Source organism: Clostridium sp. AF27-5AA (assembly GCF_003478415.1).
GTDB classification, from domain to species: domain Bacteria; phylum Bacillota; class Clostridia; order Lachnospirales; family Lachnospiraceae; genus Otoolea; species Otoolea fessa.
Genome location: NZ_QUFH01000003.1, coordinates 57,672 through 115,342 on the forward strand (window position 1 = coordinate 57,672; position 57,671 = coordinate 115,342).

The following is a 57,671-nucleotide window of genomic DNA, read 5'->3' on the forward strand; positions in this document are numbered from 1 at the left end:
TTGAAACATTGTTTACCTGATAGATGCGGTTCAAATTCGTTGCCCGGTTTTCCACCCTTTTTACCAAGGTAAGCGGCGGAAGTGATGCATCCGCAATCGTCGCCACGATCCCCGTCGTCACGACAAACACATCTGCCCGTGCAATCCCTGAATGCTTTAAAATACGGTGAATCGTGTCCTCCACACGGTAGACCTCCGCTCCACTCGCCAGCATGATCTCCCCCGCCCGGACCGCCATCTCCATCAGCGCGCCATATTCCATACCAACCACCCTCTGATTTACGAATTTTCCAAATCCAGCAACATTTTCTTGACCTCTACCATACGGTCACGCAACACGACCGCTTCCTCGAAATTCAGCTCGGCTGCCGCCTGATTCATCTTCTTCGTCAGTTCCTTTACAAGTTTTTCTAATTCCTGGCGATCCATCGATTCCAGATCCTTCGTTACCTTATTCGTAACCGGTTCGGCTGCCTGCGAGATCGTGATCAGATCCCGGACAGCTTTCTTGATCGTCGTCGGCGTAATGTGATGTTCCTCATTGTACGCCTGCTGAATCGCGCGTCTTCGCTCCGTCTCCTCGATCGCCGCCCGCATCGAATCCGTGATCGAATCTGCATACATGATAACATGCCCCTCAGAATTTCGCGCTGCTCGGCCGATCGTCTGAATCAGGGACGTTTCCGAACGCAGGAATCCCTCTTTATCCGCATCCAGAATCGCCACCAGCGCAATCTCCGGGATATCCAGACCCTCACGAAGCAGGTTGATGCCGACCAGCACATCGAAGACATTCAGACGCATATCCCGGATAATCTGGGCGCGTTCCAACGTGTCAATATCCGAATGCAGATATTTGACGCGGATTCCCGCATCGCGCATATAGTCGGTCAGGTCTTCTGCCATCCGCTTTGTCAGCGTCGTAACAAGCACCTTAAACCCTCGATCCACCTCCCGGTTGACCTCCGAAATCAGATCGTCGATCTGTCCCTCGACCGGTCTCACCTCAATCGGCGGATCAAGAAGTCCCGTTGGACGGATCACCTGCTCTGCCCGCAGAAGCTCATGATCTGCCTCATACTCGCCCGGTGTTGCTGAAACGCAGAGAATCTGATCCAGTTTGCTCTCAAATTCTTCAAAATTTAACGGTCGGTTATCCAGCGCCGACGGCAGGCGGAATCCATATTCCACCAGCGTTTTCTTGCGCGACTGGTCGCCCGCGTACATACCGCGCACCTGCGGCAGCGTGATGTGCGACTCGTCCACAATCACCAGAAATTCATCCGGGAAATAATCCATCAGCGTACACGGCGGTTCTCCCGGTTTCGAACCAATCAGATGACGCGAATAATTCTCGATACCGGAACAGAAGCCTGTTTCCCGCATCATTTCCACATCAAAATTCGTCCGCTCCGCGATTCTCTGTGCCTCCAGAAGCTTATCCTCACTCTTAAAGTAAGCGACCTGCTCCTTCATTTCCTCTAAAATATTGTTTGCCGCAATCTCCATCCGCTCTTTCGGGATGACATAATGCGATGCCGGGAAAATCGCGATATGTCCTAACTGCGCCTTGATCTCGCCCGTCAGCGTGTCAATCTCTGTGATCCGGTCTACCTCATCCCCGAAAAACTCAATCCGGTACGCATCGCCGCCCGAATACGCCGGGTATACCTCCAGTACATCGCCGCGCACCCGGAACGAACCTCGCTTGAAATCCATGTCATTCCGGCTGTACTGAATGTCGATCAGCTTGTGAATGACCTCGTCGCGGTCCTTCTCCATGCCCGGGCGTAGGGAAATAACCATGTTTTTATAATCGATCGGGCTTCCCAGACCATAGATACAGGAAACCGATGCCACAATAATCACATCCTGCCGCTCCGACAGCGCCGCCGTTGCTGAATGCCGCAGCTTATCGATCTCGTCATTGATAGAGGAATCCTTCTCGATGTATGTGTCCGTGGACGGGACGTAAGCCTCCGGCTGGTAGTAGTCATAGTAGCTGACAAAGTATTCCACCGCATTATTGGGAAAAAATTCCTTCATTTCCGAATAAAGCTGGGCTGCCAGCGTCTTATTATGTGCAATAATTAACGTCGGCTTATTCAGCTTCTGAATCACATTTGCCATCGTAAACGTCTTGCCAGAGCCCGTTACCCCCAGTAATGTCTGGAACTGATTTCCTTCCTTGAAGCCCTCCACCAGCTTTTCAATCGCCTGCGGCTGGTCGCCGGTCGGGCTGTATTCTGATACCAACTCAAAATGATCCATTGCTTTCTCCTGATTTGATATAATTCACAAATAAAGAATGTGCCTTTTTGTGTAATAGGGGATTCCAAGGAATTTCCTAGTACACAAAAAATCCCATTAAGTATTTCTATTATACCAAATCCACCCATGAATGTATACATAAAAGCAAAACAAATCAGTACAAACGTTCGATTTCAGATAACTGTTCACAGGTAGGAATTTTCTGAATTTTCTAAACTGAAGATTCCGTACGATACAGTTCTGGTTGCAGATTTTGCCGTCATTCCTATTATTGGTTTACTGTATTATTTCTTTCTTCCCGTGACTACTATCAGAACGATTCCTAATACTCCCATCATCCCCGCATACCCCACAAACGGCACGCTCACGCCCTCACTGAATCTTCCCATCCATTTCAGCACAAACGGCGAACACGCCGCTCCCAGATTGCAGCCGACCAGCACGATTGATGTGGCTGTATTGATAGAAGACTGCGGAATCTGCTCGGAAATCTGGTGGAAGGAATAGGTAACCAGAACGGTATAGAAAAATCCAACGATACTAATGCCAATTCCAATCAGCGGCAGATTGCCCGCATATGCGGTCAGAAGCATCCCCGCTCCAAGCATCAGGCATCCAACCCCCGGCAATTTTTCCTTCCACCACATCGTCAGTTTTCCAAAATAAACACCGGCAGCTATTCCCATCAGCATCATGAGCGTGAGAATGATGCTGGCTTCCGACTCCGTTCCAAGTTTCTTCTCCAAAATCAGCATCGGGACACGCAGGGAATTGGAACAGTAGATGCAGATGACAAATCCCGCAAACAGTGCATAAGCAATGGGCAGGACTTCTTTTTTCCAGCATTCTCTTTTTCCATCTGCCTCCGCTTCCAGACTTTCTTTCTCTGCCCCTGCACTCTGTGAGCCCGCACTCTGTCCCATCTCCATATTCCCCGGAACCCATACAAGATACAGAAGTACAATCACAAATCCGAGCGCGTACACCCAAAATGCCAGATTCCACCGGATCAACACCAATTTTCCAGCAACCAGCGTCATAACCGCGCTTCCCAGCACCTCCGCCGATCCGCGGTATCCGAGCAGCGCCGCTTTTTCCCTGCCTTCATAATATTCACTGAAAATGCTGATTGCTTTCGCATTAATGAGCCCAATCCCGATCCCCAGGAAAATCCTGGACGCGAACATCACCGGATATTCCTGTACAAACACCGGTACCATGCCGCTGACCGATAAAAGAAGCAGACCGCCCACAATCATTGGACGGTCTTTCATATAACGCGACAGCCATGCATTCAGCACGATCATGACAGTGATCGCAAACGACGGTGCTGAGATCAACATCTCCACCTGTGCGGTTGTATATTCACTGAAATGCTGCAGCAGCGATGGCAGCACGATCGAAACAGAATACGCCGATGTCAGTATCAATGACAGCGATAGCAGCGCTATTTTCTTCATTTGTTCTTTCATATTAATTTCTCCCCGAATGTAAGTTTTATACTAGAATTCTGATTGCTTCTGTCCTATCCATTCACAATCGCAGGCAACACAATCCATGTATCGTTTCTTAAAACAATACTCCATATCTTCTATCATAAATGAAATTCATTCAGAAAGAAATACCTAAATTATTTTTCTAAGATAGATGTTCCTTCGTTACCTCTATCCCCGCGCAAACCAGTCCTTCATGCACTGAAGCACCTGAACCAGCTCTTCTTCCTTGATAATATACGGAACCATCGCGTACAGATAATTTAAGAACGGACGGCTGAACACGCCGCGTTTGTACGCATATTCCTGATACCCTTTCAGGACTGCCGGATCATATACCTCGACGCAGACACATCCGCCCATCATGCGGACCTCCTTGATTCTCGGATCGGTAAATCCTTTCATCTCCCGGCGGGTGATGGCTTCGATCTTCTGAATCTTTTCCACGTAATTCTGCGTTTCAAACAGCTCGATCGAGGCAAGCGCTGCACTGCACGCGAGGGCATTTCCCATGAAGGTCGGTCCGTGCATCAGCGCATGTTCCGGGTTATCATCGAAAAATCCATCAAATACCTTTTTATTTGCCACAGTCGCCGCATGACCAATGTAACCGCCGGTCAATGCCTTTCCGAGAACCAGAATATCCGGAAGCACCCGATCTGCCACAAAGCGGTTTCCGGTTCTGCCAAATCCGGTTGCCACCTCATCAAAAACCAGCAGCACGCCGTATTTATCACAGAGTTCCCTTGCCTTCTCCAAAAATGAAATATCGTACATCCGCATTCCGCCAGCGCCCTGTAAAAGCGGTTCCACCAGCACGCAGTTCAACTTATCATGATACTGTTCAAATGCTTTCTCCAGCGCCGGGATCTCAGTCGGAATGTGAACCACATACGGGCTTGCACCATAGGCTTTCAGCACAAAATGGTAGTCCTCATCATCGCCTGCCTCCATCGTCTTAAAAGTATCGCCGTGGTACGCGTGTTCCAGCGCCAGAATCATCGTCCGCTTCTCATCGCCGCGGTTCATATAATACTGCAGCGCCATTTTCAGCGCTACCTCAACCGCCACGCTGCCGGAATCTGAAAAAAAGCAGTAGTCCAGATCGCCCGGCAGCCAGGACGCCAGTTTTTCTGAAAGCCTGCGCGCCGGCTCATGCGTCAGCCCGCCCAGCATCACATGAGAAAATTTTTCTACCTGTGAAATAATTGCCTGATTGATCACCGGATGTTTATATCCATGAATCACACTCCACCAGGACGAAACCGAATCAATCAGCTTCTGATCCTTCGTGTAAAGATATACCCCGTTCGCATCCACGATCTCATAAGGCGCTTTCATTGTTTTTAACTGTTCATATGGATACCAGATCATTTTTCTTCTCCTTTTTATCTTCTTTCTTACGCATACAGCCCTTTCAGCGTCTCCACATCCATGGAAAGCTCCATATCTCCATCCGCCACACAGGCAACCACCGGAACGCCCGTGTAATATTCACACATTTTCCGGTTATCCTCATGAAGCAGATTTCCCGCCTCATAATGGTTGAAAATAATTCCCTTCAGGGCAATTCCCTGTTGTTTCAGATAATAGGCAGTAAGCCCCACGCCATTGATCGTCCCAAGCCCCGCATCTGCAATCAGCAGGCATCCAAGCCCGCACGCTTTTACTACTTCTGGAAGACGGATATCCGCCTCGTCTATGCAGAGTGGACAGAGAATTCCGCCGCTTCCTTCCATCGTCACATACTCATATTTTTCACAGACTTTGTGAAAATCTTCCAGCACCCGTTCCATCTGGACCGGGTTGCCCTCCAGACGGGATGCCAGATGCGGCGATACCGCCGTCTCGTACACATACGGACACATTTCCTCAAGCGGCTGCCCGATTCCCGACATTGTTTTTACCTGCAGGGCATCTCCTGGAATCAGGCTTCCATCCGCACGCCGCTCATTGCCGCTCATTGCCGCTTTATAATACGCCGCATTCACGCCGCTCTCCCGCAGTTTTTTCACAATCAATCCTGTCACATACGTTTTTCCAATATCCGTTCCCGTACCTGTTATAAAAATCCCCTTGCTCATCTTTTATCCAAGTCTCCCTCCCTGAATCAGCGGAATCATCCGTTTTCCTATGATGGCAGCCACAATACAGAGCACGATATCGCCCGGAACTGCCAGAACAAAGCAATATAAAAACAGCGCTCCTACGCCGATCGGCGAATTCAGATAGAAATTGCTGATCACGTAGTAATAAATCATTCCAAATGCATAGACAATAAAAAGTCCCAGAAAATTAGCTCCCAGCAGGCGCCGGTAACTCGGATGCGTCTTGGCATTGGCAATCTTACCATTCACATACGCCGCAACCGCAAATCCGATGATATATCCAAAACTCGGCTGGAAAATATATCCCGGTCCGCCGCCCTGTGTGAAAATCGGAAGTCCAATTAAACCTAATACGATATAAACCACAACCGCCAGCGCCCCGTTGACCGGACCTAAAAGCAGACCCGCCAGCATCGTAAATAAAAACTGCAATGTAAATGGAACCACCGGAACCGGTATCTTGATAAATGCTCCCACTGCAATCAGTGCGACAAACATCGCGCACAAAACTAAATCCTTTGTCTTCATGTGTTTCAAACCTTTTTCCTCCTTGGTTATCTGAATGATTTCAGGCATCCGAAGCCATTCTATTCTCGCACATGTACATAAATTTCTCTCCGCAACCCCTGTTCCAACCATCTAAAACAGCAGCGGCCGTTCCAGATCCCGGGTAGTCGAAACAGATGCAGAACTGATTGCAAGCATAACATAGCCTTTTTCCATTGTCAACCTATTATTTTTATATAGTTAACAATTAGTTTTTTATCTGTTTTTATCTCTTTCCTTCCCATAATCTTGTTTCTTATATCCCTTGATATACATACGTTTCCCGTCCGTCCACACATTCACCGCCCCCGAATCCGCCGTTCTCCAGATCTCCGTCCCCGTCTGTTCCAGACGTTCCACCGCCTCCGGCGCCGGATGCCCGTAAGTATTTCCCTCTCCATAAGAGAGCACCGTGAAAGCTGGGGAAAAGCACTCCAAAAACTCCTCTGAGGAAGAACCGTTCGAACCATGGTGTGCAGCTTTTAACAGTGTCACCTTTTCCCCCTTTTTGTCCTCTTCCATCGCCAGAATTTCTCTTTCGTCCTCCACTCCAATATCTCCAGTCAGAAGCATACTAAACTTTCCATACGTGACATCAAACACCAGTGAATGACTATTTCGCTCCTCGGCCGGCTTTTCCCCCGCCTCCGGGTACAGGCACCGAAGCGCCAGGCTTTTCGCCCGCACCGTTTCTCCCCGATGCAGATAATAGACTTCCGCCCCCCGTTTTCTGGCAAGAGTTTCCATTTTTTTATATGCCTCCTGTCCTTTTCCCGCCGCCGGAAGTGCCAGATTCCGCACCCGGATATCTGCCTCCTCCTTCAAAAGCCATTCGATCCCGTTCGTGTGATCCGCATCCGCATGGCTGACCAGAATCCAGTCCAGCGTGCGGATTCCCTGACTTTTCAAAAATGGTTCCAGCACATTTTTCCCGATTTTTTTATCCTGGCTGCTGCCACAGTCCGAAAGAATTGCCTCATCCTGCGTCCGCAGAAAGACGCCGTCGCCCTGTCCTACATCGAGAAACCAGATCTGAAAGCCATGAACAGGCTGAACTACTAAAAAGACTACTGCCACAGCAATAAACACACTATTTTTTCCCTGTGCATTCCAGTCTTTTGGAAACCGAAAAATCCCTTTTCTCCCTAAATTATCTCTTGCTTCTCCCACACTCCATACATATCGAATCCCCAGCGCCACATAAAACACCCCTATTTTCCACATTTCCGGGCGTCCTGCCACGATGGAATGAAACGGCACGCGTTCCACCTGGATGCAAAGCCATTCATACAACTGAAAAATATAATGCCCCGGACCCGTACATGCACTTGCCGCTATTCTGAATATTTCTGGTATTTCTGATATTCCCGATGCCGCACCTCCAAAAGCCGAAAGTACTCCCGCAATGCTGCTGCCTCCGCCCATCCCCCCAATTTTTCCTCCTACAAACGCTATACTGTAAATTCCAAGCGCCAGCAGACCGCTTCCGGCTGCATACGTGAGAAGCGGTATCACGATCAGATTCAGAAAAATTCCCAACATCGGAAATGTAAAATAGTGATACAGCTGAATCGGCATCGTATAAAGCTGAATTGCCGAGCTGAGCATGAATGTTTCATATCCTTTCTTTTTTTCTTTCTCTTGTTCCTCCTCTTCCCGCTCTTTTCTCTTTTTTCCCACTTTCCGCAGCCGCTCCGTCTCCAGCCCAATCGCGGCAACCGCGCCATAGGAAAGCTGCAATCCCGCCGAAAAGAGCAGATACGGCGACTGCCACGCCTGCAAAATCAAAGACAGCGACAGCGCACTCAGCAGATCGTAACTCCGCCCCAGATATGCCGCCAGACAGGACACCTCTACCATAAATACCGCCCGGAATACCGATGCTCCAAATCCGGTTACAAAACCATAAAAGGTAAGAAGCGCTGAAGCACCCAGTCCCGCCCATCCATACGATATGCCCCAAAAACGCAGTGCGCTGTAAACGCTCATGCCAATCAAAGAGACATGAAGCCCCGTCTGGGGTTTTACCCTGTATAAAATATAGCGAGTTCTTTCTTATATATATGTATTACTACTTTGGGGACCATATTGGGGGATAGATGTAGAGGACGAGGGGATAGTTATAGGGTTCGGGGGATACATATTTTCTCTCGAACCCCACATGTTTAATTGTAAAATCTATATGCTACATAACATTCTCTTCCACAAAATTTTCTATTTTTGTTTCCGTAAGAAATATATGTCTTTCCACATTGCTCACATACTAGCTCGTATTGCGCTTTAGGCTTTTTATTTATAAGATCTTGGTTCAACTTCCACCACTCTCGCCTGTGCTGTTCACAGCAATACCGCCTCGGTCTTCCAGTGGCATTTTGAAATATTGGTTTCCCGCACAGTCTGCACTCATCAGGTTTTTCTTCCATTTTCCTTGCGAGTTTAATTCGTTTGCCGTAGCCATCCATTCCATTTTTCTTGCAGAAATTCCTTACAACATCTCTGCTCAATCCAAGCTGCAATCCGATAGCTTTATACCCAATACCTTCATATCTTAGCTTTTTGATTAGTAACTTCTGTTCTTCTGTCATAATGCAACACTCCTTTTCTTTTTTTGTATGACTATATATCACTCTAAGTGCTGCATTTATCCAGTTATTCTGCTCTATAATAGTACCAATATTATGCAGATATTTTCTATAGAATTGTGGTTACCAAAATCTTCTGTTATACATATCGTATAACACTACTATATTTGTAACAAAAAATAGCGTGGCTGTCAAATCGTAGCCACACTATTTTTTGCGTTTCATCTTACTGCTGATTCTGTTTTTCAGTAAAAAATGCTCCATAACTAAACATCTTCATGCTCTGGTATCTGCCCATATCCAGCAGATTGTTTATTATGATTTCCACGTCCCTGTCCTCACAGGACTGCTCATGCAGTCTCTGGCATATCCTTCCATAGGCTGCAAGCATTTCACTGTAGAGTTTTTCACAGTATCCGCCTTCTGCAAATTCGTTCTCTACCACACTGCTTTCCTCACAATCAAATTTATCCAGATCATAATGTCCGTTCATCAGATCGTAGATCATTGTTTTGAATTCCTCATCCTGTACTCTCATATACATCCTCATCACTTTCCGTGGTCACCGGAATGCATAGAAAAAGGGAAGCCAGTCTTGTCAGATACAATCAAACTGCTTCCCCTTACTTCTTCAGCGTCCTTACGAAGTTCATCAGTATTCTGCGTTCATCCGCATTTAAGTCATCCCATATCTCCAATAATTCACCTTGCTCATCCGTCAGGTCAGGCCGCATACCATCTCCGGCAAAGAACTGTGCGATTGAAATTCCGAATGCATCACAGATCCTTTCCAGGGTCGGTACTGTAGGTATGCTCTTCTTATTCATTATATTTGCCAACGCTGTCTGCGACATATCCGTGAGCTGTGCAAGTCTGTATTTGGAGACTTTATGCTTGCTGCATAATTCTTTTACCCTCTTTGGTATGTACTCCTCTGTACGCAAGTAAATTACACCTCTCTTCTATCTGTACGATATACATATTGTAACCGTTACGCAGAAGAATTATTAGAACCATATCTCTTTCGTAATTTACTCTAGTGTAATGGAGTATCTGGGTAAAAAAATATGAACGGCAGATTTATGCAGTTCAGTTTTGTATTATGACAGAACCTTGATTTTCCTTGTTTCCATCATTCTTATATCGTCTTGTTTCAGTTATAAGCATACCATCTGCATCCGTATCCTTCAATAAGAATCGTTCGACATATTTCGCACTTTCCTATCCCCCTGTTTTCCTTCTACTCCATTACGCTTTATTAAATTACACAACTTTTATCACTCATTGATAGATAATTTACCTTGCGTAAGAAAAAGAAAACAGGAGGTACAATCTATGAATCAGACGCAGATATCTGTCAACCACAGGCAGATAGGATACCGTATCAAGGAAGTAAGGGAGCAGAATCATATTTCACAGGCGCAGCTTGCGGAAATGACCGACCTTTCCGTCTCCTACATAAGCCACATTGAAAATGCAAAAAGGAAAGCAAGCCTGGAATCTGTCATCCGTATCGTGAATGCCCTCGGCATTACCGTGGATGAACTGCTTGCCGGAGTACAGATGAACAATCCGGCAGCATACCAGACAGACATCGATATGCTCATGGAGGACTGCTCGGAAAATGAGAAAAGATTCATCTATGAACTTATAAAAGCAAGCCTTGAAACCATGCACAAAAACGGCTGGGAGCTTGCTTCCAGTGACAGGCACAGATAAAGGCACACTATTTTCACACAAATAAATTTTCTTTGAAATAGACTATAGGGATATGGCTGTCCGTATAGTCTATTTTATTTCAGCATGAAAATTTTATAATAAAATCCAGCACAGAAATAAAGGTGGTAAGTCATGAACGAAAACGAGCAGAAAGCCGGCTCAGTTGCCGACCAGAAAAGTAAGATAAGGGAACGTTATAAAGGTATCGACCCGGATGAACTTGACGTGATTCCTGCCCTTCCGCAGGAAGATATATTTGCAGTGGAAAATGAACAGCGTGTTGCCGTATATGCAAGGGTGTCAACGGATGATCCAAGACAGACATCCTCATATGAACTGCAGAAAAACCATTACCATGATGTCATCAGTAAGAGTCCGAACTGGAAACTGGTACAGATCTATGCGGATGAAGGCATCTCCGGCACTTCACTCCAGCACCGTGACCAGTTCAAGCTGATGATCGAAGACTGCAAAAAAGGTCAGATAGATCTTATCGTGACCAAGAGCGTATCACGTTTTGCCAGGAATGTGGTGGACTGCATCGGCTATGTCAGGGAGCTTCTCGCACTCCCCCATCCTGTCGGTGTTTTCTTTGAAACGGAAAGGCTCAACACCTTTGATCCTAAAAGTGAGATGGTGCTTTCCTTCATGGCCACACTTGCACAGGAAGAAAGCCATACCAAGAGCGAGATCATGAATGCGTCCATTGAGATGCGTTTCCGCAGGGGGATCTTCCTTACACCGATACTCCTCGGATATGACCATGATGAAGACGGAAACCTCATCATTAATGAAGGGGAAGCAAAGATCGTAAAACTCATATTTATGATGTACTTAAACGGATGCACCTGTCAGGAGATTGCCGATACCCTGACGGAACTCGGCTGCGAGACCAAAAAGGGAAACACTGTATGGTCTCCCGGTTCCATCCTTCAGATACTGCAGAACGAAAGGCACTGCGGTGATGTCCTTGCACATAAGACCTACACTCCGAATTACCTCAACCACAAATCAAAGAAGAATATGCAGAACCGTCCCCAGTACCGGAAGCGCGACCATCACGAAGCCATCATATCAAGGGATGACTTTATTGCGGTTCAGAGGCTGATCAGCAATGCCAAGTATGGGAACAAAGGGATCCTTCCGCAGCTGAAGGTCATTCCGGGAGGTGTCCTGAAAGGGTTTGTATCCATCAACCCCAGATGGGCGGGATTTAAGGAAACGGATTACATGAATGCTTCTTCCAGTGTTTATGACGGCACGGAACAGTCCGGTCCGTCTTCCGGCCATGTGGAAGTAAAATCCGGTGAATTTGACCTGCGCGGATATGAGATCGCACGCTCACAGTTTTTTGACAGCACGGACCGTATAACCGTTACCTTCAGCCAGGGAGATATCCGCTTTTCCGCTCCTGCCGTCCGTAAACTTGACAGCACGCTTGTGGAACTGCTCATACATCCAAAGAAACTGGTCTTTGCCGTAAGGAATGCGGGGAAAGACTGCCGGAATGCCATGCAGTGGTCTAAAAGGAAAGACGGCAAAAACTCTCCACGTGAGATCAGCGGGACTGCATTTCTTCCCACGCTCTATTCCCTCCTCGGCTGGAACGATGACTGCCGTTACCGTATTACGGGGGTAAAGCGTGGCAGCGGGAATGATGCCGTACTGCTCTTCAACCTTTCCGAACCGGAGATATTCATCCCCAATGACATGGTCGGTGCACCGGATGCGGATCCGTCCGTAAAACCCTTTACGGACAACCAGCAGAGAAATGTCCGAGCCTATCCGCCTGACTGGGCTGACACATTCGGGAGCAATTATTACAGCCACGCACAGGCAGAGGAACTTGCCGGATTCACCGGACGTAAAGACCCGGATACCTCCCATGCCCCGGTAACATACAACGACACTGATATACAGGTCACCAGTAAAAATGACATCGAAAAGAATATTAAACAGATCATATCAGATATGAAGGAGAACACAGATGAACATACAGACAAACGATGAAAAGAATACCATTCCCGTGACCGAGGATGATGCTTTCAGCTATGACGGGTATCAGGTCGTCCGAGGCGAGTTCTTTGCCCATACCTATGAACCGTCCTTTACTTTTAATTCCAGCAAGGTATCCGTAAACACCGCCTGTATAAAAAAGCTCCCGGATACGGATTTCGTGCAGATACTTGTAAACCCGGATGAAAAGAAACTGGCGGTTCGTCCATGCCAGGAGGATGAGAAGGATTCCTTCCGATGGTGTTCCGCAACGGCAAAACGCTCTCCAAGGCAGATCACCTGCCGTATCTTTTTTGCCAAGGTCGTGTCGCTTATGGGATGGAATTCATCCTACCGCTATAAACTGCTTGGGAAGCTGATACGGTCAGACAATGAACTGCTCTTTGTCTTTGACCTCACCACGCCTGAGATCTTCGTGCGTGAGGAGAAGGAAGACGGAAAGATAAAAGCGTCCCGCACGCCAAGCTATCCGGAAGAATGGCAGAACCAGTTCGGTGTGCCTGTCGAGGAACACCAGAGCAGTTTACAGGTCAACATGTTTGACGGTTATGCGGTGTTCGGCATCTCCGAAAACAACACCGCTGAACCGGAAGAAGAAACAACAGAACATCCAGAAAAGGAGGAACAGCATTATGAACAGAGAAACCTCTTTGAAGCCGGTCCTATGCATTGACTTAAAGAAAAACAGGATACGCATACACAAGCTCACGCTCCATATGCTCGGTGACCCGGAGTATATCCAGCTGCTTGTAAACCCACAGGACAGCATGATCGCCATAAGGAAAAGTGTGCGCAAGGATTACCTTGCCCACCGTGTACGCTACAGTAAAGCCGACAGCCGTTACTGTTACGAATTATACAGTACGGAACTTTTACAGGCATTACGGCATACGGGCATATATCTGGAGGACAACCGCAGCTACCGTATCTACGGTGCACTGAATCCAAAAGAATGTCTTGCCAGCTTTTCCATGAATGAATGCGTGCTTGTAGATGATATGACCCGAACGGAGGAATCAGTATGAACAACAGACCAGTCCCGGAACTTCAGACAGATCCGGAATTTGATGAGCTGATACAGCCAAGGGAAGAAAAGTACCTGGAAGAACTTGAAGAAAACATCTTTGACCACGGATGCCTGGAGCCTGTATGCGTGTGGAACGGTATCATACTTGACGGCCGTCTGCGGTATAAGATCTGTACGAAATGGGATATCCATTTCAACATCCGGCGCATCATATTTGAAAGCCGTGATATGGCAGTCTCTTTTATCTGCCATGAACAGCTCAAACGTACAGACCTTACCGGGGAATACAAAAAATACCTGATAGGCAGACTGTTCCGTGCGGACATGAATACCGCCAGTGATGAATTCATGAAAAAACATCCTGACACGGAACTGAATGCAGACGGACAGGTGTCACAGAAATATGTCCGTAAGACGGATATTGCCACCATCATAGGCAATGAATTTAATTTTGGTTTTTCCACCGTGACAAAATATGATATTTATGCCCGTGCGGTCGATGACCTGAAACGGAAAAGCCCGGAGATCGCAGAAAAGATATTAAACGGGAAGCTCCGTGTATCCCATGAAAATATCATAGAACTCTCCCGTCTTCCCATTGAGGATATCAACGGACTGAAAAGGCTCTTGGACAGCGGATCTATAGACCGCATCGGATACTCCCAGCTCCGGCACGAACTCAGGTGGCAGAGGCTTCCCACCGGAAAGCCGGACTCAAGAAGGATAAAACGGGAAAAGGAAAGTGCCGAAGCCGGAATTAAGCAGATGCCCGCCACTGACCCGGATGCGGAACTCGAAAGCCTTAAATTTACGATACCTTCATGGTCAAAGACCATATCAAGGACCATGGAACTTACAGATTTTCCTTCCACCTCAGTTAATGCAAGGCGTGAAGTGAAGATGCAGCTGTTAAACCTAACAAGAAAAATAACCAGACTGCTTTCGCAGCTTGAGGAGGATGATCCAGATGACAGAAGAACAGACAGCCGGACAAACGCCACAGGCCATTGACCTGATGCAGTTCGTCCCAAAAGTACACTTTGAACAGATCCCTATCAGGAATCTCGTATCCAATCAGGAATATCAGCGCAACCTCTCACAGCACCATGTCCAGCGTGCTGCCGCCAACTTTGACCTGTACCAGATAAATCCCGTAAAGGTCAGCCGGAGGAACGGCATCAACTATGTATTCAACGGACAGCACACCATTGAGATCGTTGCCCTCGTTTCAGGATCCAGGGAGACACCCGTATGGTGCATGGTATACGATGACCTCGGATATGAACATGAAGCGGATATCTTTGCAAACCAGATGAAATATGTAAAGCCCCTGCTGCCTTATGAGATATTCATGGCAAACATAGAGGCCGGCAATGACAAACAGCTCATCATCCGTGACCTGGTGGAATCCTATGACCTTACCATCGCATCTACCACGACACCGGGCGGTATCTGCGCTGTCGCAACCCTGGAAAACATCCACGACAAATACGGCTATCATATGCTCGACCATGTCATCCGACTCATTGCAGCCACATGGGAAGGGGCATCCCAGTCCTTCAGTGCAAACATGATGAACGGACTGGCGCGTTTTCTGAATGCTTACGGTGATGCCATAAAAGATGATGTATTTAAGGAAAAGCTCGGAAGGATATCCATCAAGGAACTCTCCCGCACTGCAAAAGACAGACGTTCCGGCTCCCTCGGATTTGCGGAAGCCATACTGATATACTACAACAAAAAAAGCCGGAATCCGCTTACCTGGGATAAACTTTATACCCATAAACTTCCGCATAAAAAGGACATGGAAGAAGAACCGTCCGACATTCCTGAACCCGGGGATGCGGACGGTGAAAGCAGCCAGATGGAGCTGTTCGGACTTCATGACAGCGGGGTTTCCGGGTGATCTACACGGAAACCTTTACCCTGCTGCCTTCCAGAAAGAAGAACTCATATTTTTTCGCACCAAGCACCGTCACTTCACAGAGGACAAGCTGTGCGATCTCCGGGACGAATCTGGTAAGCGGTTCATTTCCCACGGCTTCCATCATCTGCCCCGCCCTGATCTTTTCAAGCGGTGTCCCGTCCGTCTTCATCTGCTGCCATCTTTCCATATGCTTATCCCTGTCCGTGACCAGTCTGTTGAATGCTTTTACAAATCCCTTTTCCAGGTCCGCATTATCAACGTAGGCATTCGTGCATGCCACTTTACCGTCTTTCCTGTGGTTCTTGCACTGCCACTGTACGATTCCCCTTGATCTCCATGAATGTCTCGTGAACAGGCTTCTGCAGTCCCCGCAGAACACCTTCTCACAGAACGGCATGCAGTCCGCACCGTAACTGTACCTGTCCGTGCCGTGCGATTCCATGAATTTTTCCCTGCGGTCGAATTCTTCCTGTACCGCATTCCATGTCTGCTTATCTATGATCCCCTTATGGCTGTCCTTTACATAGACCTGTGCGATCTCACCGTTGTTTCTGACCTGTCTCTTGGTAAGGAAGTCTGCAGTATAGGTCTTCTGCAGAAGTGCATCACCCATGTGCTTTTCCTGTTTTAAAATCCCTGTGACCGTGCTTGGATACCACTTTGTCTGCCCCAGACATCCCGGAACTTTCTCTTCCGTCAGTTCCTTTGCGATCTGTGCCGGATTGATTCCGATAAGAAAGTCCCTGTATATCCTTCTCACCGTCTTAGCCTGTTCCTTATTGATGACAAGCTTCCCGTTCTCATCCTTATCGTATCCGAGGAATTTGAATGTATTGAGATGCATCTCACCGTTCTTAAATTTCGTGCGGATGCCCCATTTACAGTTCTCTGAAATGTTTCTTGATTCATCCTGTGCAAGGGAGCTTAAGATGGTGAACAGAAGCTCACCTGTGGAATCCAGTGTGTTGATGTTTTCCTTCTCAAATATGATGCCGATCCCCAAGTTCTTTAATTTTCTGGAATATGCCAGGCAGTCCTGCGTGTTCCTTGCAAAACGGCTGATGGATTTTGTTATGACAAGGTCTATCTTACCGTCCTCGCAGCCTGCGATCATCTTTTTGAACTGTTCCCTTTTCTTTGTATTCGTACCAGAGATTCCCTCATCTGCATAAATGCCGGCCATTTCATAATTCTCATGCTCGTTGATATATTTTGTATAATACTCGACCTGTGCCTCAAAACTGTGGAGCTGGTCTTCCTGATCCGTTGACACACGGCAGTAGGCTGCCACCCTTATCTTCTTTTCCTGTACTGTCTTATGCCCTGTCCGCGCCTTTTGGCTTCTTGCTGGTATAACTGTAACGCTTCTTGCCATTCTTATCATCCTTTCTCTGAATATAAATATCTTTTTTGATCTCTCCCCATCCCTTTATGATGGTATCCGGAACCCTTGTCCCATCACAGAAGTCTTTCCCCTTCCGTTTTCTCCCATTGCATACCCATATGACCTTATGGTTTTTGGTGTTTACATGCCTCACGAGTCTGCTTCCGCATAATCCGCAGAAGATCTTCTCCCTGTACGGATACTCTGTTTCCGTATTTTCAGGGATCGGCTCCGGCTCTTTCTTCTTATGCCTTCTTTTCCATGAGGCTTCTTTCAGATAGGTGAATTCCTTTTTCCCCTTATCTGTCTGTTTTTCCCCTATATACATATTTTCATCAAAATGCCATGCCCCTCGCAAGGCCCCGTCCGGAATGTTTATCCCCTCGCAGAAGGACCTCCCATACCGCTTTGTACCGCTGCATCCCCAGTTCAGCCTGTTGCCGTTACTGTAGATTCTCCTGTAAAGCGGGTGTCCGCATCTGGCACAATAAATCCTGTTCATGTATGGATAATTTTCTTCCGTGAATTCTTCGATCACTGAGCCTTCCGCAAGATAATCCCGCTTTGCTTCCAGTGCGTCCTGTGCTCTCTGCCAGAGTTTTGGGGAAACAATGGCTTCATGGTCATCCTCGATGTACCAGGCATCTACTTCTCCCCTGTTTCTGACCAGTTTTCTTTCTTCATTTACAAAATACTTATGCATGATATAATCGCCTTTATAGATTTCATTTTCCAAAATACGAAGCACCGTGCTATCAAGCCATTTTGCACCACCCACCGTTTTTACATTATTTTCATTCAGGTAGCGCTTAATAGCTGCAAGAGTATATCCCTGTGCTGCCATATCATAGATTTTTCTTACCCATACCGCTTCCTCTTCATCTGCAATATAGACTCCCCGCTCATCCTTCTTAAATCCGAAAGACCGCTCAAGGTACTGCACGGGGATCCCTGCCTCGTACTTTCTCTGGTACACCATCTTTGCACCAACGCTTCCGCTCTCGCTTTCTGCCTGTGCAAATGCAGCAAGGATCGTAAGCATAAGCTCGCCTTCCCCTGACAGGGTATTGATATTCTGGAGTTCAAAAAAAACACCAACATTCAGTTCTTTCAGCTTTCGTGTAGCTTCCAGAACGATTGAGGTGTTTCTTGCGAACCGTGATACGGATTTTGTTAATATAAGATCTATTTTTCCCTTACGGGCATCAGCTAACATCTTCTGCAGACCGGGGCGTTTTTCCTTGAATCCTGATATGGCAAAGTCACTGTAAACTCCGGCATACTCGTAATCAGGATTACTGGTAATGACTTCTTCATAATGCCTGATCTGGTTTTCCAGTGAATTTTCCTGTTCATCCGCATCCGTTGAGACACGGCAGTAGGCGCATACCTTAAGTTTTTGCTTCTGTCCGCTGTTTCCTTCCCTTATCTGAATCTCCAAGCTCTGCCACTCCTTTCTCTTTGGGTAGTCTATATATCACTCTGAAAGCCAATAATAGCAAGTACAATCTGCGATACCTTTCACCTTTCTTTCCTTGGCATAAAAGGAAAAAAATACGACTGACAGCCATTACTGACCATCAGCCTTATCCTTATTTCAGGAGTTCATTTACCCTTTTCTGTACTGCGGAATAATCATATCCGGCAGAAGTGATCCTCTTCTTTCTGTCAGCACCATTTCCCCACTTGCCCTGGATGACTTCACGGGCAACCGCATCAATTGATTTCTGATTGGATGTACCTTTTGCAAGCTGGTTGACTTTTGCCTGTACGGCAGCATAGTCATATCCGGCAGCTTTCAGACGATTCTTGCGTTCTTCTCCATTGCCCCATTTTCCTGCCATAACTTCTTTTGCCACCTCTTCCACGCTCTTCTCAGCTGTGGACGGTACGGGTGTTACTGTTGCTGCATCGTACTTTGGAGCGGCATATCCCCGGATATATCCCCATCCGACAGGGATCACACGCCTTGCCACTGCTTCTCCCTTATTTCCTTCAATGACTGTGATATTACTGCCGGACACGGATTCAACGTATCCGATATGGTCTGCATTTCCGTCATTCGGCTGTGTGGATTTATCCCAGTTATATGCGATCACATACCCAGGCTTTGGTGTGATCGTGCCGTCCTCGATCCAGATTCCTTTCTGCTTAAAGATCTCAATGTGCTTCTCCACACCGCACTCTCTGCCGATAAGTTCTTCACACCCTGCCTTAACTGCTGCGGCAGATACACAGGTATCACACCACTCATCACTGTACTTCACGGCATATCCTCTCGGCAGTGGTTTTACACTGTTGTACAGGTCGATGATCTCTTTGAATCTTCCGTTGAATTCATTAAATCCGAGCCATCCCCTCATCACGTTTAATACGCTTTCTGCTGTCTTTCCCATCGTTTTCTTCTCTCCTTCATCATATTTTGTCAGATCGTACTGGCGGATAAGTTTCATGCAGTTTTCCACGTAGGAAGACGATGTTGCATAGCCGTCAGCACGGATAGTCTCAAGGTACTTCTCAGGATCCGTGATCCCTTTCAGGTTCCGGTAACGGGGCAGCTGGATAAACTCGAAATAACCTTTGATTCCCTCTTCCATCGAATCGTATACACGGAAATTGTCACTGATCGTTGTAAGCGTTCCCGGTGTATATTCTTCCTGTGTTTTCATATTCACGGACTTTCCAGTCCATCTGCTGCCACACTTCAATCCAAAATAATTATGGTACTGGGATGAGAGCCTGCTCCCACCCCAGCCGGATTCCAGGACTGCCTGTGCGATCACGGGGGAATGTACCAGAATGCCGTATGCTGCCGCATACTTCTGCACATACCCTGCAACCCTGGAAATAAATTCATTCTTCGTCATCTTCTCCCTCACTTTCCGAACGGTCATGTAACTGTTCCAAAACCTCTTTGATCTTCTCCGGCACCGGAAGTCCCAGATGTGATGCATTCTCCAACAGGCTCACACCCTCGTTTGAAATGTAAAAGAAGATCACTGCGGTTCTCAGCACGCTGCCTGTCCCAACCACGTGGATATCCAGGATGTTTGCAATACCCACCAGTAAAAAGATCAGTACCTTACGGCAGATTCCCCTAAAACCGACTGCACTTGACAGCTTCCGGTCATTTACTGCACACATGACACCCGTAATGTAGTCAATGACCGCAAATGCAATCAGGGCATAGAGCAGACCGTCACAGCCCCCTAAAAAATAGCCGAGCCATCCGCCTACTGCTGCAAACATGAACTGTACTGCATTCCAAAATTCCTTCATTGTCTTGTCCTCCTTCTAAATTTTTGTATGAAAAAAGCAGCCGCCCGTAATGGGAAGCTGCCTGATTCCGAAATTGTTATTCTTTTGTTTCCGTCAGAGTGTAGGTGATCTTCATCGTCTTATCTGCGGTCTTGATAACGGGTGATGCCAGGTTATTGATGGTTGCAAGATATGGTGTGTATAAAAACAATTCTTTATAATTATAATATCTGCTTGAACTGTATACCCACTCCCTGAGCATGTAGGTCTTATACCTTGCCATCTGGTGTATTCCCCACGCACAGCTGCTCTGGTAACCGATACTGCCAATTTTTTGTGCCGGATGTCCGTCTTCAAAATACCATCCGTTGATCACGATATCATCATCCACGATATAGCTAGATTCATTACTGCTGTTGTAGGTATAATCCGTGACCCTTTCAAGATTGGCAACATTTGTAGTATCCAAACGGTACAGCTTGCGGTTATCACTTGATACACACATCAGCCACTTCCCGCTCATGCCGATACTGTAAAAATCACTCACCCCACTTGGCACTGAAATTTTCTGCGATGTACACCTACCATTCTCAACCTTATCCATATAGAATTCGTAGCTGACATGGTCGAACCGCTCAGAATTACTAGAGGTATATGAGTACTTTTGATTTGTCTTTCTTGCAATTCCATACCAACAACCATCTGCACCGTGGAAAATATGACTTCTGATATTTGCATTATCCTCGTATGGACAGTCATACTCTCCTTTTGACGGAGAGCCTGTTCTATGGATCCAGTACGGATAGTGGCCTAAATCGATCTCAGTAGTCTCTGAAGCATCAAAAGCTTTCTGTGAAATGAGATTCTCTACAAGTCCGGCATGAAGATATTCCTCCGGCACCTTCTTAAGCAGAGCAGTCTTTGAATTATTTCTTGTGATCATCTCAAGCCTGTATCCGTCTTTGATATAAGTCCTTTTATTCTGCCTGTAACTTTCTTCACTATATGAATCGTTCTGTGAGGAAAATGTCCCCAGCCGTACCAGATAATTATTTCCATTCTCCTGTCCTATCCCGGCTATCCTATTCGTGAGTGCTATTGCTGATATCGTTCCATTTGCCTGTGAAGTAGCAAAATCCCAGACGAACTTATACCCTCCATCGATCCTCTTGCTCTCCGTTAAGTTTCTGCTGCCCCTTCTGACATCCGTTGTATTATTTGCATCACTAGATGCATAACCGATAAGCGGATTTGAAAATGGGGCATACAGATTATCGATCCTTTCTTCCAAAGGCTCCTGATAAAGCAGGATACCGCCCGTAAGTTTATTCACGATCGGCAGCATCCATTTTTCACCGCTCTGCCCGTCAAATGATGTGTTATCATAAAGCATGCCTAAAATATTGGAATTAAGGATGGCACTGACCACATCCGTGACAAGGTTGGTATCCTCATGCACTTCTTTTTTACCTGTATGCACATCCGTAAGTTCTATTACACTTTTTCCTTTTAACATTGCTATTCCTCCGTATTCAAAAAGTCTGTTATCACATTTGTGATAAAACCGTCAGCCCCGCTCAGGACAAACCGGTATTTTATCGTTCCCGTGGTTGCTTTCTCTGCCCAGGCATCAGAGCTGACTGCTTCAATGGCTGCCTTTGACATCCCGGAAGATTCCTCCGTAAATTTCACCCATTTATTATTTACATAGCCAAGCCACGTTTTCCCCCTGTCGAATGATACGGCAAACAGGCATTTCTCATCACAGTCACAGGTCACTTTTTCTATTCCGAGAATGCTTGCATCCGACATATCAACATCTTCGGAATAAATGACCTGTGGTTTCGGTACACCCTTATAACTGATCTTCATATTTGGGAATCGGTTATGGGAATCATGCCAGTAAAGGACGGACGGATTTTTCAGCCCAAGAAGTACATTTCCATCCGGCAGATCCGGAATGCCATACCCCTCAAACAATTCTGCCGTCAGTTCCGTTTTCTCAAGAGGTGTAAGTGCATCATCTGCGATGGTATAAAGCATTCCCTCTCCGTCCTTAAACAGATACCTTCGGTTATACGGATCTAAAAAGACCGGGGGATCATCCGACAGTTCATACTCATTCCCTGCATCGTCCTGATGAAGGAAAGTTACCGTTTTTCCTTTTGCAATCTGGAACGGTATATTTTTTGATTTTGTGTAAAGACTGCACTCTCCAATGCTTGAGGAAGAAACCGGGACTTCAACAAAATAAAGGACAATATCCCCGGTATCAAAAAACAGCGCATCCCATATAAGTCTGGTCGATGCGTTATTATTTCCGTGGGCACTATAGCCTTCCCATCTGATACGCAGGAATTTATAGTGTTCAAACAGAGTGCCCTCTTCCCTTTTCAGCGTATACAGATCGGCATCCCTCCGGCTTATTTTAAGCTGCTCGGAATTCTGGCCGATGCCTATCCACGAATTACCGCTGACATAAAAACTGGCAGCTGTTGTTTCCCGGAACCTGAACCAGTCCACACCTGTTACCGTATCTGTACCATCATCATTTAAACGGTTATCTCTAAGAACCGTCATATTTTCTGTTGTTTCAAATATATCTTCCAACATAACATAATCAGCCATTATGCACCTCCAGTATCTCTATTTCATCGAACTTATCAAAGCCCGGGTCAAAGACCGCCACCGTTCCCTTATCCAGTTCTTCCACAGTACCTGTCAGTTTTTCTTTATAATCCGTCACAAGAACCAGATGCCCTGCTTCGAGCTTTGTGTAACGATTTGTTCCAAGCCCATCTGCTTTGACCTTATGCTTATTTACAAACGGTGCTGTTTCAAACGGCAGTATTTTTATCTCCGTCAGTTCCTGAAAAGGTTCTGTATTGACCGTAAGACTTACTGCCCTTCCCCTGTCCATAACGATAGGATCTCCACCGGACAGGAAGTATTCCTTCCGGAGCAGGAACTGCTTATCGTCCTCCACATAGGCTCTCCGGTATTCCATCTTATCTTTATCTGCTGTTTCGACCACATCCCTGACGATCGGTACGAAGAAGGAAATGTTATCATAAAACTCCGGCACCATGAGACCCGTCAGTCTGATAGAATCAACAGGCTGTGTAATACCCGTCTTCTTCGGTGTGATAAATGCAGCCACAGCCTTGTCATGGATCCTATTTGTAGGAAGTCCGGAAAGTTCAACCAGTCTGATTTCCTCATCGACCGTGATCCTTCCATCCCATCTTTCCTGTGCGCCAAGCCCCTGACCGGATATGGTTGCCATTGCATTCTGCGGTTCAATCGTTGCTGTTCCGTCTGTAAGTTCTATCATTACTTCAAAGGTGTGAAGTTCGTTTGCCTTCATTTCTATGATTGGATAATACAGGTTCAGCAGATGCTTTCCGCTGAACCATGTCTCTGATGGATGGAACTGCTCCACTTCCTTCCCATCAAGGACATAATATGCCTTTAGAATGGTCTTTCCATCATCCGTCCAGTTAACAGGGATTGAAATGACTTTGCTTTCTTCCCCAATCTCTATTGTTGTTTCTGCATCCGCCCTTCTGCTTACTGCATTGGATCTTACATCCAGTATGACTTCTGCATGAAATTCTGCATTCGTCTCATCCCCGGATGCAAACTCTATATTAATGATGGAAGTTTTCTCAGTTCCTGCGTTTATCTTCAGGGCATTCACATAAGTGTATATGCTGAGTTTATTCTCATTCATGGAACTCTGAAGACCAGCAATATTCTTATCATTCTTGCTCTTTGCTCCCGCAAGTCTCGGATTTTTTCCAACACACTTTATTTTCTGCTTACCGTTTATCTTTGTTTCAATGGATGTGATGGCAGACCTTTTTGTTTCGTCAGCATGACCGCCCGTAAACTTAATGACATCCCCCAGGTCAAGAGCCGGGTCACCGATGGTATCCGAATCAAACGGCACATAATTTACCACTGTGACCACTGACAAAATATTATTTATGATCCGCTTGCGCTTCTCTTCCAGACCAAACTGCAGTAACGGATTTACCCCCAGATTCATTGTCAGACCGTCATCCGGCTTTACCGAATAATACTCTGCTATATCCGTCTTTTTGTTTGTGGAACTGACAGCCGTATACCTTGTCACAAAATCTGAAAAAGTGCTCGAAAACCTGTGCCTGCTGTCCACCGTCTTGTTATCGGCAATTCCGTATGGGATGAGCCTTAACTTTCCTTCACGGTCTATCGTGGAAAAGCATCCGAGTGCCTGTGCCAGATAATATAGGAAATCCCTCCATGTCTCGATATCATTTTCCTGATAGATACCAAGCAGTTCTGTTCCATTTGTAAGTGCTTCTATCTCTTCTTTTGTCTGTGCCAGTTCTACATGGCATGCTTTGGAAAGTAAGGATAAAAAATCATAAGGGAATGCACTGGACAGACCCTTATCGAAATTCTTATCCAGATTCAGCATTGCATCATATGCCTTTAGCTCCAGGGTTTTTATCTTTCTGTTCGCTTCAGCAATATAGAAGATCCCCATCGGGACTTCCTCATATGTTTCATTCCCTGCCTTCAGATGGAATGAGAGCGTTATAGACGCATCCTCCAGACTGTATCTGTCAATATCTGAAAAGAGGGATATTCCAAGTTCTGCTGCATACACGGATCCAAGTTCGATTTCTGACGAACCGGAACACTGTCTGCTGATATAACCGGAACCTTTCACAATGTCTTTATTTCCAAATGTATATTTTTTGCCCGCCCTAGTCGTGATTGCCCCCGTCCAAAAGAATGAACGTGATGACTCACTAATGGCTTTCTGATATTCTTTTGAAACCGGGTACATATAACCACTCCTCTAATACTCATTTAATGTAAAGGACACCGTCCACAATCCTTTATAACTTGTGTCCTTTTCAAGTTTTGCCTTAAATCCTGTAATATACATTTCCGTGTTTTTCAGTTCCAGTTCTTCCGTATCAAAATACTTTACAGCAATTTTAGGTTTCTTACTGTATGCCGTCAGTATCTTTAACCACCTGGGTGAAACGGAAAAAGAAACTGCAATGGAGATAACTCCTGTCCTTACCACATCCCTCTGTGTTGTTCCTGCTTCCGTCTCCCCGGATGAATCCGCCTCTACATCAGAAATGTCAAGGTCGTAGGAATCCGGCAGGGGAAGATCCTGTTCATCAAATTTTAAATACTGTATAAATGCCATGTTTATCTTCCCCCGCTTCTAAGATTTGCCCTCTGCTGTGCCGTTACGATCACCTCATCGAGCATTGTCCCTCCAAGGTATACAGGGATCACGATATCCCCGGGATCGCCCTTCATATCTTTAACTGCAGACGTGATGGCTGACAGCATACTGGAAATTCCGCTGTCCGGCTGTCCGGAAGTCTGCACTCCCGCAGCTGACTCCATTCCGCTTACATTCGGACTGATTATCATATCCTGCGATACCCCTTCGATTGCCTTTGCCACCATGCCTTTACTCTTTTCGATTCCCTTTGCAAGTCCTCCCATAAAGTCAGGCATCCATGATTCATAATCCGTAAGTGGTCCTTCATCCGGTACGGAGAAATGAAGGAACGACCTGATCTTATTTGCCACGGAACTTACGGCATCACCGACTGCACCGATGCAGCTCCTGATTCCGTTTACGATTCCCATAATAAGATCCTTACCCCAGGTAAATGCCTGTGAAGCAAGCCCCGTGATGTGGCCCTTGACATTGGAAAAACCCGTCTTCACTGCATTCAGGACATTTCCCATCGCGCCTTTCACAGCATTCACGATTCCGTTGAATACGGATGTGACCGCACCCTTGATTGCACCAAGCACCGTTGAAATGGTCGACTTGATGGTATTCCATATGGTGGTGATCGTACTCTTGATCGTATTCATGATGGTGGTAATGGAGTTCTTGACCGCAGTAAAATCCCCTGTGATCAATCCCTTGATTCCGCTTACCACGGCACTGATGATGGTCTTGATGGCATTCCACACCGTGCTAAAGATCGTTTTTATCGCATTCAGTACAGTGGTAATGACTGTTTTTATCGTATTCCATACTGTTGTTATCACAGTCTGAATGACCGTCAGTACCGTCTGGATGATGGTCTTATAGATATTGAAGTACGTTGTCACCAGTGTTTTTATTACATTGAAAACTGTAGTAAATACACCCTTGATGGCTTCCCAGATTGTCGTGATGACCGTCTTTATCACATTGAAAACCGTCTGGATGATGGTCTTATACAGATTGAAATAAGTCGTTACCAGGGTCTTTATCACTTCAAACACAGTCGAGAAGATAGTCTTGATGGCTTCCCACACCTGTGAGAAGAATTCCTTGATTGCATTCCATACCGTAATTGCAACCTGTTTTACGTTCTCCCAGAGGTCGATCCAGAACTGGCGGAATCCGTCACAGTTATTCCAGAGATAAATAAAAGCAGCCACAAGAGCTGCAATGGCTGCGATAATAAGCACGATTGGATTTGCAAGCATCGTTGCATTCAGTGCTGCAAAAGCCCCCTTCACCGTATTGATGACTCCAGCGATCTTCGGTACAACCGTCATGATCGTACCGACTGCAGATATGACCTTTCCAATCACGATAAGCACGGGACCGAGTGCTGCTGCCAGAAGGGCTATCGTAACGACCGTCTTCTTCGTGCCCTCGCTCAGTCCATTCAACCAGTCCACGAATTTCTGCACCCATCCCACGATCTGTTTGATGGCCGGCATCAGAAGTTCACCAAAAGATATCGCCAGACCTTCCAGTGCGGATTTTAAGATAGTGATCTGTCCCTGTAAGTTATCAAGCTGTGTATCTGCCATCTGCTGTGCAGCACCACCGCTTTCCGTGATGGATTTCTGTAAGCTGTCCCATGTTTCTCCTGTATTTGCAAGCAGTGCATTCACGGAAGACAGGTCTGTCTTGTTAAAGATCGTACCGATGATATTGGACTTCTCAGCAGATGTCATTCCATCCATGCTCTTATTGAGGTCACCAAGGATATCATTCATTGACCGCATGTTTCCTTCGGAATCATATACGGAAATGCCCAGTGCTTCCATCTGGGCGGCTGCTTTATCCGTAGGATTCTGCAGTGACAGGATAATGTTACGAAGATGCGTACCGCCTTCTGCCCCCTTGATACCATTATTGGCAAGAATACCAAGTGCGGTATTGAGTTCTGCCGTACCGCCCTTGATGGATTTAGCTGTCGCACCAATGGTAAGGATTCCCTCGCCCAGCTGTGCAACCGATGTATTCGTGGTAGATGCGGTCTTTGCCATCTGGTCTACCATCGTTTCTGCCTCGTCCACGCCCATGCCAAGTGCAGACATTGCATCCGTTACCATATCAGAAGCATCCGCAAGGGCAATATCCCCGGCAGCTGCCAGGTTAAGTACGGTCGGCAGTGTATTACACATCTGCTCCGTGTCATATCCGGCAAGAGCCAGGTAATTTAATGCCTCGGCACACTCGGATGCAGAGAAGGCTGTTTCTGCCCCCATCTTCTTTGCCAGCTTGGAAAGGGTATCCATTGTATTTACGGACTGTCCGTTTACCTTAGACATGGAATCTTTTGTGATTCCCATAGTAGCCTGTACCTGTGACATAGAAGATTCAAAGTTTGCTGCCGTTGTTACGGATGCCGTACCAAGTGCAGTCACCCCGGCTGTTACTGGGAGGAGTTTCTGTCCGGCAGATGAAATGTTGTCACCGACCGTCTTAAATTTTTCGCCTGTTGCTGCAATCTTCTGTACTGCCGTAGCGGACTGGTTCGCCTGTGTTTCCAGATTCTTTAAGTCCTGCTCAGTTTCCACGATTTCCCTCTGAAGGGCATCGTACTGCTCCTTTGAGATCTCGCCATTGGCAAGTGCCGTATTTGCCTGTTCTGCTGCGGTCTTTAAGGTGGCCAGCTTCTCTTTTGTCTCACTGACCGCTTCCGCAAGCAGTTTATGCTTCTGTGCCAGAAGCTCCGTATTACCCGGATCAAGTTTCAGCAGCTTGTTCACATCCTTAAGCTGTGACTGGGTGGACTTGATCTGTCCGTTCACACCCTTCAGGGCGTTCTGCAGTTTGGTTGTATCACCACCGATTTCAACGGTAATACCCTGAATACGGCTTGCCATGCCTTTCACCTCCTCCTAAAAATGGGTACAAAAAAAGGAGCATCTCTGCTCCGTAACAAAAGAAAAACACCTGCCATTTCTGACAGATGTCCTATGTAATATTATTTATATTATTATTCGATTTGTTTTATTTATATTCGATAGCGTAGTAGACATTAATGCATTTTTCATTAATTCATCATCATTTCTTCCTGCCCCTACCACCAACTCTTCCGGTGATAATCTACCATCAATCATGGCATATACCAAATCCACATAGTGTAAAAATTCATCGTATCCAGCCGGATCAACTTCTCTCGGATGAATTATGTCATATTCTATATCTATATGTGTGTCCTTATATATTTTATTTAAAATTTTATGATAATCATTTTCGATATCAAAATATATAATTGGAACATCATATCTATCCGCAAGTATAGCTGGCAAGACATATTTAATACCATCTTTTGATGCTTTGACTTGTAAGCCAGCAATTCTTGCGGAAGTTGCAGAATAATTATCCCCGTCTTTCATAACAGCCAATTCATTATAATCATTAACCCACACTATGTCTCGCTGGGTATCTGATGGATTATAGATTTTAGGATAATTTATTTTTGTATAATTTAATCCTGTACCAAGCGCCCAAAATTTATCTGCAGTTTTCATTTTTGCCTGTTTTTTACGTGCTATAGAAAAATATTTCCTGTTTACACCAGCATCATGATTACAATTCCTAACAATAATTGCTTCTGCTATTCTCCCCAACAACTGCATTGCTGTTCTATTAATATCACTTTGTAGAATAACTCCAAGAATTAATTTTCCATTTTCATTGTATCGTATCACATTTAAGCCATCTACCAATAAATCATATAATTCCCTGCCATACAAAACTTTTTGTATTTCAATATTTTTTGTTCCATACATAAATTCATTATATGGTTGCGAACAAATTATTTTCCCGTCTCCATCCTTGACTTCGATGTTTACACTATATTCATTCATCAGCAATTCCTCTTTAAATCAAATGTCTTGTTATATGTTATATAGCCAATATTTAATTTAAATTACGTCATCAAATATGGTCCTTTTCTCCAAATAAGTATAGCAGAAAAGAACCATACTCTCAATCATCAGAAACGGTCGAAGTCTTCCTGTGTTGCAAGTTCGGCATACTTATAGTCATCATTCCGGCTCTCACTGTACATATCATTGATGAGTCCTATTGACAGCATTTCAAGGTCTGCCATTGACAGACCTAATTGTACACATCGGAGCAGAAACAGCGGTGTTGTCATTTCACGCTCTGTTGGACGAAGTTTTTTTTAGCTTCCACATCTGTTTTTACATTCAGCCCCCACAGTTCAATCAGTTGTGGCAGAACCTGATAAATTGAAAATGTATTGAAATTATCAAGCCACTCCTCCGGTGTATCCGGGATAGACGGGTCTGCATGCTTTGCCATAATAAAAGCAATGTTCTCAAACATCTCAAGGGAAAACATATCAAGATTCGATGATTCTTCTTTTCCGTCACCGATGCTCTTTTCAAGTAATGCCAGGTCTTTATAAATATCCCTCTGGAATTTTAATCTGTAGATTCTTGGAATGGCTGCACTCGCCTTGAATGCAACCATCTGTCCGTCAATTTCTATATCTTTTCTGATACCCATGTCTTAGTCCTCCTTATGATACACTCTTGGTTGATTTTGCTGACTGCTGCTCTGCAGTGGAAGCTGCCGGAAGATACACGCTCTTATACCAGTTATTGTAAACAGTCTCAGTTGTGGAATCTCCCGTTTTTGCCTTGACATATCCGTCTGCCATAGGTCTTGCCTTGATGGTCAGTGTTTCCGTCTGCACTTCCTTATCTTCCTCATTCGTCTTGGACTCAATGGTCGGACGTGATGCGGAACAGTTATAAAGCACATGGCGGATCTTACGGATATCACCATCAAACTCAAACAAGAGTGCAAAACTGCCTGTCTCGGAATTTGCATTCTCCACAAGCACCTTATTGGCATCCTGCTCCTCTTTTAAGATATCTGTGCGGAATGATTCAGGGATCATTGCAAGTTCAAGGTCACCATCGTATCCCTGGTTGTTATTGATCACGTAATATTCAATGCCGTCCGCATAAAATGACTCCGGCTCTCCGGTCGGATCCATGCTGATGGATACCGCACCTGGCATCGGCACGGGTGTCCCAAAGCTGACCGTACCTTCCTCTGCAACCGTAATCGGTGCGTAATGCACATTGCAGATATTAAATTTGACTTTATTCTTTTTGTTTGCCATCTTCTATACCTCCATCTGATAAAGCACCTCATACAGATTTTCAGATTCGATCCATACTTCGCTTTTTTCATAAAAAATATCATGCCCGTCAAGCACGACTTCTGTCTGCTGTTCCAGTTCTATATTTTTTATATCCGTGTAGATTTCTATGTTCAGACGGTCTGTCTTAAAATAGACTTTCCCGTCTGCAGAGAAATTGTTGCTTCCCGGATACAGGAATACTGCAAAGGGCGGATCAGGGGATTCCCCTTCCGCAAAGTGATGATAGGCATATGGAAGTCCGATTTCTTCCATCACTGCCATGACTTCTTCATGCGTCACGAACGCAACCCCCTCTCTATCTTCTGCACCAGCTCCCTGTTTCCCTTTTCTTCAGCCGGGGCAATATGCTCCCTTCCGGCTACCCTGCCCCCGCCGCGTTTTGCATGGCCGTGTTCCAGGAGATGGGCTATCTGGTATCTGTCCTTAGAATGGACCGTCATGGTAAGGGAGTTGCTGCTCTCCGCTGTCTTTTTGATAGCCCAGCTCTTCTTATACCTTCCAGTCCGCTTCGGGGCATTTGCCTGTATATCCTTCTTCACGGTCTTGGATACATCCTTTACCGCATCCTTGACGGTATCCGTGGCAAGGTCTGCATATTCCTTCAGCCCATCCATGATTGCATCTGCCAGACCGTCAACGGTCGTTCTTCTCTCTGCCATCTCCTCACCTCTTTGCCAGGGCAGCCCTGATCTTCAATGTCTTATTCTTATACTGCACGTTGTCAACAAATGTAATATTATAAATATTCCCACGGAACAGGATGTGGAAATGCTCCGTGTCAATAGCGGACACCTCACTGCAGTAACGGATGACAAAATCAAGTTCCGTTTCCGCATTGACCTGTTTTGCTTCCCAGTACTCCTTCCCGGAAAGATTATTCACGTAGGAATAACATTTATAGTAGTCGCTCCATACAAGGATATGGTTTCCTGTCCCATCCTTCTTCGTGCTGCTTTTCTGTATCGTGATCCGTTCACGCATGAGTTCTATCATCAGAATATCTCCCTCCTGATTCCAAAAAACAGATACTTCAATGTTTCCGTCATGGTCTTATGATCCGCTTCTTCCCGATGCTCATACAGGTAGGCAATAACATACAGTTCTGCAGTACGGACAACAGATCCATACTCTTTGAGTTCTTCCGGGGTTTGTCTTGTCACGTCTAAGATCAGGCGGTCGGATGTTTCCATCAGACGGAGGATGAGTTCATCCTCGTCTGACGAATCGACCCTGAGATACCCTTTGGCTTCCTCAAGCGTTACGAACATCCTGCCACCCCTACTTTCCGGCAGCCTTGATATCGAGTGTCTTGACTGCCTCGGAAAGGATCAGCTTGCCGTCCACACGCTCGGAAGCAAGGAATCCGACCTGTCCGGTTGTAGCATAAAGCTCATTCAGTCTCTTGAAACTTCTGCCCTGGCGATCTGCGATCCAGTAGTAACTGTAATCACCGAATGCCATGACACGGTTTCCGGCTGCAAGTTCCGGCACATAGATGGATGTGCGGTAAGGACGGTTTAAGATCTTATCAGGCTCTCCTTCCCTTACGGACGGCTGCCAGATATAATTTCCGTTTCCGTCCTTCAGCTTTCTGATTGCCTTTACGGTCGAATCATTCAAAAGCCATACCGCCTTGTTACGGTAAGGGGCACGGAGGGAATAATAAAGATCCATGACATCATCAAACGTAATGGATGTTCCGGTGGATGTCACGCCTGTCTCAGCACCGCCTGTGGCATTGAAGATTCCGGTAGGCTTGCCTTTGCCGTCACCGATAAAGAATGCCTCCTCTTCCTTCGTACCGATCCTTCTTCCGAACTCCCTTGAGATGTACTGCTCGATATTGAACACACTGTCATTTAAGAGTTCATCGGACACCTTGATCATGGTTGCCAGCTTAAAGGCACTGATGGTTGTCTGTCCGAAGCTGTCATCAGATTCCGGGAACTGACCGCCCTCATCGATCCATGCCGCCTCACCCTTGGATGTAACAATTGGGATCTTACGGTCACCGCTCGATGTCTTGATGACGGTTGCAAGGTTACGGAAGAATACCTCCTCTTCCAGTGCTTCTACCAGTTTCTTCTCGTACTCGTCCGGTACAAGATAACCGCCCTCGGAATCCGTGCCGATGGTAAGGGCATTCTGTACTTCATAGGACAGCACCTTGTTTCTCATGCCGTTCCAGAACGCTTTTCTGTACTCATCGGTTGCTCTTCCGGTCTTTGTGTCACCGCCAGTCTTTGCATCCGGCTTGTTGGTGATCGGTGTGCTTGTTGCCTTGGAAAGTTCTGCATCGATGGCAGCCTGTCTTTCCAGTCTCTCGATTTCCTTTCCGAGATTTACGACATCATTTTCCATCTTGTCATAGGTGGCTGCATCCTCAGCGGACACAAAACCTTCCTGTGTTCTCTTGGCATCGAGGAATGCCTTTGCTGCTTCCCATGCCTTTGCTCTTTTTTCTCTTAACTCTAAAATCTTACTCATCTTAAAATCCTCCTTAATGTGTTAAAAGACTCAGTCTTTTTTCTAACTGGCTGACAGGTATCATGGCATCCACACGGGATACCCTGGAAAGGAACGATTCATTCATTGCCTTGGTGGAATACATCATGGAATCCTGCTGGAACGGGAACTTCTTTTTCTTGTCCTTATCCTCGTCTTCCTTTTCTTTTCCTTCCTCTCCATCACTGCCTTCCTCCGGTTCTTTTTCCGGCTTATCAGGCTTTTTCTTCTCTTCATCCGTCTCACCGGAAGAAAAGAGTATCTTATCCGCAAATCCAAGCTCCACTGCCTTCTTCGCATTGAACCAGGTCTCATCGTCCATCATGTGGGAGAGCCTTGCACGGGTAAGCCCCGTCTTGAATTCATAGGCATTTAAGATTGATTCCTTGACCTCGTTTAACATGGCGATTGCTTTCTGCATATCCCTTGTCTCGCCCATTGCCATGGTCGCAGGATTGTGGATCATCATCATTGCAACAGGGGATACACAGACCGTGTCTCCTGCCATTGCGATCACGGATGCTGCCGAAGCTGCAATGCCGTCTATCTTTACTGTCACGCTTCCCTTGTAGTCACAGAGCATGTTGTAGATCTGTGCTGCCGCGAACACATCACCACCTGGAGAATTGATCCACACCGTGATATTTCCGTTTCCGGCATTCAGTTCATCCTTGAACAGCTGCGGTGTCACTTCATCCCCGTACCATGTTTCATCTGAGATCATGCCATTTAAAAAGAGCGTCCTTTCCATGTCAGGTACGCTCTCATCTTCATTCTTTATCCAGTTCCAAAACTTCCGCTTCATCGTTTACCTCTCTTTCCGCTGTTTTCCTGTGCCGGAGCACTCTGCTGGCCCGTATCCGTCTTTACAAAAGCTCCCGCATCTGCAAGTTTGGTCATTGCACCGTTTATCAGATACAGGTTTCCCCCTTCCTCATCCGGGATCGGATTCATGTTTTCCATCTCACGGATGTCATTGGCAGAAAACCATCCGTTCTGCCTTCCGACTGCATAGCCGTTCATCCTCGACTGGTAATCCCCACGGAGCAGACCGTCCACATTCAGCTTGATAAAATACTTTCCTTTTTCACCAGGCAGAAGGAGCGATCTCTGTAAGGACTGCTCCCATCTGATCACCCACGGATCAAGTGTGTATTTTACGAACTCCAAGGACTGCTGCTCGATATTGGAAAAGCTCGACTTATCAAGGTCACCGACCATATGTGGCGGTATCCTGTACAGTCTTGCAATCTCATTGATCTGGAATTTCCTTGTTTCAAGGAACTGTGCTTCTTCCGGCGGGATGCCTATCTGCTGGTACTTCATGCCTTCCTCAAGCACTGCGATCTTGTGTGCGTTACTCACGCCCCTGTACACGGAGTTCCAGGACTCCCTCACCTTTGACGGGTCTTTCAGGACCCCCGGATGCTCCAGGACACCGCCCGGATTTGCCCCGTTTGCAAAGAAACTCGCCCCGTATTCCTCACAGGCAAGCGTCATGCCGACAGCGTTCTTTGCCATCGCAATCGGGGAATATCCGATCAGTCCGTCAAACCCAAGTCCGGGGATATGAAGCACATCCTCGGCTTTCAGTTTGATATTTCCATATTCCTTGAACGTAGGGTTCTCATCACTGTTTCTGGAATACACATAATAGATGTTTCCTTTGTCATCCCTCTGAACCTCCATCTTGTCCGGAAGGAGCGGATACAGTCCAAGCACCCTTCCAGCCCCGTCCCTTATAATCTGGGCATAAGCATTTCCCCATATTAAAAGATGACTCATCAGTGTTTCCCTGAACACAAATGAAGTCATCTCCGGGTTCGGCTCATCATGGAGCAGATAATATAATGGATGGTCATGCACCAGTTTCTTGCCTCCGTCATCCTGATACTCATATACATGAAGAGGTAAGGATGCGACTGCCTCCGCAAGGATTCTGACACAGGCATATACTGCTGTGGTCTGCATTGCCGTTCTTTCATTGACAGGCTTTCCGCTCGTTGTCCTTCCAAACAGAAACGAATATCCTGCATCTGCTGCCTTATCCACAGGCTTATCCCTTGCCTGTCCGAATCCGAATAAACTCTTAATTCCCATGTGACACCTCCTAAAAAATGGGTACAAAAAAAGCACCTCCGAAGAAGTGCCGTTCCTGATCATCTCTGATAATTGTTCAGTCGTGGGAACTCTTTCCCATTCCTGTAGTAATAATACTTTCTCAGTGCATTCTGCATTGGATTTTTCTTTGGGTTCTCAAGCGGTTTCAGTTTCATCAGCGAATCATACATAAGGTCATCATCCGCTACCACTGTTTCCAGATCCAGTCCGAGGATTTCCTCTGCTTTCAGTGCAAGGGACTTCCTTGTCTGCGCCCCATGCTCACCGCTAAGTTTGGGGTCTTTTTCCATACTGTTCATAAAAAATTCTTCCTGCATACGAAATGCCTCCCTGTGCTTTTCCTATATCTTAACACAGAAACATGCAGCCGGATTATGATTTTACAGAATCATACTCGGCTGCATCAGAATACAAGAATGCCCCTGTCATCATACACGCTTCCGTCACTGCCTTCATTTCTGATTGCACGGTCAAGTGCCATAACGGTTGCAACGGCCCCGTCAATCTTCTCCGTGGATTTTTCCTTATCCATTTTGATGTTTCCCGCTGGATCCTGACGGACAAACACATTATCCATCATCCAACGCAGCACCTTATGTCCGCCATGTGCGATCCGCTCCTCCAATGTCAGTTTCATCAGTTCTTTTGTCGGTGGACTCATATCTTTATAACCCTGTCCGAACGGGACAACGGTAAATCCCATACCTTCAAGGTTCTGCACCATCTGCACAGCTCCCCATCGGTCAAATGCGATCTCCTTGATATGGAACTTTCTGCCAAGTTCATCAATGAACTGCTCGATAAATCCATAATGGATGACATTTCCTTCCGTGGTCTTTAAGCACCCTTCGGCTGCCCAGACATCATACGGAACATGATCCCTTCGGACACGCAGCCTCATGTTATCCTCTGGTATCCAGAAATACGGAAGTATCACATATTTCTCCGTATCGTTCTTTGGCGGGAACACAAGCACGAATGCCGTGATATCCGTGGAACTTGAAAGGTCGAGTCCGCCATAGCATTCCCTACCGAGAAGCTCATCCTCATTCACGGCAAAGGAACAGGCATCCCACTTATCCATCTGCATCCACCTGGTGCTCTGTTTCACCCACTGGTTCAGACGGAGCTGCCGGAACACGTTCTCCTCTGCTGCATTCTCTTTTGCACTGATATATGCATTCTGCACTTTCTCAATGTCAATCGTGTATCCGAGTGACGGATTTGCCTTATACCACACATCCTCACTCGACCAGTCATCCTCATCGGATGCCCCGTAGATCACAGGATAAAATGTCGGGTCTATCTTTCTCCCCTCTATGATATCCAGAGCCTTCTGGTGCTGTTCAAAACACACAGAATTCCGGTCTGTCCCGGCTGTCGTAATCAGGAAGAACAACGGCTGTGTCCTGGCATCACCGGAACCCTTGGTCATGACATCGAACAGTTCCCTGTTCGGCTGTGCGTGCAGCTCATCAAAGATGACCGCATGGACATTCAGTCCATGCTTTGTGTATGCCTCTGCCGACAGCACCTGGTAGAAGCTGTTGGTTGGTTTATATACAAGCCTTTTTACGGACATGACGGGCTTGATCCTTTTCTTCAGTGCCGGACACTGGTCCACCATATCCACTGCAACATCAAATACGATGGAAGCCTGCTGCCTGTCGGAAGCACAGCCGTAAACCTCTGCTCCCCATTCACCATCACCGCATGTCATATACAGTGCAATGGCAGCCGCCAGCTCCGATTTCCCGTTTTTCTTTGGTATCTCACAGTAACAGGTATTGTACTGCCTGTATCCGTTTTCCTTTACCGTCCCATAAAGGGTACGGATGATTTCATCCTGCCACGGAAGAAGTTCAAACGGAACTCCCCGCCACCTTCCTTTGGTGTGTTTCAGGCAGTTTATAAAATTGACCGCATGGTCTGCTTTTGCCTTGTCAAACATTATTTTGCACCGCCTTTCACAAGCAGAAGCTCCATTTCATCGTTCTGCTTATCCTCACCGCTGTCCGTGGAGATACGGCTTCTTGCGGACGGGGTCAGTCCGAACTGCTCACAGAACTTATTCATGATCTTCAGATAAGTCTGGGCAATGGACACCTGCGGTACCTGCTGCCAGTATCCGCTTGGGGTCTTTACAATGGTCCCGTGCTGTGTAATGAACTCCTCTGCCTCTTTCCATCTCGCATATGCCTGACAGTATCCTGCGAATGCTGCCATATCGATCTCAGTAAGGATTCCCAGATGCTCCAGCTGTTTTGCCATCCGCTTCCATTCCTTCTTTGCCTCATCCTCAAGCCATGCCGGACAGCGCGGGGCCTTTTTCTCAGGCTTTGGTTCGCCCGTATTAAGGCTTCTCTTGCCCGGATTGCCTTCAAGCACCTTTACTGCCGTAGGCTTTGGTTTTCTTCCTCTCTGTGCCACTGTCCTCACCTCCCCGCAAATGGCATAATAAAAAGACCTCCGAAGAGGCCTTCCAATTTGTGTGTTTATTCTTAAAGTGTCATTCTGATTGCCGGAATTCTTGCTTTCTTTCCTGTTTTCCAATCCGAGTATGTTGCATTCACCTCGGTAAGCCCTGCCATCCTGATGCCTTCCTTTTCAAATGCTGCAAGTGTTTCGATCAGGCTTGAAAATGTACTGCTTATCGTAAATTCGCTGATGCCGTTTTCCTTTAAAGCCTTTACAATTTCCGGAATGTCGTAATCCCAGATGACTCCGTTAAAATCAATGTTATCGTTTCCTGTTTCCTGGCAGTCTCTGTATGCTGCAAACAATGTGCTGTTGATTCCGTAATCCTTAAGGCTTCCTCCCTCGTTCATGGCTTTTTCAAAAACCTCAATTCTCTTCATGGTCTTGTACCTCCGCTTTTTTCTTTGTTTTCCCTTTCAGTAGGTACATATTCGCTCTAAACGCTGATTATATCCAGTCATTTCAGTGCCATAATGTACACAAAGATACTGTCGGTACATTGTGTAAATGTACACAGGCAGGGAACGTTTTCCCTGCCCTTTCTGCTATTTTACATTTGTGAGTGCCCATGCCATTGCATGCCCGGCATCCTCAAATCCTTCTTTTCTTCCAATCCTTGAAATCCTGCATTCGCATCTCCCAAAACCTGTCTCATCCGGTGTTTCAACCAGTTCATAAACTTCTGCAATGCTTCCTTTAAAGCAGTGATCCCAGACTGCAACCGTGTAATCACCGTAGTCAAGGACTGCTGAATTCATGCATCCGTAAAGCTCCATCGCTAATTTTTCTGCTGTTGTGATCTTTGTTTCCATCGTATCTTCCTCCGTTTTCTCTGTTTTCTCTTTCGGTAGGTACATATTCGCTCTGAACCGTACATATATCCAGTCATTTAAGCATTATAATGTACACAAAGATCAGTGGAAGAAATTGTGGATTTTACCGCTGCGACCTGTGGATGGCTTCAAGGATCTGTTCCTGTTCCTCTGCCACGACACCAATGCTCTCAAGCGCCTCACGTGTCCCACAGTCTGGGCAGATAAGCGTTCTGCCGTCTGCCCTTGAAAGGGCGGGTGTCCTTCCGTAGGAAGCCCCGCAGCGGGGGCATATCCGTATGTGCAGTGTTTCATTCTTCATGTCCTGCCACCTCCACTGCTTTTATCTGTGCCTCGGAAAGGTAATGCTCGTCAAACCCAAAGCTGATGTACCCCTGAAGGCATGTGCTGACATACGAAAGGGAAGGTACTCCAATCTTCCGTTCTTCATGCATGATGTACACAAAGCACTTCCTTCTGCGTATCTTCCCCGTTCGGATGCCCTTAATATCAAGTTCCATTTCTTTTTTGTAATAAAACAACGGATATCCTTCGTAGTGGTCAAGTGCTGCCTCATCCGATTCCGTGACTTCCCATACTGCCACGGGAACCTCGCTTTCTTCCTTTGGCTCAATGGTAAGATAGGCTCCCGTACGGCTTCCTTTAAAGAGAAGCTCATAATCGTTTATAACTGCAGTACCGATCACCCTTGCGTGAGGGCATCGTATCCGCATCTGTCTGATGTTCAGATTGCTGCCATAAGCAATGTAATATCTTTTCATAATGTTTCCATCCTTTCTGAAGGGAACACCCTTCTACCACCTTAAGACCGCTCATGGCGGTCAGTTATCCAAGGTGGCAGGAGGCTGTTCTCTTCAAGCAGCCCTTCCGCTTCTGAAAGCAGTGTCTCCTGCAAGTCTCTTTGTAAGGATTTCCCTTGCGGTCTTAAATTCGTCCCCGATGAATCCGAGTCTCAAAAGCCATGTCCGCATTGCGTATTTCGGATTTTCCGTCTGCTGTGGTTTCGGGCTTGCCGTCCTTACTTCCTTTGCCATCTGGCTTAAGGCAAGGCAGAGCTGGATGTAGCTCTTCAGCTGTCCCGCATGCAGTCCGTTCAGCTTTCCATCAGCCGGGGCATCAAATTGGAAAAGTCTGAACTCGACCGTTCCCTTTGTGAATGTTGCATGGTAGTTTAACATATGGTATCGGCTGTCATTGTAATGATGGTCTCTTCCGTAGCTTGCCCCGTTTGCCGTGTACCAGATGTCTGCAAGGGCTGCCATCGTTTTCGGTTTCTTTTTATTGAGTTCCTTAAGGAATCTTGGGTCTACCGTTTTGCAGTAGCGGTTCATCCGCCAGCTGTCGAGGTTTAAGGCATCCGCTAAAAGGTTCTCGTGTCCCGCCATGATGTTTGCAAGGTTTCGTAAAGTCTGCGGTGTGTGTCCCTTTGCTCCGATGTGGATGTGGACTCCGCATCCCCTTGTTGCATCACTCTTGGCTCCCGCATGTCTGAGCTTTCTTATCAGTTCCTGGAGAAGTTCGATATCTTCGTAGTGAAGGATCGGTGTGACCAGCTCGCATTTTTTATCATCCGGTCCCGCAATGCTGACATCCTTCTGGAATTTCCATTCCCTTCCGCTTGCATCCCATGCTGACCATGTATAATATCCGCTTCTGGAAGCCGTGTTTTCAAATCTTCCTGTTCCGAAAAATGCCGCTGCAAGTTCTGCAGCCTTATCCCTTCGTATGTTGTTCATCTCAACCTCGACCCCGATGGTCTGTTTCTTCATTTCCTCGATCTGCTTTGTAATCCTTTCGTTCATGGCTTGTACCTCCGTTTGTTTTCTTCCCTTTCGGTAGGTACATATTCGCTCTAAAACACACATATATCCAGTTATATATGCGCCATAAACTGCACAAACATCAGCCGGAAAAACTGTGTATATTATGACTGTATTTTACGCCATTCATCCACTCCGTAGATCATCGCAAGAGAGCCGTGTCCGTCCCATACCGTGTGGAGCTGTCCTGCATCATCCACAAACTCCACCGTTCCGATGGTCCCTGACGGGATCTTTCGGTAGGGATCATCAAGGCGGATAAGCTCCACCCTGGTTCCCGAAGGATATTCCTTTCTCAATCTCTCAAGTGTCTGTCTGCTTACTCCGAACATACCGTTGACCCCCTTTCTGCCCTACGGTTGGCTTTCCACCTTTCCGCATCTTCCGGAGTCCGGAATGCCGTATGACCTTTCAGCCCCTTAAGGAAAAAGGATCTTGTTTCCTTTCCTTCGCTCCCTCCAAATCCGATGGATACCAGCCATGCCCTCATGTAATATTTTTCATTCTCTTCAATGGTCTGTTTCGGATTCACACGTTTCTGTTCCGATGCTTTCTTTACCATTGCCGATGCAAGTCTGCAGTATTCCATCATGCCATCGGTATGTGGAAATCCCGTGAACTCAATATTCCCATCTGCAAAGGTAACACCGCTGCATCCGCCCTGCTCCGTAATGAACCCTGCTGCTGACTCCGTATCTTCAAAGTTACTTTCGGCAAGGGCATTTATAAGGCTGTCTGCTATGGAAATGCACTCCCTTCCGACTGCCCTGTTGATAAGGTACTGTTTGGAATGCATCATGTTTATCAGGTTGATGATGCCCTGCGGTGTCATGCTGCCGATTGGTATTTTGATCTCCGCTTCCGGTTCCTCCGTCTGTGTTTCCTGTATCTCTTCTGCCACATCATTCTGGAAAAGCACTCTTCTCACCTCGTCTTCCATGCTGTCATCTTCAAGTATGACCTTTGCATCCCTGTCCACCGTGATGCTTCCGATGCGATATGCAAAGGATGGCGGTCCAAGGTATTCTGACCTCTGTCCGAAATGTCCGGATAAGGCTTTTACTAATTCTTTCCTATTCTCAGCGTTTGTAATAATTTCCATTCTGCTGGTCTCCTTTCTTTTTGGTAGTACCATATATCACTCTGAATGCCCGTATAGTCAAGCAGATAATGGTACTTTCCAAAAGAAAATGTAATGTCAGCTTCTGGACTCCGGAAGTGACATCGCAACCGCATAAGCAACCGTTGCGGTGACTGCATTTCCGGCCTGTTTATAAAGCTGTGCATCGGAGTTGACGGCAGAGGCACGGTCAAAAAGCTCATCAGAAAATCCCTGTAAGCGGAAGCACTCCCTCGGAGTCAGCCGTCTGATGCGGCCGCCCCTCATGAGCGTTCCCATCTGCCCGGAACAGTCCAGTGTCTGGGAGCATTCTTTTCCAACCCTTCCCCTTCTTGTCTCACTGTCTGGGTAGGCAAGGTTGATGCCGTCCCCTTCCCGTGCCACTTCATATCCTGCCTTCGTGGCATTTTTCACTTTGACGGAATCCACCTTTTCACAGACATACACACCGTGCCTGTCCTGTGAGGTCAGGGTGAACATCGGCTCTCCATCCTCTTTCATCCTTCTTCCGTTCTGCCGTTTCTCCATCCGCTCCGGTGTAAGCACCGGGTGGACTTCCAGCACGGCTGAGTTCATGGCGGTATGGTTGGTCATCCCGGCTGTGTACCTCGCTGTCAGGCATCTTGCCGTATCCGTGATCTTCGGATCATGGTTGCTCTGGTCGATGAAGTAAAGCCCTGTCTTGGCCCCGACACCGCCCGCATTCCCCACAAGGGTTGCGGAAATGCCGTCCGTCCCATAAACACGGTAGCCCTGCATGCCTCCTATAAGCTGGTTAAGAGCTGCTGCGTTTTCTCCGGTGAGAGGTAATATTTCTCGTCTACCTCTGCTTCTAAGATTTGCGATAATGAACACACGCTCACGGTTCTGCGGGACTCCGAAGTTTTTGGAGTTAAGCACCTGCCACCGACAGTCATACCCTGCTTCGTCCATTTCAGACAGAACTGAGGCAAAATCGAATCCTGCATTGATCGATAACAGGTTCTTAACGTTCTCAACAAGTAGGTATGAGGGTTTAGCACTTTCCTCTTTGCCTTTGAGGAGGTCAATAATGTTGTAATATATTCCACTTCTTTTTCCGACCAGTCCCCGCTGTTTTCCGGCAACGGAGATGTCCTGACATGGGAATCCGAAGCACCAGATGTCTGCATAGGGGACATCTTCGGGTTTAAGTTTTGTGACATCATGAGCTTTCCACTCTCCTTCCGTATCATACATTGCCTCATATGAGGCTCTTGCAAATTTATCATATTCACAGTACCCGATGCATTTATGGCCGGCAGTTTCAAGACCGAGCCTGAAGCCGCCGATGCCGGAACATAAATCAAGGAAGGTCATCTGTTTCATTATACTGCCCTCCCTTGCATAATTGCTGATATGAAATTTTCATATCGTCACGGATGACAAATACATCCGCATCCGAACCGCACTGTTCAATGTAGCGGTTTACGATCACATCCACAAACTTCTCATCCAGTTCGATGCCGTAGCAGATACGGTGTGTCTGTTCACAGGCGATCAGCGTAGAACCGGAACCAAGGAACGGATCAAGCACGATGCAGTTGCTCATGCAGGAGTTCTGGATCGGGTATGCCATAAGCGCCACAGGCTTCATGGTCGGATGGTCCTTGCTTGCCTTCGGACGGTCATATTCCCAGATGGTGGTCTGCTTCCTGTCGGAATACCACTGGTGCTTCCCGCCCTTCTTCCATCCGAACAGACACGGTTCATGCTGCCACTGATACGGGCTTCTTCCAAGAACCAGTGCATTCTTCTTCCAGATGCAGCACCCGGAAAGATAAAATCCGGCATCCTTGAATGCCTTTCTGAAATTCAGCCCCTCCGTATCCGCATGGAATACATAAATGGAAGCATCCTGTTCCATTGACTGTTCCATATTTACAAATGCAGCAAACAGGAACTTATAGAAATCCTCATCCGGCATGTTGTCATTTTTGATCTTGCCGGCCGTTTCCTCAACATTTACATTGTATGGCGGATCAGTCAGGACAAGATTTGCTTTCCGTCCATCCATCAGCCTTTCATATGTTTCCGGCAGAATGGAATCACCGCAGATGACACGGTGCTTTCCAAGCAGCCATACATCCCCTGTCTTTGCCACGGTCGGCTTTGCAAGCTCCGCTTCCACATCGAAGTCATCTTCCGTGATCTTCTTATCATGCACGGAATTAAAAAGCTGTTCGATCTCTGGCGGTTCAAAGCCCGTGATGCCGACATCAAACGCTGAATCCTCAAGGTCTTTGATGAGATCTGCCAGAAGTTCCTTATTCCACTCACCCGTAATTTTATTAAGGGCAACATTGAGTGCCTTTTCCTTGGTCTTGTCAATATCGACCACGATACACTCCACTTCCGTGTACCCGAGGTCTGCAAGGACCGTGGCTCTCTGGTGTCCTCCGATAATGGTCATGTCTGAGTTGATAATGATCGGCTCGACATAACCAAACTCTTTAATGGAGTTCTTGATTTTTTCATATTCCTTATCACCCGGTTTTAACTTCTTCCTCGGATTATAGGAAGCCGGGATAAGGTCTGCTATTTTATAACTCTGAAACTGCATCTTCCATATCCTCCTCTGCTAAAAATCTGTGCCGGAAATAACATTCACGGCCGCAGTATTTTCTGTTCTTGTTTCCATAGGAAATGAAAGGCTTCCCGCACTGCTCACATACAAACGTGTAGGAAGCCTTCTCGCTTTTCTTCACTGCTTCCGGGTGTGCCTTCCACCATTCCCTTCTGCATTTTTCACAGCAGAACCTTCTCGGTCTGCCAGTCTTCGGCTGCGTGATCGGATTACCGCAGAAGTGGCACACCTCTTTACCGTCCACCATGAGTTTCATATTTTTTGAAACCACCGTGGCGTATCCGGCAAGGTTATGTCTCTTGCAGTAATTCCTTACGATGTCACGGGACAGTCCGATTGCCATTCCGATGGCTTTATATCCCATCCCCTTCATCCGCATCTCATTGATCTGCTTTGCCTGTGCGTCCGTCATCCTTTCCACTCTCCTTCCGGCACACAAAAAAAGACCGGAAAAACAATGTTTTTACACTGTTTTCCAGCCTTAAATAATGCTTTTTTCCTGATTTTCCGGCAAAAAGAAATACCCCTTTTTGCCGTGTTTTAAGTACATTCTGCGAAAATTACCATACCCTTTTTATATCCCCCCTGTTTAATTCTGCGAAAATTCACGCAAAGGGGGCCATCGGTCTTCAGCGGTTCAGCCTGTAGAGATTCAGATACCCCCACGGTCTGCCGTCAGAACCGATACTCCGGATTGTTATCTTCGTTCCATGTCTTTTTATCATGACAGGGCTTGCAAAGGCTCTGCCAGTTTTTCTCGTCCCAGAACAGGACGGGATCACCACGGTGCGGTCTGATATGATCGACCACGGTTGCTGTCACTGCATGACCTTCCTTTAAGCACTGAACACACAAAGGATGTGCCTTCAGATATCTTACCCTTGCCTTCTGCCACTGCCTGTTGTAACCACGCTTGCTGCTGCTCGCCCTGTCACCACGGTGCAGTGCTTCATGCTCCTCGCAGTACAGTCCATCTGTCAGCTTCGGACATCCGGGGTGTCTGCACGGCTTCTTTGGTTTCATCGGCATCCGCCATTCCTCCCTTCTATGTACACGGGCGGTGTGAAAGGATTGGAAAGACACCGCCTTATGGCAACATAAAAAGGAGCGTTTCCGCTCCCTTTCTTTTTTGCCATCTTAATCATAGCAGATGTAAATTAAAAAGTCAGTACACCCTTAGTACACCTTTAGTGAACCTCTAGTACACCATCCAATCATCATGTTTCTCGCTTTCCACAAAGTATTTATAACCATGCTCCTTAAGTATTTTTCTGATTGCTTTTTCTAAACGTTCCTGATCATTTGATGCCGTATACTTGATGCACTCTAAACTGATACCGTTCTGCTCGCAATATTGTCTTTTTCTCTCATCATACTTTATCTGCCGATTAAATCTATCTGATGCAATACTGTTATCCTCTGCCACATAAGTTCCAAATTCATCATAATAACCTTTTTTATAATGATGCGGTCCCTGTAGTTCTATAGCCAGATCAATGATTGGTTTTCCATCTTTATCAGCAGATTTAGATAATACAAAATCAAAACGAAGCCCTCTGCCCGAATCACCTACTAAGCCATCAAAAGATTTTTCCCTGATATAAGTAATCCCTAGCTGATCCAATATATCCATTGTTTTTGCTTCAAAAGATGATACCTCATGACAACTACAGCATTTATCCAAATAATAACCTCTGTCCTCATCATAAAGGATTTTCATGTTAGATGAAAGTATGTCCTCTTCTTTTCCACAGATTTGACAAACACATGCATATTTCTTTGCAATTGTTATTATAGGTTTTCCATCCCCCGATTTATCCAATGATAAATGCTGTGGATCTATACACTCTTTTATAAAATAGCTGTCCCAATACTGATTCGAAAAATCTCTTTTATACGAAGAATCATAGTGAACTACTGCCTCAAAATCATCATATCTGTGCTTTTCTTCATATTGTTCCTGCTCTTTTCTCCTTCGCTCTTGTTCAGCTTCATCTCGTTCCTTATCATATTGGAATGATAGCCGACAGCTCTTTTTCTCTGTTTCCATTATCTTCCTTGAAAAGATACTGCATTCCAGTTCATATTTTTTATTATATGGTTGTTTAGCTGCAATACTCTTTTCTATATCATCATATTCATCCAATATTTTTTGTAAATATGACACCATCGGTGCCAGTGACTTCTTTCTGTACCACTGTGCCCACGAATTTGCAAAACTAATGGCATCTTCGTTTTCCAGATTCTTTATAAATCTATGTTTTGGTGCAGTCATATCTGCCACCATAGCAGCTATTTTTTCTCTGCCATATTTTTTTACAAGTTTTTCTTTATCATCATACGAATATTTTCTGTCCAATTCGGGTCTTTGTTTTGGAAACGCTAACCCATTCGGAACTAAATAATCATTGCCATAATTTCTTTCGTAATGATACTTCTCCTTACAACTGTCACAGAAAATCTCAACTGCCGTATCATTCTCTTTTTCCTGTCCCCAGTCATTTGACAAATATATTCTGTAAAATTGCAAATAGCCTTTTCCACAAGCACATTTTGCACTATATGGTCTTCTGTAATCTTCTTCATATGACATAGAACATCACTTCCTTCCCAAGTCCCCAAACATATAAAAACATATTAAGATTTTACCATAACCCAAACAAAAAAGACAGCCGTCTGACTGCCTTAATTGTACTCTGCATATGCACCTATCTGTATCTGGAGTGCCACGGTAATCTGCTCCATGACCATGTCATCCAGCACTTCCCCGATTCTTTCTCCGAGCCTTGTTTTATCAAGGGTTTCCACCTGTTCCGCCAGTGCCATGCTCGGTTTATTCAGACCGCTGCCTTTGGGAATCTGCACGTGGGTCGGAAGATACTTCTTTTTCCACACCCTGGCTGACAGCGGAACGACCGTAACCACAGGTGAATGCTTATTCGCCTTATTATTGCTTACCACCAGTGCCGGACGGACACCGCCCTGCTTGCTTCCATCTTTTTCTCCAAAATCCACATAATAAATATCTCCACGCTTACACATAAAAACCTCCTATCCGAGGACAAAGGCTTCCACCTGTCTGTCCCTCAGTTCATACTGTTTATCAAGTTCCTTCAATGCTGCTTTTCTGTATTTTGCTATCATCGTATGGCTCACATGGTATCTTTCCATCATAATGTCCCATGTCATGTCCTCATCCAGAAGATCCGTGATAATGCTTCTATGTCTTTCATCCAGTCCGTTCACTGCATGCTCAAAAAAATCCAGTTCTTCCTTCAGGAACATATATCTGTGGAAAAGGAAACCGTACCACTCGTCATTCTCCCTTTCCATTGCAGCCTTATATTTGACTGCTATGTTTGCCGTTTTATCGGAAAGAGTACTCGTCTGCACCCTTTCCCCTTCCTGATGGGAATAAAGCATGGAATCGATCATGTCCTGTTCGCTCACTCCCTGAAACTGACGGAGCTGGAACTCAGTCACGGTCAGTTCCTTTTTCATATTCTTATATTCCTTCATCATTACTTCTGCCGTCATCCGTCATACCTCCAATCCTTGCCTTTACTGCTTCTATCATTGCATTCTGTGTAGTATCCTTTTTTTCGATTGCCCGGAGGATATCTTCATCGACCGTTCCTTCTGTCACCAGATGCTCTATGACAACTGTATGTTTCTGCCCCTGTCTGTAAAGTCTGGCATTTAACTGCTGATACAGTTCAAGGGACCATGTAAGCGAGAACCATACAATGGTTGAACCGCCTTCCTGAAGATTCAGTCCGTGTCCTGCCGATGCCGGATGGATCAGTGCCACCGGGATTTTTCCTTCATTCCAGTCCTCGATATCCTTCTTGGTATTGATATACCTTGCCGGAAACCGTTTCAATATCCGCTCCCTGTCATGCTTGAACCAGTATGCAACCAGAAGCGGTTTTCCGTTTGCCGATTCGATCAGGTCTTCCAGAGCATCCAGTTTTCTATCATGGATATTACGGACATTGCCGGATTCATCATAGACCGCACCGTTTGCCATCTGCTGGAGCTTGTTGCTCAAGACTGCTGCATTTACCGCATCGATGTCCTGTCCTTCCCCGTATTCGAGGATCATTTCATCTGCCATCCTGTCATAAAGCCCCTGTTCGGATTCCGACATGGAAACGGACACCCGGTTGCTTATGCATTCCGGCATATCAAGATAATCCACTGCTTTCATGGAAATGCTGATATCGGAGATCAGTTCATATATTTTTTCTTCTGCCCCTTCCCTCGGTTTATACGAAAAGATGATCTCTCGATTCCGCTTATCCGGCAGAAAGAACCTGTCACGGTATCCGCTGATATATCTTCCAAGCCTCTGCCCCATATCAAGGATTCCAATCTCTGCCCATAAGTCCATGAGGTTTCCCGGTGTTCCCGTAAGCCCGACCACACGTTTTGCCATCGGCCTTACTTTTTTCAGGTCTTTGAACCTCTGTGCCTTCGGGGACTTGAAGCTCGACAGCTCATCAATGATGACCATGTCAAAATCAAAAAATATATTTTTTGTCATCCAAGAAACATTGTCCCTTCCAATAATCGTCACATCGGCTCCTGACAGAAGCGCTTCCTTTCTCTGCTCTGCAGTTCCCATTGCCACGGCAAATGTCATGCCGTAAAGATGCTCCCACTTTTTTATCTCTGCCGGCCATGTGGTCTCTGCCACGCGCTTCGGTGCTATCACCAAGATCCGTCTTACTTCAAAATAGTCAAACAGCAGAAGCCACAGTGCCGTAAGCGTGATGACCGTTTTGCCAAGTCCCATATCAAGGATCAGGCAGCTCACAGGATGTTCGATTATAAAATCTGTTGCATACTGCTGATAATCATGTGCTTTGTATTTCATCTAGGATACCTCCGATCTGTTCAATATTATCAACTACATAAACGGGAAAGCCTAACCCCTCAAGCATCCTCTTTCTCTTTAGCTGAAGCGGTCTCGGTTTCTTCCCCGGTGCTTTCAGTTCCACGAATGCCATTTTTCCGTCCGGCATCAGGACGATGCGGTCAGGCACTCCATTCATACCGGGTGATACGAACTTCAGTGCCATGCCTTTCCGCTTTTTTACTTCTTCCCTCAAATGTCTCTCTACTGTACTTTCTAGCAAAACCAGGTACCTCCTTTGCCGATTGCGGTTGCCATATGCCTTTAACTCCTATACGCGCATATATACATGAATTGCTCTTTTTATCTTTATTTTTAATTCTCAACTGGATTTAATGGGAAACTGGGAAACTAAGAACCGCAACCCCTTATTTTCCAAGGTGTCAGCACGGTTTCCGACTACCGTTGCCATCTGCATCTGGGAAACCACGGAAACCGCCTAACGGGTTTCCTCTGGTTTCTCATCCATCCGCACAAAAGTCTTCTGCACTCCGTAAAGGGGGACTTTGGTCTTGCCCGTGGTATTGGAATCATACTTCTTCCATCCCCCGATCTTGTTTAAGATGCCTTCGATCTCATAGGAATCTGCCTTCTTTAAATTCTGGCGCTCCTTGCCGAAGCACTCCACCCAGATCTCCATGATGCACACACGCTCACGCATAACCGTTCCTTTGACACCGACCGTCTCGAACTCTCCTCCACCAAGGAATGCCCTTCTCTGATAGATATCCATTGATGCCCAGTTGTCCGGCAGCAGTCTGTCAAGATAGTCCTGCACGATTCCCTCACGGTCATCCGACTCCATTGCCTCCTGCTGCATCTTGTATGCTTCCTCTGCCTCCGCACCTTTTAAGAACAGCTCCTCACCTTCGTTATACAGATGGATTGCCTCTGCCCAGATCTGGTCGACACAGTCAAGCTCCCACGGGTGGTGTTTTCCTGTCCCCGGCACATGCACCGGCCAGAATCTTCTGTTTCCTGTCACGTCACGTAAGAATCCGCCCTCGGAGTTGGTGCTTCCCACAATGATGCACTTTCTTGGATGCGACTCTACATTGACTCCGTATGCCTGACGGAACTTATCATCCTGACGGGTGACAAAGGACTTTACTACCTCGACTTCCGTCTTGCGGATACCGTTCATCTCACTGATCTCAAGAATCCAGTTTCCGAGCAGCTTTTCGGCAGCAGTCTTATCCCTCATATCTGAAATGGATAAGGAGTCCGAGAACCACTGCTTTCCAAGTATGGCAAAGAAGGTGGATTTTCCCATTCCCTGCGGTCCATTCAGCACGAGGATGGAGTCGAACTTTACTCCCGGCTTATAGATACGCGCTACCGCAGCCACCAGTGTCTTGCGGATGACAGCCCTTGTGTACGGTGAATCTTTCGCACCGAAGTAGTCGATGAGCAGTGTGTCGATACGCTCCTGTCCGTCCCAGTGAAGCGTTGCGAAATAATCCTTGATTGGATGGTAGAGCCTGTCGGATGACACTACGGCAAGCAGTGCATCCTTAAACTTGGTCGGCGACCAGATCCCGTACACCCTCTCGAAATACACTTTTGCATTTGCAAGGTCAGAGTCATTCCATCCGGGTTTTACCTGTTTCCACGGAAGCGGACCGATGACATCAATGGTATCCTTGAACTCGTTGTATACGATGTTCTTGAAATTCTCATCGTTGCGGATGATCAGTGCAATGTTTTGCAGTGTATCCTTGATATTTCCCCTGCGGTCAAGTGCCAGCTTGTTCTGCCAGTCCTCATCCGACTCTGTGGAAAATTCCTGTACCGCCAGCTCCTGTCTTTCCTTGGCAAGTGTGTTCTTCACTTCTTCATCTGCAGAAGCAAAATCCTGCATTGCTTTGAAAGATGGGAGTTTTCCCGGCTCTGTCCCTTCGGCTGCCCTTGCATCCTTGTCACCGAATTTATGAAGCCTTACCACATCAAACGCATTCATCAGCTTTCCGCAGCATGGGTCTGTGGCATGGTGGCTGTATACGAACAGGTCATCATAGACCACGACTCCGGCAGCAGAGTCCGCTGGGATATAATCGTATCTTCCGGGAATCGCCCTTGAATGCCTGTACACATCCGGGATAAATTTGTCGATTGCCTGTGTCACTGTGTATGTGCGGTTGAAGGCCCCGATCAGTCCGTCCTTGGAAAGCGGGTCGGCCTGTTTTTTGATATCCCTCTGCACAACAGATGCCTGACGGTTGCTGACCGACCACGCTGATACATCATGCCAGTCCTTATAACGGGACAGCACTTCATCGGGATCAACTTCATTCCCTTCGATTTCCTGAAACACATACTCACCGTCACTGGAAGTGCTCGGCCAGTACATGAGTCTTGATGGTTCATAGGTGGAATCATCAAAAAGTTCGATGCCGATATCCGATGCAAGCATACGGCTGACTGCCCCGTACTCATCAGGTGTCACATCCCTTGTCAGGAATATGATGATACGCAGTCTCGGCTTCTCCGGCGTATGTTTATGTGTGGAATACACTACCATCTTCATGTCAAAGAACATTTCCAGTTCATCAATGATGCCCTGTGTTCCGTAATCCATATCAAGCGTGATGGCGGATCTGGAGATTACACAGTCCTTCTTCCTGCGTCCGCCCTTCAGCTTTCCAAGGACGAATCCTCCGACATCCTTGATATTGTCCTGCTGCCCTTTCGGCATCTTCCTGTACTGCTCCATTGTTTCCGCAGTATATTTTGTCTTGGACAGACGGCTGACAAAATCTTCATATGTCATATCCGTGCAGTTAAACTTTTTGTCCATTCTTGAGTTTCCGATCGATACGAACATCCTTCTTTACCTCCTTCTTTTTACGCTTTTCCTGTTTCATAACCCGTCCGATTGCAATACCTGCGGTCGGATCCGGATACCCTTCCCTGTTGCATCCTCCCATAAGTTCCTCCTAATCTTTCTTGTAAAACGGACTTTCAAATCCGGCAGCCTTAAGCGGAAGCCCCTCACACCAGTCAGGGCATACCGCCATAATCTCATTGACTTCTTCCACCGAGGATGTTCCCTCCGGCACTTCAAGCACCACTTCATCATGGATGTGGCACACGATATCAAATCCCTTCTTTTCCAGACGGAGCATTGCCTCTGCCAGTACATCCCTTGCGGTTGCCTGGACGATGTTCTCGCAGAATTTTGCGCCATAAGATTCGATCCTCGTCCACTTGCGGTTCGTGCCGATTCCTTCATAGCTGACACTTTCCGAGCCGAAGCGGTTCACGGTCATCCTTGGTCTTACATAGGACAGCACCCTTCCGGACGGCAGTGCGATCTTTAACATCCCGGACTGGTAATATACCATCACCATTCCGACCTTTGTCATCTTCCTCTCTTTCACGGCTGCCTTTACCGCACCGTCAATCTCATACCAGTAATTCACGATGTGCGGATTTGCTGCCCTCCATGACTGCACCAGTCCTTTCAGTTCCTCTTCTTCCACAAAATTTAATGCTCCCATGCTGATAAGCGCACCTTCCGCACCGCCATACTGACAGGCAAGTGATGCCACCTTTCCCCTTGCACGGTACGGGCTTCCCTTTGTGATCTCTCCGATTGGGATATGGAACATCTTGGATGCCGTCTGCTCATAGATCTTTCCGGTGCCACGGAACTCCTCCATGACCCATCCCTCTCCGGCAAGGTAGCCCATGACCCTTGCCTCGATCGCTGAAAAATCGCTGACGATGAATCTGCATCCGGGTCTTGCCACGAATGCAGTACGGATCAGCTCCGAAAGCACATCCGGTGTGGAATCATACAAAAGCTCCACCAGGTCATATCTGCCTTCCTTTACAAGGGAGCGTGCCAGTTCCAGGTCTTCCATATGGTTCTGCGGAAGGTTGTGGATCTGCACAAGTCTGCCGGCCCATCTGCCCGTGCGGTTGGCCCCGTAAAACTGTAATAATCCATGCACCCTTCCGTCAGGACATACCGAACGTTCCATTGCTTCGTACTTCTTTACGGATGTCTTTGACATGGCAAGTCTCAACTTCATCATTTCTGCCACATCTCCCTGTGTGTTCTCCACCAGTTCTTCCACGGCAGCCTTGGCAAGGGAATCCACCTCGATGCCCTTTTCATTCAGCCAGTCCTTAAGCTGCGATACGCTGTTTGGATTTTCCAGTCCTGATATCTCATATGCCTTCTTCGTTACCGTTTCCTTATACAGAAGGTCGCATGCCACAGCGTGTCCGATAAGTTCCTGATCCACCATGATGCCCCTGTCATTGATCCTCTGGTCCATGCAGTAAAGTTCCTGCTCCCTGTCCGGTATCGGGAACTTCGTTAGTTTATTCCTGATCTGTTTTTCCACATCCACGTCACGGATGCAGTATGTCTTGAACAGTTCCCATTTCTCCGGTGCATCGGACGGAAGATTCCTTGTCCTTCCACCATTTGCCTTGGTAGGCTTGCACGGCATACAGAAATAGCGGATGAGGTCTTTTCCCTCGGACATCTTTTTCTTATCAAGGTTCAAGGCTTCCCCCACTCCTTCCAGTGACAGCGGAAGTGACAGCATGGATGCCTGTACAAGCGTGCATCTCCATCCTTCCGGTTTTAAGGAAAGACCGAAGAATCGGTTGATACAGTTCCGCTCGAATACTGCATTATAAGCGGTCTTTATTACGGAATCATCCGTAAGATATTCCATGATCTTATCCGATATCTTCTCCCCGGATGCCAGGTCAATGATCCGTGTCGGTTCGTCATTCAGACTGTATGCAAACAAAAGGATCTCGAACTGCTCCGATGCTGCATACCTGTGTACCCCGCAGTCCGGTAGTGACACATCTGAGTATGTTTCAATATCAATTGCAAGTGTGTCCATGTTTCTGTCCCTCCGCTCTTTTCTTTATTCTGCTGATCCCCGTTCTTGCTGCTTCCACATTGCCGGACTTCATCTGTCCTTTGATGGTGCGGTATGTGTTATACGGGATATATTTTTTTATGCTGTTAAGCTCCTTCATCAGTTCTTCCATGAAAGTACATCTCCTTTATGTATCCGGGCGGTGTATGCCACCGCCCTTCCTATGCTCTGCTGCTTTGTTTCTATGCGAGGAAATCGTCCTCCGCATCCACTGCCTCGAATTCATCCTTCGCATTGGCTCTGGAACCGAGAGGCTCTCCGTCCCTTAACTTCTGTACATTTCCAAGTCCGGCAGCAATGCCCTTGTTGCCGTTGCTGTTGTAAGCATAAAATGTAATGGATACCCTTCCGTAGCAGCCGGAATATACCTCGCTCTGGTCAAGAATCGGCTGTACCTGTCTGTCCACGATCTGAGGTGCCTGTTTGCTGTTGGCATTTAAGAACATACTGTCCGCATATGCCTCATCCTCCGGTCTGTCGATGTCTCCGTCCCTTAACGGTGTCTTCAGGTTCGCCGGGATCTTACCGCCCCACTTGCCTTTTCCTTCATCCTTTGCTACCTCAATTGCCTTCTTGATTTTGGCAATGGTCTCCTTATCATTCTTGTCGATGATGCAAGAGACAGAGTACTTCGGTTCGCTTCCATTGATGGAATCCGGCTCCCACAGGTGTGCATAGCTGAGTCTGCAAGGTACGATTACTTTGGTTAAGTTTGCTGTTGTCATAATTTAGTCCTCCTTAAAATCCGCTTCTGCGGTTGCTGTTTTAACTGCTTCTCTTTTATCTGAATCCGGCACCAGTGTGACCTTGCCGTCAGGCTTGTACACCAGTGAACCAAGGATCTCATTAAATTTCTTTTTGCCCATCAGCCTTTCCATCTCGGTAATGCCGATCAGGCTCTTTTTGAAGATATCCGTGTATCCGGCTTTTTGTGCTGCCTCTGCCACATCCTCTTCATCTGTATATTTACGGTTGCTTCTTCCCAGGACCAGCTTATAGCCCGGCCATTCTTTATGGTTAACTACTGCTTCATTCTGAGCATAGGTGTAAACCTCCTCTGCCCATTTCTTCAGCGCATCTGCCTTGGAAAGGACTTCTGCAATTTCCTCATCCGACATAAGAGCCGGCTCGGCAAATTCCATCTGGGCAAGTTTTAAATACTCCTCTGCCCTTGCACGGCATGTAAATCTTGCCTTGCAGAATCGGCAGTGATCTCCGGCTTTAAACTCTCCCTCGCCTGAAAGAGCCTTTGCTGCTCCCGGTTCAAGGACGTCCTTTCCCCATGCAAGCAGCTCCCCGGCTGATATCTCCCAAGTAGAAAAATGTTCGATCCTCGGCTGGACGATGGTAAGCTCCACCGTGTCGATTTCATATAAGAAACCAAGCATGTCCAACACTCCCAGTCCGTAGATCATAAGCTGAACATTCTGCTCTGCATCGACCACCACACCCTTGCCGAGCTTCAGATCGATAATGTGGATCTTATGGGAATCGACCACCACCATATCTGCAGTACCGAAACAGTCATTGATTCTGTGTGCAAGGCTGACCTTCAGTTCCACTCCGATGAATGGTTCATCACAGTCCTTCCTTGCCTGTTCGATCTGGGTGATGTTATATTCCACGTAATCATCCACGGCTTCGAGCAGTTCATCCGAATAATAATCAGATACAGGTCTTTTAGTCCTTTTCTTCAGATACTTATTGATGAGGTACTCCGCCATCGCATGCCCGGCACTCCCTTCTGCTGCGAATGGAGATTCTTCGTCTGGAAACTGCTCCTCCAACAGTAACGATGGAGGGCATTCCAGACGTCTTTTACCGGACGATGGGGAGAACCTTGCATGTCCGCCCATTAGAGCACCTGCGCTTTCTCATACAGTTCCGGCAGTTTCTCATCAGGAACATCTGACAGCTTCTGGAATCCGAACTGCTCGATCAGGTTCTTTACCTCCGAGGTCTTTCCTGATCTGGACTTGTCCGCAAGGAAGGCACGGACCGTCTTTCTGTCAACGGCTGTCTCCTTCGGTGCAGATTCATCCTTCGGTGTATCTTCCACAGGAGTTTCCTTCTTCACAGGCTTCTCCACTTTCTTTGGTGTATCTTTCTGTGCTGCAACCATCTTTCTGATTCCGGCAGCAATCTGCTCGTAGCCCTCGGCCACTAATAACAATGCCTCACTCATGGCGTTCTCTCCTTTCAAATGCGTGCCAGCTTCACATCACCTGTATACACATCGATCTTGTTTACGCTGGACTTGTACTTCCCACAGTCCATCAGAATATGGAACGGGTACTCCTTTACTACGGTTGCTCTCTTCTTTTTCTTTCCGGCAGTGATCATAAGACGGTCACCCGGATACAGTCCGTAACGGACATTGACTGCTGACATGGCGGACCTCCTACTTCAACACCTTCAGATTTCTGATAATGCCCTTATATCTGGCATCCGCACGTTTATCCACAGGAATGGTTCTGACATTCACGGGATTGAAATCTGTATCATAAAGCCTTACAGGCTTCCTTGTTTCCTTTGCATGGTCGAGTTCAAACTTCATGCCTTCCGTGATGTCGAAACCGAACACATACACCTCATCGCATATATCCATGAGTTCAAGACCCATTGCGATGCCTGTCATTCTCTCGTTTGGAATATTGTCATCGAGGAATGATGGGAAATAGAGATGTGGTACGATTGGAACGTCACCTGACATGGCAGTGATCCTTGCGTAGCTCACTGCATTCTTTTTGTTTTCCTCGACTCTGCCCCGATAAGGGCTGCAGATAAAGATCTTCTTTTTCATAATAAAATCATCCTTTCACATTCGGCTCTCATGGCCGTGGGTACTCGTCAATAATGTACTTGGATGGCAGATCGTCATCCGCCTGTCCTAGACTGCAGGACTATACTTGTTAGAGCCGTATTCACGGAGCATCTGGTCAAGCACTTTTTTCTGTTCATCATCAGCCTTGTCCATCAACTGTTCCAAAACCGAAATCTGATCCTGTGAAAAAATATTTTTATGTGGATGATACCAGTCAGCGATACGGACACCGCCTCCGTTACCTCTAGTAGTTTCAAGAGGATACTCAGCCGTAAGCACAAGAATGTCATTTCGGATAGTTCTATCCGTAACACCAAGCTCAGCAGCTAAAACCTGCATATTTTCTTGTCTTCGTGCGACCATGATTCGCATGATCTCAGCTCTTCGCTCATTTGCACTCACAGCTTTTCACCTCCCTTCGTCCTTGTCTGATAGAAATATAAAATCCAAATAGGAAGACTAATTTCCTATTCGATTTTTTTCTTGAAAATTTTTTCCTATTACCTTCTTCTCTTTATTCGCTTTTTTATTTTGAAAAAAAACGTGTTTTGAATTTTTCAAACGGAGAATATATAAGGTTAGGTATTTTTTATCTCCAATCCTGAACTGAATCTCATCGGTCAGAAGAACATCCATACTGCCCAAATGCGTATCGTAATCTGGTATCTATATACTTGTTCTCCCTTTTGTTCCTAAAAATCTTTAATTCTTTGTTCACTGCAATGTATAAGAGC

Annotated in this window: 64 protein-coding genes (1 of these 64 only partly in view); 6 read left to right on the top strand and 58 right to left on the bottom strand. The window is 46.5% G+C overall.

What is annotated here, in order from left to right; genetic code table 11:
* The 10 genes from DWY89_RS04500 to DWY89_RS04545 all read right to left on the bottom strand — a co-directional run.
* Positions 1-262, bottom strand: partial view of a threonine/serine exporter family protein gene (locus DWY89_RS04500; protein WP_107001060.1) — the 5' portion only. 509 nt of this gene lie to the left of the window's left edge; the window shows 262 of its 771 coding nt (coding positions 1-262); the start codon lies at positions 260-262; its stop codon lies beyond the left edge, outside the window.
* A gap of 17 nt (positions 263-279) precedes the next feature.
* On the bottom strand, positions 280-2,271 hold the full coding sequence (gene uvrB, locus DWY89_RS04505; RefSeq protein ID WP_118467275.1) for an excinuclease ABC subunit UvrB: 1,992 nt from the start codon (positions 2,269-2,271) through the stop codon (positions 280-282).
* Positions 2,272-2,555: 284 nt separating this feature from the next.
* Positions 2,556-3,743: an MFS transporter gene (locus DWY89_RS04510; RefSeq protein WP_118467273.1), complete on the bottom strand. Its 1,188-nt coding sequence runs from the start codon at positions 3,741-3,743 to the stop codon at positions 2,556-2,558.
* Positions 3,744-3,935: 192 nt separating this feature from the next.
* Positions 3,936-5,138: an adenosylmethionine--8-amino-7-oxononanoate transaminase gene (gene bioA / locus DWY89_RS04515; RefSeq protein ID WP_118523235.1), complete on the bottom strand. Its 1,203-nt coding sequence runs from the start codon at positions 5,136-5,138 to the stop codon at positions 3,936-3,938.
* Positions 5,139-5,164: 26 nt separating this feature from the next.
* A complete protein-coding gene (gene bioD, locus DWY89_RS04520) occupies positions 5,165-5,848 on the bottom strand; it encodes a dethiobiotin synthase (RefSeq protein ID WP_118471986.1) in 684 nt (227 codons plus the stop codon).
* A 3-nt stretch (positions 5,849-5,851) separates the two neighbouring features.
* Positions 5,852-6,400, bottom strand: a complete 549-nt coding sequence (locus DWY89_RS04525; protein WP_233430256.1) for a biotin transporter BioY — start codon at positions 6,398-6,400, stop codon at positions 5,852-5,854.
* Positions 6,401-6,634: 234 nt separating this feature from the next.
* Positions 6,635-8,458, bottom strand: coding sequence for a ComEC/Rec2 family competence protein (locus DWY89_RS04530; RefSeq protein WP_279218418.1), 1,824 nt, complete (start codon positions 8,456-8,458; stop codon positions 6,635-6,637).
* Positions 8,459-8,583: 125 nt separating this feature from the next.
* Positions 8,584-9,003: an RNA polymerase subunit sigma-70 gene (locus DWY89_RS04535; RefSeq protein ID WP_118524419.1), complete on the bottom strand. Its 420-nt coding sequence runs from the start codon at positions 9,001-9,003 to the stop codon at positions 8,584-8,586.
* A gap of 223 nt (positions 9,004-9,226) precedes the next feature.
* Entirely contained in the window at positions 9,227-9,538 is a 312-nt protein-coding gene (locus DWY89_RS04540; RefSeq protein WP_243022730.1) for a hypothetical protein, read from the bottom strand.
* Between the two features lie 85 nt (positions 9,539-9,623).
* Positions 9,624-9,944: a helix-turn-helix transcriptional regulator gene (locus DWY89_RS04545; protein WP_008117812.1), complete on the bottom strand. Its 321-nt coding sequence runs from the start codon at positions 9,942-9,944 to the stop codon at positions 9,624-9,626.
* Between the two features lie 391 nt (positions 9,945-10,335).
* Here DWY89_RS04545 and DWY89_RS04550 point away from each other — a divergent pair, with 391 nt between their 5' ends.
* From DWY89_RS04550 to DWY89_RS04575, 6 genes are all read left to right on the top strand, one after another.
* Complete coding sequence (locus DWY89_RS04550; protein WP_021943201.1) at positions 10,336-10,719, top strand: helix-turn-helix domain-containing protein; 384 nt, start codon at positions 10,336-10,338, stop codon at positions 10,717-10,719.
* 132 nt (positions 10,720-10,851) lie between these two features.
* The gene (locus DWY89_RS04555) at positions 10,852-12,729 is read left to right on the top strand and encodes a recombinase family protein (protein WP_118524421.1); all 1,878 of its coding nucleotides are present in this window, start codon (positions 10,852-10,854) and stop codon (positions 12,727-12,729) included.
* Positions 12,707-13,408 carry an integrase gene (locus DWY89_RS04560; protein WP_118524422.1) on the top strand — a complete coding sequence of 234 codons (702 nt, stop codon included), beginning with the start codon at positions 12,707-12,709 and terminating at the stop codon, positions 13,406-13,408. Before DWY89_RS04555 ends, DWY89_RS04560 begins: the two co-directional genes overlap by 23 nt.
* Positions 13,368-13,760, top strand: coding sequence for a hypothetical protein (locus tag DWY89_RS04565; protein WP_242859121.1), 393 nt, complete (start codon positions 13,368-13,370; stop codon positions 13,758-13,760). The genes DWY89_RS04560 and DWY89_RS04565 overlap by 41 nt, the downstream gene beginning before the upstream one ends.
* A complete protein-coding gene (locus DWY89_RS04570) occupies positions 13,757-14,773 on the top strand; it encodes a hypothetical protein (protein WP_118524423.1) in 1,017 nt (338 codons plus the stop codon). Before DWY89_RS04565 ends, DWY89_RS04570 begins: the two co-directional genes overlap by 4 nt.
* On the top strand, positions 14,730-15,668 hold the full coding sequence (locus tag DWY89_RS04575; RefSeq protein ID WP_118524424.1) for a DUF6551 family protein: 939 nt from the start codon (positions 14,730-14,732) through the stop codon (positions 15,666-15,668). Before DWY89_RS04570 ends, DWY89_RS04575 begins: the two co-directional genes overlap by 44 nt.
* A 1-nt stretch (position 15,669) precedes the next feature.
* Here the strand turns inward: DWY89_RS04575 and DWY89_RS04580 are convergent, their stop codons facing one another.
* The 48 genes from DWY89_RS04580 to DWY89_RS04805 all read right to left on the bottom strand — a co-directional run bounded on the left by DWY89_RS04580 (position 15,670) and on the right by DWY89_RS04805 (position 57,339).
* Entirely contained in the window at positions 15,670-17,064 is a 1,395-nt protein-coding gene (locus DWY89_RS04580) for a recombinase family protein (protein ID WP_118524425.1), read from the bottom strand.
* Positions 17,006-18,514 carry a recombinase family protein gene (locus tag DWY89_RS04585; protein WP_118524426.1) on the bottom strand — a complete coding sequence of 503 codons (1,509 nt, stop codon included), beginning with the start codon at positions 18,512-18,514 and terminating at the stop codon, positions 17,006-17,008. Before DWY89_RS04585 ends, DWY89_RS04580 begins: the two co-directional genes overlap by 59 nt.
* Before the next feature lie 151 nt (positions 18,515-18,665).
* Positions 18,666-19,940, bottom strand: a complete 1,275-nt coding sequence (locus DWY89_RS04590; RefSeq protein WP_118524427.1) for a glucosaminidase domain-containing protein — start codon at positions 19,938-19,940, stop codon at positions 18,666-18,668.
* Entirely contained in the window at positions 19,927-20,352 is a 426-nt protein-coding gene (locus DWY89_RS04595; RefSeq protein WP_008117794.1) for a phage holin family protein, read from the bottom strand. The genes DWY89_RS04590 and DWY89_RS04595 overlap by 14 nt, the downstream gene beginning before the upstream one ends.
* Before the next feature lie 76 nt (positions 20,353-20,428).
* Positions 20,429-21,847, bottom strand: a complete 1,419-nt coding sequence (locus tag DWY89_RS04600; RefSeq protein WP_243022732.1) for a hypothetical protein — start codon at positions 21,845-21,847, stop codon at positions 20,429-20,431.
* A gap of 2 nt (positions 21,848-21,849) precedes the next feature.
* The gene (locus DWY89_RS04605) at positions 21,850-22,959 is read right to left on the bottom strand and encodes a hypothetical protein (protein ID WP_118524428.1); all 1,110 of its coding nucleotides are present in this window, start codon (positions 22,957-22,959) and stop codon (positions 21,850-21,852) included.
* Entirely contained in the window at positions 22,952-25,171 is a 2,220-nt protein-coding gene (locus DWY89_RS04610; protein ID WP_118524429.1) for a hypothetical protein, read from the bottom strand. The genes DWY89_RS04605 and DWY89_RS04610 overlap by 8 nt, the downstream gene beginning before the upstream one ends.
* A 12-nt stretch (positions 25,172-25,183) precedes the next feature.
* Positions 25,184-25,546: a hypothetical protein gene (locus tag DWY89_RS04615; protein ID WP_008117790.1), complete on the bottom strand. Its 363-nt coding sequence runs from the start codon at positions 25,544-25,546 to the stop codon at positions 25,184-25,186.
* 2 nt (positions 25,547-25,548) lie between these two features.
* Complete coding sequence (locus DWY89_RS04620; protein WP_118524430.1) at positions 25,549-28,479, bottom strand: phage tail tape measure protein; 2,931 nt, start codon at positions 28,477-28,479, stop codon at positions 25,549-25,551.
* 105 nt (positions 28,480-28,584) lie between these two features.
* Entirely contained in the window at positions 28,585-29,469 is an 885-nt protein-coding gene (locus DWY89_RS04625) for a hypothetical protein (protein ID WP_117717915.1), read from the bottom strand.
* A 289-nt stretch (positions 29,470-29,758) separates the two neighbouring features.
* Entirely contained in the window at positions 29,759-30,136 is a 378-nt protein-coding gene (locus tag DWY89_RS04630; protein WP_118524431.1) for a hypothetical protein, read from the bottom strand.
* Positions 30,137-30,149: 13 nt separating this feature from the next.
* On the bottom strand, positions 30,150-30,761 hold the full coding sequence (locus tag DWY89_RS04635; protein WP_008117781.1) for a major tail protein: 612 nt from the start codon (positions 30,759-30,761) through the stop codon (positions 30,150-30,152).
* Positions 30,762-30,764: 3 nt separating this feature from the next.
* Positions 30,765-31,082: a hypothetical protein gene (locus DWY89_RS04640; protein WP_118524432.1), complete on the bottom strand. Its 318-nt coding sequence runs from the start codon at positions 31,080-31,082 to the stop codon at positions 30,765-30,767.
* Positions 31,079-31,462 carry an HK97 gp10 family phage protein gene (locus tag DWY89_RS04645; protein WP_055272618.1) on the bottom strand — a complete coding sequence of 128 codons (384 nt, stop codon included), beginning with the start codon at positions 31,460-31,462 and terminating at the stop codon, positions 31,079-31,081. Before DWY89_RS04645 ends, DWY89_RS04640 begins: the two co-directional genes overlap by 4 nt.
* Positions 31,463-31,466: 4 nt before the next feature.
* Positions 31,467-31,796 (bottom strand): phage head closure protein, encoded by a 330-nt coding sequence (locus DWY89_RS04650; RefSeq protein WP_118524433.1) that lies wholly within the window; start codon positions 31,794-31,796, stop codon positions 31,467-31,469.
* Complete coding sequence (locus tag DWY89_RS04655; protein WP_118524434.1) at positions 31,796-32,071, bottom strand: head-tail connector protein; 276 nt, start codon at positions 32,069-32,071, stop codon at positions 31,796-31,798. The genes DWY89_RS04650 and DWY89_RS04655 overlap by 1 nt, the downstream gene beginning before the upstream one ends.
* Before the next feature lie 10 nt (positions 32,072-32,081).
* Positions 32,082-33,290: a phage major capsid protein gene (locus tag DWY89_RS04660; protein ID WP_008117772.1), complete on the bottom strand. Its 1,209-nt coding sequence runs from the start codon at positions 33,288-33,290 to the stop codon at positions 32,082-32,084.
* Positions 33,291-33,303: 13 nt separating this feature from the next.
* Positions 33,304-34,113 carry a head maturation protease, ClpP-related gene (locus DWY89_RS04665; protein WP_118524435.1) on the bottom strand — a complete coding sequence of 270 codons (810 nt, stop codon included), beginning with the start codon at positions 34,111-34,113 and terminating at the stop codon, positions 33,304-33,306.
* Positions 34,110-35,408, bottom strand: a complete 1,299-nt coding sequence (locus DWY89_RS04670; RefSeq protein WP_055272610.1) for a phage portal protein — start codon at positions 35,406-35,408, stop codon at positions 34,110-34,112. The genes DWY89_RS04665 and DWY89_RS04670 overlap by 4 nt, the downstream gene beginning before the upstream one ends.
* Before the next feature lie 59 nt (positions 35,409-35,467).
* Positions 35,468-35,746, bottom strand: a complete 279-nt coding sequence (locus tag DWY89_RS04675; protein ID WP_008117767.1) for a hypothetical protein — start codon at positions 35,744-35,746, stop codon at positions 35,468-35,470.
* An 86-nt stretch (positions 35,747-35,832) separates the two neighbouring features.
* Positions 35,833-37,380 carry a terminase TerL endonuclease subunit gene (locus DWY89_RS04680; RefSeq protein ID WP_118524436.1) on the bottom strand — a complete coding sequence of 516 codons (1,548 nt, stop codon included), beginning with the start codon at positions 37,378-37,380 and terminating at the stop codon, positions 35,833-35,835.
* The gene (locus DWY89_RS04685; RefSeq protein WP_117717907.1) at positions 37,380-37,859 is read right to left on the bottom strand and encodes a phage terminase small subunit P27 family; all 480 of its coding nucleotides are present in this window, start codon (positions 37,857-37,859) and stop codon (positions 37,380-37,382) included. The genes DWY89_RS04680 and DWY89_RS04685 overlap by 1 nt, the downstream gene beginning before the upstream one ends.
* Before the next feature lie 71 nt (positions 37,860-37,930).
* Entirely contained in the window at positions 37,931-38,287 is a 357-nt protein-coding gene (locus DWY89_RS04690) for a hypothetical protein (RefSeq protein ID WP_118524437.1), read from the bottom strand.
* A gap of 165 nt (positions 38,288-38,452) precedes the next feature.
* The gene (locus tag DWY89_RS04695) at positions 38,453-38,719 is read right to left on the bottom strand and encodes a hypothetical protein (protein ID WP_178680512.1); all 267 of its coding nucleotides are present in this window, start codon (positions 38,717-38,719) and stop codon (positions 38,453-38,455) included.
* Between the two features lie 124 nt (positions 38,720-38,843).
* Positions 38,844-39,041 carry a hypothetical protein gene (locus tag DWY89_RS04700; protein WP_118524438.1) on the bottom strand — a complete coding sequence of 66 codons (198 nt, stop codon included), beginning with the start codon at positions 39,039-39,041 and terminating at the stop codon, positions 38,844-38,846.
* Positions 39,031-39,501 (bottom strand): gamma-glutamylcyclotransferase family protein, encoded by a 471-nt coding sequence (locus DWY89_RS04705; RefSeq protein WP_055272596.1) that lies wholly within the window; start codon positions 39,499-39,501, stop codon positions 39,031-39,033. Before DWY89_RS04705 ends, DWY89_RS04700 begins: the two co-directional genes overlap by 11 nt.
* Before the next feature lie 93 nt (positions 39,502-39,594).
* Entirely contained in the window at positions 39,595-40,542 is a 948-nt protein-coding gene (locus DWY89_RS04710; RefSeq protein WP_118524439.1) for an amidoligase family protein, read from the bottom strand.
* 122 nt (positions 40,543-40,664) lie between these two features.
* Positions 40,665-40,892 carry a DUF4314 domain-containing protein gene (locus tag DWY89_RS04715; protein ID WP_008117754.1) on the bottom strand — a complete coding sequence of 76 codons (228 nt, stop codon included), beginning with the start codon at positions 40,890-40,892 and terminating at the stop codon, positions 40,665-40,667.
* Complete coding sequence (locus DWY89_RS04720) at positions 40,880-41,662, bottom strand: hypothetical protein (protein WP_243022734.1); 783 nt, start codon at positions 41,660-41,662, stop codon at positions 40,880-40,882. Before DWY89_RS04720 ends, DWY89_RS04715 begins: the two co-directional genes overlap by 13 nt.
* A gap of 96 nt (positions 41,663-41,758) precedes the next feature.
* A complete protein-coding gene (dcm, locus tag DWY89_RS04725; RefSeq protein ID WP_330604497.1) occupies positions 41,759-43,018 on the bottom strand; it encodes a DNA (cytosine-5-)-methyltransferase in 1,260 nt (419 codons plus the stop codon).
* A complete protein-coding gene (locus DWY89_RS04730) occupies positions 43,005-44,261 on the bottom strand; it encodes a site-specific DNA-methyltransferase (RefSeq protein WP_004843271.1) in 1,257 nt (418 codons plus the stop codon). Before DWY89_RS04730 ends, dcm begins: the two co-directional genes overlap by 14 nt.
* On the bottom strand, positions 44,242-44,697 hold the full coding sequence (locus tag DWY89_RS04735; protein WP_118524442.1) for an RNA polymerase subunit sigma-70: 456 nt from the start codon (positions 44,695-44,697) through the stop codon (positions 44,242-44,244). The genes DWY89_RS04730 and DWY89_RS04735 overlap by 20 nt, the downstream gene beginning before the upstream one ends.
* 263 nt (positions 44,698-44,960) lie before the next feature.
* Complete coding sequence (locus DWY89_RS04740; RefSeq protein WP_055272588.1) at positions 44,961-45,314, bottom strand: HNH endonuclease signature motif containing protein; 354 nt, start codon at positions 45,312-45,314, stop codon at positions 44,961-44,963.
* 169 nt (positions 45,315-45,483) lie between these two features.
* The gene (locus tag DWY89_RS04745; protein ID WP_118524443.1) at positions 45,484-46,878 is read right to left on the bottom strand and encodes a hypothetical protein; all 1,395 of its coding nucleotides are present in this window, start codon (positions 46,876-46,878) and stop codon (positions 45,484-45,486) included.
* A 92-nt stretch (positions 46,879-46,970) separates the two neighbouring features.
* Positions 46,971-47,327, bottom strand: a complete 357-nt coding sequence (locus DWY89_RS04750; protein WP_055272584.1) for a type II toxin-antitoxin system PemK/MazF family toxin — start codon at positions 47,325-47,327, stop codon at positions 46,971-46,973.
* Positions 47,328-47,336: 9 nt separating this feature from the next.
* The gene (locus DWY89_RS04755) at positions 47,337-47,822 is read right to left on the bottom strand and encodes a hypothetical protein (protein ID WP_243022736.1); all 486 of its coding nucleotides are present in this window, start codon (positions 47,820-47,822) and stop codon (positions 47,337-47,339) included.
* Complete coding sequence (locus tag DWY89_RS04760) at positions 47,791-49,164, bottom strand: DEAD/DEAH box helicase (RefSeq protein WP_118524444.1); 1,374 nt, start codon at positions 49,162-49,164, stop codon at positions 47,791-47,793. The genes DWY89_RS04755 and DWY89_RS04760 overlap by 32 nt, the downstream gene beginning before the upstream one ends.
* Positions 49,145-49,426 carry a VRR-NUC domain-containing protein gene (locus DWY89_RS04765; RefSeq protein ID WP_118524445.1) on the bottom strand — a complete coding sequence of 94 codons (282 nt, stop codon included), beginning with the start codon at positions 49,424-49,426 and terminating at the stop codon, positions 49,145-49,147. The genes DWY89_RS04760 and DWY89_RS04765 overlap by 20 nt, the downstream gene beginning before the upstream one ends.
* 216 nt (positions 49,427-49,642) lie before the next feature.
* Positions 49,643-52,027, bottom strand: a complete 2,385-nt coding sequence (locus DWY89_RS04770) for a virulence-associated E family protein (RefSeq protein ID WP_207663372.1) — start codon at positions 52,025-52,027, stop codon at positions 49,643-49,645.
* Positions 51,984-52,130 (bottom strand): hypothetical protein, encoded by a 147-nt coding sequence (locus DWY89_RS14350; RefSeq protein WP_021943365.1) that lies wholly within the window; start codon positions 52,128-52,130, stop codon positions 51,984-51,986. The genes DWY89_RS04770 and DWY89_RS14350 overlap by 44 nt, the downstream gene beginning before the upstream one ends.
* A gap of 9 nt (positions 52,131-52,139) precedes the next feature.
* A complete protein-coding gene (locus DWY89_RS04775; protein WP_118524447.1) occupies positions 52,140-54,074 on the bottom strand; it encodes a DNA polymerase in 1,935 nt (644 codons plus the stop codon).
* Positions 54,055-54,225: a hypothetical protein gene (locus DWY89_RS14355; RefSeq protein ID WP_004843284.1), complete on the bottom strand. Its 171-nt coding sequence runs from the start codon at positions 54,223-54,225 to the stop codon at positions 54,055-54,057. The genes DWY89_RS04775 and DWY89_RS14355 overlap by 20 nt, the downstream gene beginning before the upstream one ends.
* Positions 54,226-54,295: 70 nt before the next feature.
* Entirely contained in the window at positions 54,296-54,838 is a 543-nt protein-coding gene (locus DWY89_RS04780; RefSeq protein WP_004843285.1) for a DUF2815 family protein, read from the bottom strand.
* A gap of 3 nt (positions 54,839-54,841) precedes the next feature.
* Entirely contained in the window at positions 54,842-55,969 is a 1,128-nt protein-coding gene (locus tag DWY89_RS04785) for a DUF2800 domain-containing protein (RefSeq protein WP_118524448.1), read from the bottom strand.
* Positions 55,969-56,298: a hypothetical protein gene (locus DWY89_RS04790; protein WP_243022738.1), complete on the bottom strand. Its 330-nt coding sequence runs from the start codon at positions 56,296-56,298 to the stop codon at positions 55,969-55,971. Before DWY89_RS04790 ends, DWY89_RS04785 begins: the two co-directional genes overlap by 1 nt.
* Positions 56,299-56,312: 14 nt before the next feature.
* Positions 56,313-56,504, bottom strand: coding sequence for a hypothetical protein (locus DWY89_RS04795; protein ID WP_118524450.1), 192 nt, complete (start codon positions 56,502-56,504; stop codon positions 56,313-56,315).
* 10 nt (positions 56,505-56,514) lie between these two features.
* Entirely contained in the window at positions 56,515-56,916 is a 402-nt protein-coding gene (locus tag DWY89_RS04800) for a DUF4406 domain-containing protein (RefSeq protein WP_118524451.1), read from the bottom strand.
* 87 nt (positions 56,917-57,003) lie between these two features.
* Complete coding sequence (locus DWY89_RS04805; protein WP_004843290.1) at positions 57,004-57,339, bottom strand: HTH domain-containing protein; 336 nt, start codon at positions 57,337-57,339, stop codon at positions 57,004-57,006.
* Positions 57,340-57,671: the final 332 nt, after the last annotated feature.

Coding starts and splice junctions, on each gene's coding strand:
- uvrB (WP_118467275.1), bottom strand. CDS start 2,271: ATGGATCATTTTGAGTTGGTATCAGAATACAGCCCGACCGGCGACCAG.
- DWY89_RS04510 (WP_118467273.1), bottom strand. CDS start 3,743: ATGAAAGAACAAATGAAGAAAATAGCGCTGCTATCGCTGTCATTGATA.
- bioA (WP_118523235.1), bottom strand. CDS start 5,138: ATGATCTGGTATCCATATGAACAGTTAAAAACAATGAAAGCGCCTTAT.
- bioD (WP_118471986.1), bottom strand. CDS start 5,848: ATGAGCAAGGGGATTTTTATAACAGGTACGGGAACGGATATTGGAAAA.
- DWY89_RS04525 (WP_233430256.1), bottom strand. CDS start 6,400: ATGAAGACAAAGGATTTAGTTTTGTGCGCGATGTTTGTCGCACTGATT.
- DWY89_RS04535 (WP_118524419.1), bottom strand. CDS start 9,003: ATGACAGAAGAACAGAAGTTACTAATCAAAAAGCTAAGATATGAAGGT.
- DWY89_RS04540 (WP_243022730.1), bottom strand. CDS start 9,538: ATGAGAGTACAGGATGAGGAATTCAAAACAATGATCTACGATCTGATG.
- DWY89_RS04550 (WP_021943201.1), top strand. CDS start 10,336: ATGAATCAGACGCAGATATCTGTCAACCACAGGCAGATAGGATACCGT.
- DWY89_RS04555 (WP_118524421.1), top strand. CDS start 10,852: ATGAACGAAAACGAGCAGAAAGCCGGCTCAGTTGCCGACCAGAAAAGT.
- DWY89_RS04560 (WP_118524422.1), top strand. CDS start 12,707: ATGAACATACAGACAAACGATGAAAAGAATACCATTCCCGTGACCGAG.
- DWY89_RS04565 (WP_242859121.1), top strand. CDS start 13,368: ATGAACAGAGAAACCTCTTTGAAGCCGGTCCTATGCATTGACTTAAAG.
- DWY89_RS04570 (WP_118524423.1), top strand. CDS start 13,757: ATGAACAACAGACCAGTCCCGGAACTTCAGACAGATCCGGAATTTGAT.
- DWY89_RS04575 (WP_118524424.1), top strand. CDS start 14,730: ATGACAGAAGAACAGACAGCCGGACAAACGCCACAGGCCATTGACCTG.
- DWY89_RS04580 (WP_118524425.1), bottom strand. CDS start 17,064: ATGGCAAGAAGCGTTACAGTTATACCAGCAAGAAGCCAAAAGGCGCGG.
- DWY89_RS04590 (WP_118524427.1), bottom strand. CDS start 19,940: ATGACGAAGAATGAATTTATTTCCAGGGTTGCAGGGTATGTGCAGAAG.
- DWY89_RS04595 (WP_008117794.1), bottom strand. CDS start 20,352: ATGAAGGAATTTTGGAATGCAGTACAGTTCATGTTTGCAGCAGTAGGC.
- DWY89_RS04600 (WP_243022732.1), bottom strand. CDS start 21,847: ATGTTAAAAGGAAAAAGTGTAATAGAACTTACGGATGTGCATACAGGT.
- DWY89_RS04605 (WP_118524428.1), bottom strand. CDS start 22,959: ATGGCTGATTATGTTATGTTGGAAGATATATTTGAAACAACAGAAAAT.
- DWY89_RS04610 (WP_118524429.1), bottom strand. CDS start 25,171: ATGTACCCGGTTTCAAAAGAATATCAGAAAGCCATTAGTGAGTCATCA.
- DWY89_RS04615 (WP_008117790.1), bottom strand. CDS start 25,546: ATGGCATTTATACAGTATTTAAAATTTGATGAACAGGATCTTCCCCTG.
- DWY89_RS04620 (WP_118524430.1), bottom strand. CDS start 28,479: ATGGCAAGCCGTATTCAGGGTATTACCGTTGAAATCGGTGGTGATACA.
- DWY89_RS04625 (WP_117717915.1), bottom strand. CDS start 29,469: ATGAATGAATATAGTGTAAACATCGAAGTCAAGGATGGAGACGGGAAA.
- DWY89_RS04630 (WP_118524431.1), bottom strand. CDS start 30,136: ATGGGTATCAGAAAAGATATAGAAATTGACGGACAGATGGTTGCATTC.
- DWY89_RS04635 (WP_008117781.1), bottom strand. CDS start 30,761: ATGGCAAACAAAAAGAATAAAGTCAAATTTAATATCTGCAATGTGCAT.
- DWY89_RS04645 (WP_055272618.1), bottom strand. CDS start 31,462: ATGGCAGAGAGAAGAACGACCGTTGACGGTCTGGCAGATGCAATCATG.
- DWY89_RS04650 (WP_118524433.1), bottom strand. CDS start 31,796: ATGATAGAACTCATGCGTGAACGGATCACGATACAGAAAAGCAGCACG.
- DWY89_RS04655 (WP_118524434.1), bottom strand. CDS start 32,071: ATGTTCGTAACGCTTGAGGAAGCCAAAGGGTATCTCAGGGTCGATTCG.
- DWY89_RS04660 (WP_008117772.1), bottom strand. CDS start 33,290: ATGAGTAAGATTTTAGAGTTAAGAGAAAAAAGAGCAAAGGCATGGGAA.
- DWY89_RS04665 (WP_118524435.1), bottom strand. CDS start 34,113: ATGAAGCGGAAGTTTTGGAACTGGATAAAGAATGAAGATGAGAGCGTA.
- DWY89_RS04670 (WP_055272610.1), bottom strand. CDS start 35,408: ATGGGAATTAAGAGTTTATTCGGATTCGGACAGGCAAGGGATAAGCCT.
- DWY89_RS04675 (WP_008117767.1), bottom strand. CDS start 35,746: ATGCAGGAAGAATTTTTTATGAACAGTATGGAAAAAGACCCCAAACTT.
- DWY89_RS04680 (WP_118524436.1), bottom strand. CDS start 37,380: ATGTTTGACAAGGCAAAAGCAGACCATGCGGTCAATTTTATAAACTGC.
- DWY89_RS04690 (WP_118524437.1), bottom strand. CDS start 38,287: ATGAAGAGAATTGAGGTTTTTGAAAAAGCCATGAACGAGGGAGGAAGC.
- DWY89_RS04695 (WP_178680512.1), bottom strand. CDS start 38,719: ATGGAAACAAAGATCACAACAGCAGAAAAATTAGCGATGGAGCTTTAC.
- DWY89_RS04700 (WP_118524438.1), bottom strand. CDS start 39,041: ATGAAGAATGAAACACTGCACATACGGATATGCCCCCGCTGCGGGGCT.
- DWY89_RS04705 (WP_055272596.1), bottom strand. CDS start 39,501: ATGAAAAGATATTACATTGCTTATGGCAGCAATCTGAACATCAGACAG.
- DWY89_RS04710 (WP_118524439.1), bottom strand. CDS start 40,542: ATGAACGAAAGGATTACAAAGCAGATCGAGGAAATGAAGAAACAGACC.
- DWY89_RS04715 (WP_008117754.1), bottom strand. CDS start 40,892: ATGTTCGGAGTAAGCAGACAGACACTTGAGAGATTGAGAAAGGAATAT.
- DWY89_RS04720 (WP_243022734.1), bottom strand. CDS start 41,662: ATGGAAATTATTACAAACGCTGAGAATAGGAAAGAATTAGTAAAAGCC.
- dcm (WP_330604497.1), bottom strand. CDS start 43,018: ATGACCTTCCTTGATTTATGTTCCGGCATCGGCGGCTTCAGGCTCGGT.
- DWY89_RS04730 (WP_004843271.1), bottom strand. CDS start 44,261: ATGCAGTTTCAGAGTTATAAAATAGCAGACCTTATCCCGGCTTCCTAT.
- DWY89_RS04735 (WP_118524442.1), bottom strand. CDS start 44,697: ATGACGGACGCACAGGCAAAGCAGATCAATGAGATGCGGATGAAGGGG.
- DWY89_RS04740 (WP_055272588.1), bottom strand. CDS start 45,314: ATGCCGATGAAACCAAAGAAGCCGTGCAGACACCCCGGATGTCCGAAG.
- DWY89_RS04745 (WP_118524443.1), bottom strand. CDS start 46,878: ATGTCATATGAAGAAGATTACAGAAGACCATATAGTGCAAAATGTGCT.
- DWY89_RS04750 (WP_055272584.1), bottom strand. CDS start 47,327: ATGTGTAAGCGTGGAGATATTTATTATGTGGATTTTGGAGAAAAAGAT.
- DWY89_RS04755 (WP_243022736.1), bottom strand. CDS start 47,822: ATGACGGCAGAAGTAATGATGAAGGAATATAAGAATATGAAAAAGGAA.
- DWY89_RS04760 (WP_118524444.1), bottom strand. CDS start 49,164: ATGAAATACAAAGCACATGATTATCAGCAGTATGCAACAGATTTTATA.
- DWY89_RS04770 (WP_207663372.1), bottom strand. CDS start 52,027: ATGTTCGTATCGATCGGAAACTCAAGAATGGACAAAAAGTTTAACTGC.
- DWY89_RS14350 (WP_021943365.1), bottom strand. CDS start 52,130: ATGGGAGGATGCAACAGGGAAGGGTATCCGGATCCGACCGCAGGTATT.
- DWY89_RS04775 (WP_118524447.1), bottom strand. CDS start 54,074: ATGGACACACTTGCAATTGATATTGAAACATACTCAGATGTGTCACTA.
- DWY89_RS14355 (WP_004843284.1), bottom strand. CDS start 54,225: ATGGAAGAACTGATGAAGGAGCTTAACAGCATAAAAAAATATATCCCG.
- DWY89_RS04780 (WP_004843285.1), bottom strand. CDS start 54,838: ATGACAACAGCAAACTTAACCAAAGTAATCGTACCTTGCAGACTCAGC.
- DWY89_RS04785 (WP_118524448.1), bottom strand. CDS start 55,969: ATGGGCGGACATGCAAGGTTCTCCCCATCGTCCGGTAAAAGACGTCTG.
- DWY89_RS04790 (WP_243022738.1), bottom strand. CDS start 56,298: ATGAGTGAGGCATTGTTATTAGTGGCCGAGGGCTACGAGCAGATTGCT.
- DWY89_RS04795 (WP_118524450.1), bottom strand. CDS start 56,504: ATGTCAGCAGTCAATGTCCGTTACGGACTGTATCCGGGTGACCGTCTT.
- DWY89_RS04800 (WP_118524451.1), bottom strand. CDS start 56,916: ATGAAAAAGAAGATCTTTATCTGCAGCCCTTATCGGGGCAGAGTCGAG.